Here is a 57,671-nt window from a genome sequence, read left to right as displayed (position 1 = left end):
TCGCGACGGGCCTGACAGTCCCAGCGGGTGAGAGCGCGATTTCCTGGCCCGAACTCAAGGGGCTGCGCTTTGTTGGTGGATTGACCATCTCACCAGAGCTGCTGGTGATGATCATCGCGATCACGCTCTATGGCTCGGCCTATATCGCCGAGGTGGTTCGCGGCGGGCTGGCCGAAGTCCCCAAGGGTCTGATCGAGGCGGGCGAGGCGCTGGGTCTGACGCAACGCGCGATCTGGGCGCGGATCAAGATGCCGATGGCGCTACGCACGATCATCCCGCCGCTGGGCAATCAGTGGATTTTCATCATGAAAGCCACAACCATCGGGGTCGCCATCGGCTTTTCCGACCTGTTCTACATCGTCTCTACGTCAATCACGCAATCCGGGCAGACTCTGGAATTGATTGCCATCCTCATGGGCGCGTTTCTGTTGGTGAATTTCTCGATTGCGCAGTTCATCAATTGGCTGAACGAAAGCCTCAAACTCAAGGCGCATTGATATGGCTGACGCGATGGTTTCCAAGAAATTCGACTGGCAGCGGTTTCGCCGCCGTTCTTTTGCCTCGCCGACAGACTCGGTTATCACCGTGATCGTCTTCGCAGGTCTTGCGTGGTTGGTCTGGCAGGCGCTGAACTGGGGCATCCTCAACGCGGTGTGGAGCGCTGATGATGTCGAGCAATGCGGCCATGGTGGCGCTTGCTGGTCGGTCATCGACGCCCGGCACCGGCTGATCCTGTTCGGCCTTTATCCGTACGACGAACATTGGCGTTCTACCCTGGCGTGCCTGTCGATCATCGGCACTGTGGTGATTTCCTGTTTCCCGTGGACGTGGACAGCCAAGCGCCTGTCGACGATCTGGATTGCGGGATTTGCGATCTATTACCTGCTGATGGAGGGCAGCCTGCTGGGCCTGCCGCAGGTGACGACCGACCAATGGGGTGGACTTGCCCTGACCCTGTTCCTGTTCTCGAGCGTTGTACTGATCGGGATGCCGATGGGGCTTGGGCTGGCGCTGATGCGGCGGTCAGAAATGCCCGTGGTGCGTGGGTTCGCCTCGTTGGTGATTGACCTGATCCGATCTTTGCCGTTGCTGACAACACTGTTCACAGCCGCGGTCGTAATCCCGATCCTGCTGCCCAGCTGGCTGGAGGGGGACAAAATCTGGCGCGTGATCATCGCTTTTGGCCTGTTCTTTGCCTGCTACCAGGCCGAAGTGTTACGAGGCGGATTTCAGGCCATTCCAAAAGGTCAGTTCGAAGCGGGCAAAGCGCTGGGTCTGACGTACTGGCAAATCCTTGGGCGCATCGTGTTGCCGCAGGTATTCCGCCACGCGCTGCCCGCAACGGTCAACAACGTGGTCGTGACCTTCAAGGAAACCGCGATCGTGATCATCATTGGGTTCTTCGATATTCTTGCTTCGGCCAATGCCGCGTTCGGTACGGGCGAGTGGGCACCTTATTACATCGAAGTGCTTGCCTTTGTGGCTGCTATCTACTGGGTCTTCCTGTTTGGCCTTGGCCAATACGGCGAATACCTGAAGCGGCGCATGAAAGTTGCAGAGCGGTAATCTCTCCTCGACCTCCCTTCTCCGCGCCTGCACAAGCAACCGCCCATCTGAAGCCGGATGGGCGGTTTTTCGTGACGGTCAGAGTTTATTGATTGGGGTCTTTAGCATCATGTTGCCGTCCGGGTCCTCGGGCACTTCGCCTGCGCGCATGTTGACCTGAAGCGATGGCAAAATGAGCTTTGGAACTGCCAGTTGCGCGTCCCGTTCCGTGCGGAACTTGATGAACTCGTCCCGTGTCTTTCCCTCGCCGACATGGATGTTTTTGGCCTTTTGTTCGCCAATCGTGGTTTCCCACGCAATGGCGCGCCCACCGGGGCCGTAGTCATGGCAGATAAACAGCCTCATCTCGTCCGGCATCGAAAGGACCCGCTGGATTGAATCGTACAACTGGCCCGCATCCCCGCCCGGAAAGTCAGCGCGCGCAGACCCGCCATCCGGCATGAAAAGGGTATCACCTACGAAAACCGCATCGCCGATGACGTGCACCATGCAAGCGGGTGTATGTCCCGGCGTGTGCAGTGCAAAGCACGAGAGGCTTCCCAGTTGGTAGGTCGCGCCATCCGAGAACAAAACATCGAACTGGGACCCGTCTCGTTGAAACTCGGTTCCTTCGTTGAAGATTTTGCCAAACGTATCCTGAACGGTCTGAACATGCTCGCCAATACCGATTTTGCCGCCCAGTTTCTGCTGCAAGTAAGGCGCGGCCGAGAGGTGGTCGGCATGCACATGCGTTTCGATTATCCATTCAAGCGTCAGTTTGTTTTCGCCGATGTAGGCGATGATCTGATCGGCGCTTTCAAAGGTCAGACGCCCGGCAGCCAGGTCAAACTCCATGACTGGATCAATGATAGCGCAGGCTGTCGAGGTCGGGTCGCGCACAACATAGGTGATCGTGTTCGATCCCGGATCGAAAAAACCCGTTACGTCAGGCCTTTGCGTTAGATCAACCTTTGGGATCGTCATGAAACACCTCTTCGTTAGTCGATTGTCACTGACCCCTTCGGGCTGTCCAGTACAAAAGAAAGCGCAGTTGGCCCCTCAGCGATCTCGGCCAAGTGCGAAATCTGCAATGTCTCGAACATCTCTTTCAGGCGCTCAGGGTCCGGCGTCTGGATTTGCACTTTGGACAAAGTCACACCTAGGTTCTGCTGTCCGGTTGACGGATGCGGGCCGGGCGACCATTCGATGAATGCGGGCAGCAAGCCATTTTCAGGCAAATGACCATCTTTGGGGACGGTCAGACGCCAAGTGCGGTCGCCCCGCCGGAAATTCACAACTTCACCCAGATCAATAGGGCTGGACGCGATCACAGCATCCAGATCGTCGGTGTTGACCACCCAGCATAGCGCACGCGGGCGTTCCTTCAAACGCGCCTGAGTGGCCTGATCGTCGAGCGAGAACCAGCGCGTGCGCCCCGGTTCAGGGGCGTCGGGGTCGATTGCGATAAGCTCGAAAAAGCTTTCGTTTCCGGCCTGCATCACGCAGTTATGCGTGCTCATCGCATCGTGCTTGGACCCTTGAGGAATGTCGACACCCAGCGCGTCTTTCATCGCAGACACGCCCTGTGCCAAAGTATCGGCACCGATGGCAAAATGATCGATCTTGTTGCGCATTCTGAATCCTTATTGGTCAAGCAGGGGGAGGGCATTTGCGAGGTCTGATTTCAGACTCTCAACATCCTCCAACCCGATATTGAAGCGGACAAGCTGGCCGGTCTCCGACCATTCTGTTGCCGTACGAACGGGCGTGACGGGCAGGACAAGGCTTTCGTACCCGCCCCAGCTCACGCCGATCCCGAAATGATGCAGCGCATCAACAAATGCGCGTACAGAGCGTTGGCTGCTTGCATGAAACACCACGCCAAACAGGCCCGCCGCCCCGGTAAAGTCACGCGCCCAGTTCTCGTGCCCGGGGCACGAGGGCAGGGCGGGATGCAAAACGGTTTTCACTTGCGGCTGATCCGCAAACCAAAGCGCCATCTCACGACCCGCGGCGTCGATATGCTCCATCCGCAGTTTCAGCGTTCTGAGGCCGCGCAGTGCCAGCAGTATTTCCTGACCCCCGGTTTTATCGCCGATCTGCATCACCGCCTTGCGAATGACCTTTGCATAGGTCGCGCTACTTGCGGTGATCCCCAGCATGCAATCGGAATGGCCCGAGATGTACTTGCTGCCGGAATAGACGACGATATCGACGCCGAGGGCAATGGGCTGGCTAAACACGGGCGTGCCCCAGGTGTTGTCCAGAATCGTCGGCACGTTTGCCGATTTTCCTGCTGCGGCGATGGCTCGAATATCGGGCATCTCAAAAGTTCCCGATCCGGGACTTTCGAACATTATGGCAGCGGTGTCTTCGCGTATCAGATCACGGATGGCGCTGCCGATCATAGGATCGAAATATTCGACCTGAACCCCTTGCTGAGTCAAAAGGCCGTCACAAAACGCGCGCGTGTTGCCATACACATTGTCCGCAACCAACAGATGACTTCCGGGACGGGTCAGGGCCATCAAGGTGGTGGTAATCGCGGCCACGCCTGAAGAGGTCAGCGTGATCGCATCAGCACCTTCGAGCTTTGCGAGCATCTGCTCCAGCTTATGCGTCGCGGCGTTGCCGTAGCGCCCGTAATAAAGCGTGCCGCTTTCGTATCGCGCATCGCGCGCGGCCTCGAACTCGGACAAGGTGTCGAATACCATCGTCGAGCCGAGTTCGATGGGCATATTGACATGCCGCCCCTCGACGCGATCGGGTCTGCCATCGTGCACCAGGCAGTCTGATAAATTGAGTGGAGTGTTCTGCACTTTTGTGCCCTTTAATGTCGGAAGGCATGATGACAGCCTGCCGATGTTGTGTCAATATTTGGAAAACAGATTTTACATAACGGAACAAAAACGTGACCGCAGACTCATCCCGGACCCTGACAGGAAATCATTGGGGCGCTGGTATTTCCGAAACCAGAAATGGCAAACTGGTGGCGGTCCACCCGCATCCGAACGATCCCAATCCGTCCGAGATCAACCGAAATATCGCGTCCAGTCTGAACGGGCGCGCGCGCGTTCTGCGTCCCGCCATACGACGCGGGTGGCTGGAGGGTAGCGGCACGCGCGGGCGTGACAGCTTTGTCGAAGTCAGTTGGGATGATGCACTGGATCTCGTTGCCGCGGAATTGACGCGCGTGCGCGGATCCTATGGCAACACTGCGATTTATGCAGGGTCATACGGTTGGTCCAGCGCCGGCCGTTTTCATCATGCGCAAAGCCAGCTCAAACGCTTTTTGAACGGGCAGGGTGGGTTTGTGCGCTCAGAGGGTAATTACAGCTATAATGCCGCACTGGTGCTGATGCCGCACATCGTCGGTCCGTTCAGAACCCATGTGGCGCAGGCGACCCGCTGGCCCGTTGTTGCCAAGCACAGCGATCTGGTGGTCATGTTTGGGGGCATGGCAACGCGAAACACACAGGTCAGCGATGGTGGTGTGGCGCGTCACAGGATGATGGACAACCTGAAAGCCTGCGCTGAGGCTGGTGTGAAATTCGTGAATTTCAGCCCCCTGAGAACCGATGCCGCTGACGAGATCGGGGCGGAATGGGTGCCACCAAAGCCCGGCACGGATACCGCGGTCATGATGGGATTGGCGCATACTCTGCTGGCGGAAGGACTGCAGGATACCCAATTTCTCGATCGCTATACCGTCGGGTTCTACAAACTCGCGGCCTATTTGAAAGGAGAAACCGACGGGGTCGTAAAGTCCGCCGATTGGGCCGCATCGCTCTCCGGCGTTCCCGCCGAGCGCGTGACCTCGTTGGCGCGGGAAATGGCTGCGGGTCGGACGATGATCACCTGTGCTGCCGCGCTTCAGCGGGCCGACTATGGTGAACAGCCGCTGTGGATGACCGTCACGCTGGCGGCGATGCTGGGGCAGATCGGACTGCCGGGCGGCGGGTATACGGTCGGCTATGGTGTAAATGCCAATATCGGCAACATTGAACGCCCGTTCCGCTGGGGGACATTACCGCAGGGCAAGAACCCGGTTTCTGATTTCATCCCGGTGGCGATGATCTCTGACATGCTTTTGAACCCGGGATCCGAGTATCAATACAACGGCGAAGCCCGCGTTTTCCCTGATATCCGGATGATCTGGTGGGCAGGTGGCAACCCCTTTCACCACCATCAGGACCTGCGGCGCCTCCACCAGGCGTTTCAACGTCCCGAAACGGTGATCGTGAACGAGTTGAACTGGACGGCAACGGCGCGCCACGCGGATATCGTTCTGCCAGTGGCTGCACCGCAAGAGCGCACAGATTTTGGTGGCGGCAAGTCAGACAACGCATTGGTGCCCATGCCCGCAAATGCAGCGCCACCTGGCGAAGCGCGGATCGAGTTTGATATTTATGCCGATCTCGCCCGACGCATGGGACATGCGGACCAGTTCACCGATGGGCTGGACCGTGACGGTTGGTTGCGTCGCATTTGGGCACAAACGCAAGAGGCCGCGCTGGCAAGCGGTGAGCAGTTGCCGGATTGGGAGGCCTTTATCAATGGAGATGTTGTAGAGCTGCGCGACCCATCCCCGCAGCAAGTCTTCATGGCCGATTTTCGGAATGACCCGGATGCGAACCCGCTGCCGACACCAAGCGGTCGGATCGAAATATTCTCTGAACAGATTGCTAGCCTGGGTTTGGATGACTGTTACGGACACCCGACGTGGTTCGCTCCGCGCGACTACTCCGCTGGCACGCATCCTCTTTTTCTGCTGTCGGGTCAGCCCGGCACGCGGCTGCATTCGCAACTGGATAATGGTGACTACAGCCTCAGCCGGAAGGTGCAGGGACGTGAACCGGTTCTGATCCACCCCGAAGATGCCTCTGCAAGAGGGATTGTGGATGGTGATGTTGTCGAGCTTTTCAACGATCGCGGGCGGTGTCTGGCCGGGGCCCGAGTGACGCCCCATATTCTGAAAGGCTGTATTTTTCTCTGGACCGGAGCCTGGTACGACCCCGACTATGACGCCCCGCAAGAGCGTGACCGACACGGCAACCCAAATGCGCTGACCCATGATCTGCGCACATCAAGCCTGACGCAAAGCCCCGCGTCACATTCGACAACGGTGGATTTGCGCCGTTTTGAAGGTGAGGTGCCCGAGCTGACCGTTCATGACCAACCAAAATTTGAAGAGGTTTCGCGTTCTGTTATACAGAACAAGTTGCGAGGAAAGGACGATCAGTGAGTGAAGCACCCAAAGCCCCAAAGGTGGACTCGACCTTGTCCAAAGGGCTGGCCATTCTCGAAAACCTCGCGGCGCATCAAGGCAGCAAAGGTGTCACGGAATTGTCCCGCGAACTTGAGCTGACCAAATCCAACACGTTTCGCTTGTTGCAGACCTTGATCACGCTTGGTTATGTCAAACACCTTGATGACAAGACCTATGCCGCCACCCTGAAGACGTGGCAGGTCGGGCGAAGCTCGGTCGAAAATCTGAACCTGCGCGCGGTCGCTGCGCCCGAGATGGCGTTTTTGAGCCAGGAGACTGGTGAAGCGATCTACCTCGCGGTGCCCGAGGGGTTGAACGTCATCTATATCGACAAGGTTGAAAGCCTAAAGCCGATCCGGTCCTGGAACCCAGTTGGTGGAAGTGCCCCAATACATTGCGTAGGTACCGGCAAAGCCATCCTGTCGAGCAACTTTGAACAACTGCGGGACAAGCTGGATGGTCAACTGGCACGATACACCGACAAAACTCTGACAACGCTGGACGAAGTGAGCGCTGATGTCGCAGAGACCCGCAAACAGGGTTATGCCTTTGATCGTGGGGAGTTTCGTGATCGCATCCTGAGCTTCGGCGCATCCATTCTGTTACCCGATGGCGAGGCAATCGCTGCGCTTGGAATCTCGTTGCCGGATATCAACATGGCTGAAGGTGGCGAAGACAGGTTGGGAATGCTGGTGCATCACGCCGCTGAGGGCGTGACGCAAAAGCTGCGCCAGCTTTGAGGCGCGGCCGGGTTTTTCGCCTAGTCCTTCTTCTCGACTGGCCCACCCGATTTTTCCCACGATCCGAAGCCATCCTTCAGATGTGCCGCTTCAAAGCCCATATCCTGCAACGTCGCGACCGTCAGCGCTGAACGCCATCCAGACGCGCAGTGAAACACGAACTTCTTTCCATCCTGCGCAAAGATGTCTTTATGGTAGGGGCTGTCCGGATCGACCCAGAATTCAATCATGCCGCGCGGTGCATGGAAACTGCCCGGAATGAAACCGGTCCTCTGACGCTCGCGCACGTCCCGGATATCGACGATGACCACATTGGGGTCATCAACCATCCCAATCAGATCAGGTGTTTCGATTTCTTCGATACGGTCACGCGCCTCTTGAACCATCTGGGCCGCCGTTTTCTTGAGCTGAGTCATTTCGTATGTTCCGCTATATAAAACACTCTTTTCATATATTGACACAAAAGTCAGATCGTTGCAACGTAAGCCATATGACTCGCTGGTTGCCGAGCGTGACCTTTACCAACCAAGAGGGTGCCCGCGTATGAACCCAGACAGCCCGATCTCTCTTTGGGACTTATCCGCCGAAGAGCCGGATCTTCGCAACCCCATGACGGGTGATGCGGAAACGGATGTCGCAATTGTTGGCGGTGGCTTCACGGGTTTGTCGACGGCGCTTCATTGTGCTGAGCAAGGGTTGGACGCGCATGTGCTTGAGGCCAAGCATATCGGCTTTGGTGGGTCGGGCCGGAATGTAGGTCTGGTCAATGCAGGTGTCTGGCACCCGCCAGCGGCTGTTCGCAAAAAGCTGGGCGACACATATGGTCCGCGCTTTATCAAGCGATTTGGGGATGGCCCCGCTCAGGTCTTTGATCTGATCGAAAAGCACCAAATCCGGTGCGAAGTGACCAAGACCGGAACCATTCATGCCGCCCATGCGCCGTCGGGTTTCAAGGACTTGCAGGCACGTCACGCCGAATGGGCGCGGCTGGGTGAGCCGGTTGATCTGCTTTCGGCAGAGGAAATGGTCGAAAAGACCGGGACAAACGTGTTTCACGGCGGTCTGCTGGATCATCGGGCGGGGACGATCAACCCAATGGGCTATTGCCGGGGGTTGGCGCGTGCAGCCAAAAGCGCGGGCGCGACGATCACCACGGGTGTTCGGGCGACCAACCTGCGCCGCGATGGTCAGGATTGGATCGTTGAAACAGACAAGGGCACGGTGCGCGCCAAATATGTTGTTCTGGGCACAAATGCCTACAGCGATACCCTGTGGCCGAACCTGAGCCGCGTCTTTACCATGATCCGCTATTTCCAGCTGGCAACGAAACCACTGAAAGCAGATATGGCCCATATCCTTCCGGGCCGTCAGGGGGTTTGGGACACGGGTCAGATCATGTTCAGTATCCGCCGCGACGCACATGATCGACTGGTGATAGGGTCTATGGGGACTGTTGTCGGATCGGTCGGTCGCGGGTTGTCGCACCGTTGGGCCAAGAAACAACTGGCGCGCCTTTTCCCAGAGCTGGGACCGGTGGAGTTTGAAGAAGCGTGGCACGGCAAAATAGCCATGACCCCGGACCACTTGCCGCGCATCTATCAACTGGCCCCCAATCTGCTGACGCCGATCGGGTATAACGGGCGCGGCATCACCACCGGAACCATTTTTGGTGAGTGCATGGCCAAGCTGATTGCCGGTATGGATCCTGCAGAGCTTCCCCTGCCGATGACCGAATTATCGACCGTCCCAACAGCCCCGATCATGTCCCGCCTTTACCAGACGGCTTTCACGGCCAACCAAGTCCTCAAGAGCCTTTAAGAGACCCATGAGCAATTCAGAAATACGCGTCGGCGTCGATATCGGCGGAACCTTCACAGATGTGGCACTTGTGCATCCGGGTGGTCTGTCTACCTGCAAGGTTCTGACCAATTACAGTCAGCCGGAACAAGCTATTCTGGACGGGATTGTCAAAGCGGCGGATCAGGCGGGCGTTGCATTGGGTGAGATTGCTCAAGTCATACATGGCACGACGCTGGTCACCAACGCGCTGATCGAGCGGCGCGGGGCAAAGACCGCCTTCATCACCACCGAAGGGTTTCGGGACGTGATCGAGATGCGCTCGGAAAACCGGTTCGAGCAGTATGATCTGAACCTGAACCTGCCCAAGCCGCTGGTCCCGCGCCAGCATCGTTTCACTCTGAACGAACGGATGGGCGCTGACGGCGAAGTACTGCTGGCGCTCGATCCGGCCGAAGTCGACAAGATGGTGGAAACCATCCGGGCGGGCGGGTTCGAGGCCGTCGCCGTCGGTTTGATGCACGCTTATGCCAACGACTCGCATGAGGTCGCGATGGGTGAGGCGCTGCGCACAGCGATGCCGGACCTGTCGATCTCTCTGTCCTCGGTGATATCCCCGCAGATGCGAGAGTTGCCGCGTTTCAACACCGTGATTGCAAATGCCTATGTGCAACCGCAAGTCGCCGACTATCTCGGGCGGTTGGTGTCGCGGTTGCGCGAAACCGGCGTGATGGCGCCGGTCTTCATGCTGCATTCCGGTGGGGGACTGATTTCGGTCGAAACCGCTGCAGAGCAGCCGGTGCGTCTACTGGAATCTGGCCCGGCGGGTGGTGCGATTTTTGCCGCCGATTTCGCGCGAGCGCATGGGCTGGACAAAGTACTCAGCTTCGACATGGGCGGGACAACCGCCAAGATTTGTCTGATCGAAGAGGGCGCGCCCAAAACGGCAAATACCTTTGAAGTTGCCCGAACCTATCGCTTTAAGAAAGGGTCCGGCATGACCGTTTCGACACCTGTGGTCGAAATGGTTGAAATCGGCGCCGGGGGCGGTTCGATCGCGTCTGTCGACAGCATGGGTCGGCTTCAGGTCGGGCCTCGTTCTGCCGCATCTGAACCCGGACCTGCCTGTTATGGGCGCGGCGGGACGGAACCCACGGTGACCGATGCCAACCTGCTGTTGGGCCGACTGGACCCAGACAACTTTGCCGGGGGTGCAATTCCGCTGCACACAGCAGAATCCGAGAAAGCCGCCGCAAAGCTGAACCTCTCCGCAGGCGATGCTGCCTTTGGTATCACCGAACTAGTCGACGAGAACATGGCCAATGCAGCGCGGGTTCATACGGTCGAGAACGGGCGCGATATTGAGCATTTCACGATGATCGCTTTCGGAGGCGGCGCTCCGCTACACGCTTGCCGCCAATGTGAAAAGCTTGGGATCAAGGCGCTGATCATTCCGCCGGGTGCGGGCGTCGGCTCGGCCATCGGGTTTCTGAAAGCGCCATTCAGTTTTGAGGCGACACGCGGCCTGTTCCAGCGCATGGATGAGTTTGACGCCGGTGCCGTGAATACGGCCTTGATTGAGATGGAGGCCGAGGCGCGCGCGTTTGTGGACGAAGGAGCTAAAGGCGCAGACACGGAAATCCGCCTGACAGCGCAGATGCGCTATTCCGGTCAGGGCTGGGAGATTCCGGTTGTGCTGCCGCATAAACAGTTTGAAGACAGTGATGTATCTCTGATCCTTGCGGCTTTCGAAAATGCCTATCGCACGCTGTTTGGCCGGGTGATTGATGGGTTGGCGGTTGAGATTACGAATTGGCTGCTGACCGTATCAACGGTCTTGCCTGCCGCGGAACCGGTTGTTGGTCATCAGAGTGGGTCTGCTGCAGAAGTCGCCCGCACACGCGAATTCTTTGACGCCGCATTGCGCAAGTCGGTCGAAGCGCGTGAGGTTGAACGGGTGCACATGACGCCAGGCATGGCCGTCGAAGGCCCTGCAATCATCGTGGAATCCGAGACCTCGACGATTGTCACGTCCGGCTATCGCGCGGTGGGGCAAGGCGATGGAAGTCTGCTGTTGCTGGCGAAGGAGGCTTAAGCGATGGGCGCGTCAGATATCGATCATCAGATCATGTGGAACCGCCTGATCGCGGTTGTTGAGGAACAGGCCACCACGCTGATCCGCACGGCGTTTTCGACCTCGGTCCGTGAGGCGGGCGATCTGTCGGCGGGTCTGTTTGACCGCGAGGGTCGCATGATCGCACAGGCGGTGACCGGGACGCCAGGCCACGTCAATGCCATGGCCGAAAGTGTCACGCATTTTGCCGCCCGAATCGGCCCGCAGAACACGTTTGAAGGGGATGTTTTCATCACCAACGACCCGTGGTTGGGGACCGGACACCTGCACGACATCACCGTTGTCACGCCGGTTTTCCGCAAGGGCGCGCATATCGGTTACTTCGCCTGTACCGCGCATGTGGTCGATATCGGCGGGCGCGGTTTTGGACCAGACGGTAACGAGGTGTTTGAAGAGGGTCTGCTGATCCCGATCACCAAGTTTGCCGAGCGTGGCCAGGTTCAGCGCCTGTTGATCGAGATGATCCGCGCCAATGTGCGCACGCCCGATCAGACTGTGGGCGATATGTACTCGCTGGCAGCCTGTAACGAGGCGGGGGATCGCCGGTTGCAGGCAATGATGGACGAGTTCGGGATTGATGACCTGCAATCCTTGTCGGATTTCGTCATCGAAACCAGCCGCAAGGCAACGCTGGAGGCCATCGCGAAAGTGCCCTCGGGTGTCTATCATGAGACGATGCAAGTCGATGGCTATGACGCGCCCGTGCATATGGAAGTGACGCTGGACATTGATGGCGATCAGCTAGTCGCAGATTTTGAAGGAACCTCGGGCATGAGCCGCTTTGGCGTAAACTGCCCCGAGGTCTATACCCGCGCCTATGCCTGCTATGCACTTAAATGCGCAATCGCGCCGGAAGTTCCGAACAATACCGGCTCGCTGGAGCCATTCCGGATCACCGCACCCGAGGGCTGCATCCTCGCGGCCAGACGACCCGCGCCCGTGTCCGTGCGTCATGTGATGGGCCATCTGGTGCCCGATGTGGTTCTGGGCGCATTGCACAAGGCGATGCCCGACACAGTTCCGGCGGAAGGCGCAAGCGCGCTTTGGAATATTCAGATATCTGCCCGCGCCTCGGACCCTGAAAGCGGATTACCGAACCGAGAAGTGCTGATGTTCAACTCGGGCGGCACCGGTGCACGCCCGGAATTCGACGGATTGAGCGCAACGGCCTTCCCGTCGGGCGTATCCACGATGAGCGTTGAGGCGACCGAGCATGTCGGCCCAATAACAGTTTGGCGAAAAGATCTGCGCGAAGGATCCGGCGGCGCTGGGGCGCTGCGCGGCGGATTGGGTCAGACGATCGAGATTGAACCGCGTGCGGGGTATGATTTTTACTTCAACGCCATGTTCGACCGGGTGAAAAACCCGGCGCGTGGGCGCAATGGCGGACTCGCGGGCGGCGCCGGTGCGGTGGAACTGGCCGATGGGTCGGCGCTGCGGTCCAAGGGGCGTCAACTGATCAAGAACGGCCAGCGCCTGAAGCTCAGCCTGCCGGGCGGCGGCGGTTATGGCGCGCCGGAACAAAGGGATCGTGATGCGGTGGCCCAAGATTTGGACGCCGGGTTCATCACCGCCGAACAGGCAAAGAATGACTATGGATTCGAAGGATAAATGCAGATGGCTGACGCTCCAATTGCAGTTGTAACAGGTGCTGCGCAAGGCATCGGACTGGCCTGCGCCGAGGCGCTGAACGAAGATGGCTACAAGGTCATTCTGGTCGATATTCAGGACAGCGTTCACAAGGCTGCCGCCGATCTGGGTGGTGTTGGAATGATTTGCGATATGGGGGACGTGGACGCCATCGGCGCTTTGTTCGACACGATCGAAGCAGAGCATGGCCCGGTCTCGGCCCTGGTGAACAACGCGGGTATCGCCATGCCGGGGAATTTTCTGGACTACGATCTGGATACCTTTGACCGCGTGATGAATATCAATCTGCGCGGTGTATTTGTGGCGATGCAGCGGGCCGCAGCGACGATGGTTGAAAAGGGGATCGAAGGCGCGATTGTAAACATGTCGTCGATCAATGCGCAGGTCGCGATCCCGGCCATCCCGGCTTATTGCGCCTCAAAAGGCGGTGTCATGCAGCTGACAAAAGTCGCTGCCTTGGCATTGGCCAAGAACAACATCCGCGTGAATGCCGTGGGTCCCGGCTCGATCGATACCGAGATGATGGCGGGCGTGAACGCCAACCCCGAAGCGTTCAAAATGGCAATGTCGCGTACACCGCTGGGTCGCTCTGGCACGGCCCGCGAGGTTGGGGATGTGGTGGCGTTCCTGTGCTCGAAAAAGGCCAGCTACGTCACCGGCGAAACGATCTATGTCGATGGCGGCCGCCTTGGCCTGAACTACGTGATGTCATGAGCTACGCGGACGCATATGCAAGCTGGCAGGCAGACCCCGAGGCGTTCTGGGGCAAAGCGGCTGAACAAATCGACTGGTTCAAACCAGCCGAGAAGGTGTTCGATCCCGAGATGGGCGTTTATGGCCGCTGGTTTGCGGGCGCGACGTGCAACACATGCTGGAACTGTGTTGATCGCCATGTCGAGGCGGGGAATGGCGAGCGTACCGCGCTGATCTATGACAGCCCGGTCACCGATACAGTTCAGGCCTTCAGTTTTTCCGAGTTACAGGCAGAGGTTGGCGCACTGGCCTCTGTCATGCGTGCGTATGGCGTTGGCAAGGGCGACCGCGTTGTCATCTACATGCCGATGGTGCCGCAGGCGGTGTTTGCGATGCTGGCCTGTGCCCGTTTGGGGGCGATCCACTCGGTTGTGTTCGGCGGTTTTGCACCGCATGAATTGGCGACGCGGATCAATGATGCCGCACCCAAGATGATCATCTCAGCCTCCTGCGGGATCGAGCCGGGACGGATCGTGCATTACAAACCCCTGCTGGATGCTGCCATCGCGGAAGCGGCGACCAAACCCGATCACTGCCTGATCCTGCAACGCGATATGGAGCGGGCCGACCTGATCCCGGGTCGTGATCTGGACTATGCCGAACTGGTCAGTCAGGCGAAAGCCGCCGGGGAGACCACCGAATGCGTGCCGGTCGCTGCAACCGATCCGCTTTACATCCTCTACACATCCGGCACCACCGGCCAGCCCAAGGGCGTGGTGCGGGACAATGGCGGCCATATGGTCGCCCTGAAATGGACGATGGAACACCATTACGGCATGAACCCGGGCGAAGTATTCTGGGCTGCGTCAGATGTCGGCTGGGTCGTCGGACATTCGTATATCTGCTATGGCCCGCTGCTTCACGGATGCGCCACGGTTGTCTATGAGGGCAAACCGGTGGGCACCCCGGACGCGGGCGCTTTCTGGCGTGTCATTCAGGATCATCAGGTCGCGGCGCTCTTCACGGCACCAACGGCCTTTCGCGCGATCAAGAAGGAAGACCCAAGGGGCCTTCTGATCGAACAATACAACCTGTCCAAATTCCGCACGCAGTTTCTGGCGGGCGAACGCTCGGACCCGGCAACGATCCAATGGGCAGAAGAAAAGCTGAAGCGCCCGGTGATTGACCATTGGTGGCAGACCGAGACCGGCTGGGCCATGTCCGGCAACCCGGTGGGGTTGGGGCAGCTTCCGGTCAAGTACGGCTCACCCGGTAAACCGATGCCCGGTTATGACATCCGTGTTCTGGATGACGAAGGGCACGAGGTTGAACCGGGCACGCTTGGCAACATCGTCTGCAAGTTGCCCCTGCCGCCTTCGGGCTTTCCGACGCTCTGGAACGCGCCTGAACGGTTTCTGACCTCATACATGAATGAGTTCCCCGGATTCTACGCCACTTCGGACGCCGGGATCATCGACGAGGACGGCTATGTCTTCATAATGGCCCGCACGGATGACATCATCAACGTGGCCGGGCACCGGTTGTCGACCGGGGCGATGGAAGAGGTGATCGGTGCGCACCCCGACATCGCCGAATGTGCCGTCGTCGGCGCAGCGGATGCGATGAAGGGTCAGATGCCGCTGGGGTTCTATGTCACCAACGATGGCGCAAACCGCGATGCGGCAGAGCTGGAGAAAGAGCTGGTCGCGCTCATGCGGGAACAGATCGGCGCGGTCGCTGCTTTCAAAACCGCCATCCCGGTTAAGCGCCTGCCCAAGACCCGCTCGGGCAAAGTTCTGCGCGGCACGATGCAGAAGATCGCAGACAGCGCCGCGTTCAAAATGCCCGCTGCCATCGATGATCCGGCCATATTGGACGAGATATCAGATGCGCTGAAGGGCAGGGGACTACTGTCATGATCGAACGCCTGCATACCGGCGCAAGAATGTCGAAGATCGTCAAACACAACGGCGTGGTTTACCTGTGCGGACAGGTCGGAGCCGGAGAGAGCGTTACCGAGCAGACCCAAGACTGTCTGTCGCGTATAGATGCCCTGCTGATCGAAGCGGGCTCTGACCGTGCGCATATTCTGCAAGCCATAGTCTGGCTGCGCGACATGGCGGAATTCGCAGAAATGAACGCTGTCTGGGATGCCTGGGTGCCAGAGGGTCACGCCCCCGCGCGTGCCTGCGGCGAGGCTCGGCTGGCAAGAGATGTCCTGAAAGTAGAGATCATCGTCACAGCAGCGATAAAACCCTGAAGGGAGGCGCACCATGTCCGATACGCCAGCGGTCAAATTGACCAATGTCGAAAAATACTATGGTAATTTCCACGCCCTGAAAGACATCAACCTCACCGTGACACGGGGTGAGAAAATCGTCGTCTGCGGGCCATCAGGGTCAGGCAAATCGACCATGATCCGCACGATCAACCAGCTTGAAGAACATCAGTCTGGCCTGATCGAAATCAATGGCCACGAGATAAGCGCCGAAGACCCCAATATCGACAAGTTGCGGCAGGATGTTGGGATGGTGTTTCAGCACTTCAACTTGTTCCCGCACATGACAATCCTTGAAAACTGCACGCTGGCCCCGATGCTGGCGCGTAAAATCCCGCAGGCCGAAGCGGAAGAGACCGCGATGATGTATCTGGAAAAAGTACAGATCGCCAATCAAGCGCCCAAATACCCCGGCCAGCTTTCCGGTGGTCAACAGCAGCGCGTCGCGATTGCTCGCGCATTGTGCATGACGCCTGATATCTTGCTGTTCGACGAGCCGACCTCGGCCCTTGATCCTGAGATGATCGGCGAGGTTCTGGACGTCATGGTGACGCTGGCCCAGGAAGGCATGACCATGATTTGCGTCACCCATGAAATGGGTTTTGCGCGTAAAGTGGCGGACCGCGTGATCTTCATGGACGCGGGTGAGATCATCGAAGAAGATGACCCGGAAAGCTTTTTCGAAAGTCCGAAAAGCGAAAGAACAAGGAATTTTCTGGAACAGGTTCTGACGCACTAGGTCGGAACCCTCGGATGGGTTCGACAAAGTTTGGCCGCCGAATGCCTAAGCATCCGACGGCCAATTTTTTTATGAGCTTTGGTTGGCGAAACCCTAAAGTTTGATGCGGAACGCGGCGAACCCCTCGGCGCCTTCGCCGGCATCTTCGATTGAAACGCCTTTTACGTCACTGATGTAGTCACGGGCTTTGGGGCCGGTTTCAAACAAAACAGTCGTATCTTCGAGCGGTGCAAACGACCAGTTGGCATCGGCTTTGGGATCAATCGTGCCTTGTTCGACGATGTAGCGCACGATGACGTCACGGTTGGTATCAGGAGCTTCGAAAACAATCGTATCGCCCAATGCGCCGGGGAAAGACCCACCGCCAGACGCGCGATAGTTGTTGGTTGCAATGATGAACTCCATATCGTCGGTGACGGGTGCGCCGTTGAATTCAAGGTTTACGATCCGTGCCGCTTCGGGGTTTTCTTCCTCACCCTTTGGTCCGAAACGCGAAGGCTGTGACAGATCGATTTGATATGTCACACCATCCATGACATCGAAGTTGTAGGACGGGAAATCCGGGTTTAGCAGGATTGCATCTTTCGAGCCCGCCTCGACCTGATTGAACATCCCGGCCGAGCGTTCCAACCAGCCGCGAACTTGGGCTCCGTTCACCCGAACGGCGCGCACCGTGTTGGGGTAAAGGTACAGATCGGCAACGTTTTTGATGGCGACATCGCCCACCGGAACATCCGTGTAGTAGTCCGGTCCGCCACGGCCACCCGCCTTGAAAGGGGCCGCCGCCGACAGGATCGGCAGGCCCTCGTGCTCTGTGCCTTTCAACATTTCCGCGACATACCATTGCTGCGCGATTGAAACGATCTGCACGGATGGATCATCCGCAACCAGCGCAAAATAGCTGTGCAGCGGTGCCGAGGTTTTGCCGACGGCCCGGCGCACATAGGCCAGCGTTTCGTCATGATCCGCCGCAACCGAGTCCAGAACCGTCTGATCATCTTCGACCAGTGCGGTGATCGAACGATCCTCGTTGCGTTTGGAGATCGGACGTGCCTCGGACGTCGTGGTCACAACGCGCCATTCGTTCCCGTCGCGTTCAAGCAGCAGATCAAGCAAGCCCAGATGTGAACCCCAAAAACCACCCATCACTGCAGGTTTGCCCATAAGCGTCCCATTTTCCACGTCGATACCGGGACGGTCCTCAAAAGTTGGTGACGGGAACACGAGGTGATTGTGACCGGTGACGAGCGTATCAATTCCATCGACCCCTGCCAAAACGACCGAAGCATTCTCCATGCCGTCCGCATGGTCGGCTTCTCCAATCCCCGAATGCGACAGCGCGATGATCAGGTCGCAGCCCTGTTCCTTCATTTCGGGCACATAAGCTTGCGCGGTTTCGATGATATCGCGCGCTTGGACATTGCCTTCCAGGTGCTTTCGGTCCCAATTCATGACCTGAGGCGGGGTGAAGCCGATAACGCCAATTTTGATCGGGTGCTTGGTGCCGTCGCCCATCTCGATCTCGCGGTCAAGAATGGCGTAGGGCTGAACCAGGGTTGTGTCTTCGCGGGCGTTTGCGCCCTTTTCCTTGGCGATGTTGGCAAGAACAACTGGGAACTCTGCGCCTGCAAGCGCCTTGTCCAGAAACTCAAGACCGTAGTTGAATTCGTGGTTGCCCAGCGTGGCAGCATCATAGCCGACCGTGTTGAATGCAGTGATGATTGGATGGCTGTCGCCTTCCTTCATTCCGCGTTCGTAGGCGATGTAGTCGCCCATCGGGTTGCCTTGCAAGAAGTCACCATTGTCGACCAAGAGCGAGTTGGTCGCTTCGGAGCGGATCTCATTGATGATCGAGGCGGTGCGCGAAAGACCAACCGTGTCGCGCGGCTTATCCGCATAGTAGTCGTACGGAAAAACGTGAACGTGGATATCGGTCGTCTCCATGATCCGCAAATGCGCCTGATTGTTGGCCGCCGAAGCGGAAAACGGGTGCAGTGTGATTGCGGCCGCGCTGGCAGTCGTGGTGGCCAGAAACTGGCGGCGCGACATCTTCAGTCGATTGGAAAAGGACATAGGGGCACCTTTCAATGGTATGGGTCGACGCGCTTTCTGGATAGTTTTCGCAACAAGGATGTGACAACGCTCTCACACCCATCCCACGCGTCGGGCTTTGGGCAAAATTATGCGAAGTGGGTCTGTAGATTCCTATTGTGTAACAGTAGGCCAAAAACCAGCGTTTCGAAACCCGTACAATATCGGGAAACAACCTCGTTCGTGGCTGTGGGTGAGCGAGATATAGCCAATCAGAGCTAGAGATTACTCTGAATAGCGCTGTTCCATTTCGTCGAAGTACGCTTTTTGCACAGCGTTTTGCCTGACTTCAAAACTTGCAACCGGCCCGCTTTCATCCATGCGACCGTCGGACTTCAAAATCGACAATGCGTCATGCATGCCTTTCAGTGCGCCCTGCAATGCGACATTGGCGTATAGCACCAAACCAAACCCCATTTCATCCAATTCCGGGAAATCAATAATGGGTGTTTTTCCTCCGACCACCAGATTTATCAATTGGGGCGTGCCCTTAAGCCGTTTCGGGATATTCCGAATATCTTCGACGCTGCGTGGCGCTTCGATGAACGTGACGTCTGCGCCATCCTCGACAAAGGCTTCGGCCCGTTCGATCGCGGCATCGAACCCCTGCGTCGCGCAGGCATCCGTGCGGGCAACCACAAGGAAATTCGGATCCTGACGCGCATCGACAGCGGCCTTGATACGGCTACGAGCCTCCGTCAGATCAACAACATCCTTGCCCGAGAAATGACCGCAGCGTTTGGGATTGACCTGATCTTCCAACTGTATTGCGCTGGCTCCGGCACGCTCCAGAGTGCGAACCGTATGATGAACGTTGAGCGCGTTGCCAAACCCGGTGTCCGCATCGACCACAATAGGAAGCTGCGTGCAGTTTCGTATGGCCGATGTGTGCTGCGCGATCTCTGGCAAGGAAACAAAGCCCAGATCGGGCATTCCGAGATTTGTGTTGGTAAGACCCGCGCCAGAGATGTAGACGGCTTCGAAACCCAATTGGTCAATCACGCGGGCCGCCAGTGCATTGGCCGCACCTGGGATAAGAACGGCTTTGCCGGTGTTCAGACGTTGGCGGAATGCCCTGTTGATTTCGTGATTCATCATTGGCACGCCCTCCGATTCAATGGGTCTGAGTGCTTGCCTATCGAAGGTCACCTGTTGTGGCAAGTTTTGCCGATCAACGTTCTATCAGATGAAACGATGTGGTCAATTTGTTGTCAGACTTCGCGCGAGGCTCTCAAGTAAAGGTACGGTATTTGCACGCGCCTCGGCATCGAATCTGTTGGCCAAGCCTGACACCGTCAAAGCGCCGATGAGGTCGCCGCCTGCGTCGAAAACGGGCGTCGCGACGGATGATATGTTCGGGTTTGTCTGGCCGACAGAACTGACAGTGCCGTTTTTGTTGAACTTTCCAAGATCGCCAACATCTTCGCCGGAAAAGTGCCGCAAAACCAAGCCCGACGCACCAGTGGATAACTGGAGGCGCATACCTTCCTCGACATGGAACCGCAAAAGATTTGGCGAGTTTTCTCTATATAAACAAATGCGTTCGTTGCCGGATCGCACATAAAACGAGGCGGTCTCTCCCGTCGCTTCGGCCAGAATTTTCAAGGATGGGGCAACGTGCTCGCGTTTTGTGAAATCGCGCCGGAAAATCAACCCCAGCCGCCAGACACTGGGTCCCACGCTGAAGAGGCCGTCATTGTCGCGCTGGACAAATCCATAGATCATCATGGAGTTGGTCAAACGCAGTATCGTGCTTTTGTGCAGGCCGGTTTCTTCTGCCAACTCGGCCAAAGACAAGATCGGGCGTTGTGTCGAAAACGCGCTCAGGATCGACATAGCGCGTTCGACGGATTCTGTTCGGTTGGCGGGCATTGCGTTCTGTCTGATGAAACGGGACCAGATCAATCTTGCTGAAATCCATTGGTATTGTCTAGCTTGTCGGCAATTCAGGAGGCAGCCGTGACAACCGCAACCAACAAGTCAGTTCCAAACACGTCTTATCTGGCCGTGGACTACAGCGCCCTTTTGGGCCGTGATGTCGAGACACTCCCTTTTTCCTTGCGTGTTCTGGCGGAGAATGCCGCCCGCCACTCCGAAGGCGGTGCGGCAGCTCTGGATGTGTTGAAACGGGCAGGTGATGCGGTGCCGTTCCGCCCGGCACGCCTGTTGCTGCATGACATGTTGGGGATACCGGCCCTCATCGACATCATGGCGATGCGCAACCGACTGGAGGAGTTGGGAGGAAACCCGGCAGACGTAGACATGAGCCTTCCTGTCGATCTGGTGATCGACCATTCCATGTCCATCAACCATTGGGCGGACAGGTTTGCACTGGCAAAAAACATGGACCGGGAATTTGAGGTGAACCGTGAGCGGTTTGCCTTTCTGAAAGCGTGCGAAGCCCGGTTCCCGCGCTTGCGCGTGATTCCACCGGGCGGCGGCATTTGCCATCAGGTCAATCTGGAGTATCTCGGTCAGACAGTGGTGCCGTCCGGCGAACAGCCGGATGTTCTTATCCCCGATTCCAGCCTGGGCACAGACAGTCATACGCCAATGATCAACGCGTTGGGGATTATGGGTTGGGGCATTGGCGGGCTCGAGGCCGAGGCGCTTTTGTTCGGTGAGGCCACGCCGGTTAACGTACCTCGGGTCATTGGACTTGAAGTCACAGGCCGCCCATCTGACGATGTCACGGCCACTGACATTGCATTGGTCATCGCTGAGAAGCTGCGCGCGGTTGGTGTGGTCGACACCTTTGTCGAACTGTTTGGACGTGGCTATGGCGCGCTAAGCGTGGCAGATCGCGCAACGATCGCAAACATGGCGCCCGAATACGGCTCGACGATGGTGTTCTGCCCGGTCGATGAACGCACCATAGGCTACCTGAACCAAACTGGGCGGAGCGAAAGCGCCACCCTCGCAGAACGCTATTGCAAGGTGCAGAACCTTTGGGTCGACGGCACGGATGCCGCAATCGAATATGACCATGTGCTGGAACTGAACCTTGATCAAGTGGGCCGGTCCGTTTCTGGTCCATCGCGGCCCGAGCAGCGAATTGACCTGTCCGCAGCGACGGATCGCCTGACCTTCGAAGGCGAAACGGATCGCCGGGTGCCCGTGCCCAATGCCGAACATGATATCGGCGACGGTGATGTGATTATTGCGGCCATTACCAGCTGCACCAACACTGCCAACCCGCGGAATATGGTTCTGGCCGGTTTGGTTGCGCGCAACGCGGTAGCGCGCGGTCTGGCTGTCAGGCCGCATGTCAAAACATCGCTGGCCCCCGGCTCGCGCGTTGTCGCCAAGTATTTGGCCGACAGCGGTTTGCAACAGTCGCTCGATGCGCTTGGGTTCGAGGTCGCGGCGTTTTCCTGTTCGACCTGCAATGGCATGTCGGGACCATTGCACCCTAATCACGAAGAGGCGATCCGGGCGAATGACGTAAAAGGAATTGCGGTCCTGTCAGGGAACCGCAACTTTGCGGGGCGGATTCATCCGCTGGCGTCACGCAACATGATCGCCTCGCCGCCGCTGGTCGTGGCTTACGCGCTGATGGGAACGATCCTTAAGGACATCACGACCGAGCCGCTGGGCACCGACCGGGACGGCAATTCTGTGATGCTGAACGATCTGTGGCCCTCAGCTGAAGAGGTGACGCGGATTGTCGAGACCTTTGTGACCCCCGAAGAGTTCCGCAACAACTACGCCGCTATCAGTGACGTGAACCCGCAGTGGAATGAAATGGAGGTCGGCACCGGAACCTATGAATGGGTGCCTTCGACCTACGTGTCTTTCCCGCCGTTTGTAAAAGGCATCCGGCCAGAAAAGACCGATGTTGCGTCGCTGCGGGGCCTGCGGCCACTGGCGATCCTGGGCGACAGCATCACAACGGACCATATTTCTCCTTCGGGTATCATCACACCGGAGTCCGAAGCGGGGCAGTTTTTGCAGGCAAAAGGCGTCACTCAACGCGACTTCAATTCGTTCGGAACGCGGCGTGGGTGCTCGGATGTGGTCATTCGTTCGACCTTTGCCAACTATCGACTTCGTAACGAGATGACCCCTGGCAGGGAAGGATCCTGGACGAGGATCGAGCCCGAAGGCGAAGTCGTCTCAGTCTACAAGGCTATCGAGACCTATTTGGAACGTGACCAAAAGCTCGTTGTGATCGGTGGCAAGGAATACGGTTGCGGTTCTTCCCGGGACACCGCGGCAAAAGCGCCCTGGCTTGCCGGCATACGTGCCGTCATCGCCGAGAGTTTCGAGCGCATTCACCGCTCGAACCTCGTGAATATGGGAATTGCGCCGCTGTGTTTCCCGGAAGGGGTCAACCGCAAAACTCTTCAACTTGATGGGTCCGAGGTTTTTGACATCTCTTTCAGCGACGATTTGACCAAAGCCACACTGACGATCCGCCGAAAAAACGGGCGAACGGAAACGACGCCTCTGGACCTTAGGCTTTACAACGATGGCGAACGCGCGACCTTTGCCGAGGGCGGACTGTTGCCGCGCGCGTTTCGCGGATTTCTGGCGGGAGCCGCGTGATGGCGAACCGATTGCGCGCGGCTTTCTATAGGGGCGGAACGTCGAAGGCGGTGGTTTTCAACGGCGCGGACTTGCCTAAGGATCAGGCAGTGCGCGACCGCATCTTCCTGCATGTTTTGGGCAGTCCTGACCCATACGGGCGGCAGCTTAATGGGCTTGGCGGTGGCCTGTCGTCGTTGTCCAAGGTCGTGATTGTGGAGCCATCGGATCGGGATGATGCCGACGTGAACTATACGTTCGTACAGATCGCCGTAGATGAGCCATTGGCAGATTACGGATCGGCGTGCGGGAACATGGCGTCCTGCGTTGGCCCCTTTGCCGTCGAAGAAGGCATGGTTCCGGTTGCGGTAGATCAGACCGAGGCGTTGATCCGCATTTTCAGCACGAACACCCAGAGTGTTTATCACGCCCGCTTTCCCGTGCGGGATGGAATGCCAGTCGAGGAGGGTGAGTTTGCAATCCCCGGCGTATCCGGGACAGGCGCAAAAGTGACGATAGATTTTCTCGCGCCGGGCGGCGCTTCAACCGGCCATCTTTTGCCGACCGGCAATGCGTTGGATGTGCTTGAAATTGATGGGTTTGGGCCGCTCGAGGTTTCGTTGATCGACGCGGCGAACCCGGTCGTTTTCTTCCGCGCCGCCGACCTGAACAAGACCGCGACAGAGCGTCCGCAGGATTTGGATAACGAAGCCGAATTCATGACGCTGGTCGAAAAGATCCGCGTTGCAGGTTCCGTCGCGATGGGTATGGTTGCCTCACCCCAGGACGTCAGGCGCTCCAATCCGAAAGTGGCGATGCTTGGTCCGGCGGCGGCGTTCACCGCACTGGATGGCAGCAGATACAGGCAGGACAGTCACGATGTGAACGTTCGGCTTGTGTCGATGGGCAACTTTCATCGCGCGATCACGTTGACGGGGGCAATGTGCACGGCGGTTGCCGCGCAGATACCGGGTACTCTGATTCAGATGATCGCGCAGCCGGAAGGCCAGGAATTACGCATCGGAAACCCATCGGGGAATTTGCCGACCATTGCGGATGTCAGGCAAGGCCCGTCCGGGCCTGAGGCGATTTCAGCAGGTACTTTTCGAACGCAAAGGCGCATAATGGAGGGGGCGGTGCCCTACCCGCCTGAACTGACGGAGGACGCGAAGTGAGCCAATCGGTCACAAGCCATCCCACCACCGATCTGAGCGACGCGCATCCGGACAAAGTGCGGCCTGTGCTGCAACTATTTGTGGATTACGGTGCGAAACGCTGCTTTGCTGGTCGAATTCGAACCGCAGTGACGATGGAAGACACGAAGCTTGTGCAAGATAAACTCTTTACTTCGCAGGGAAATGGCGGTGTCATCGTCCTGGATGGTGGCGGATCGCTCCGCACGGCCATGTTGGGGGACATGATGGCGGAAAGGTTGATTGCCAATGGATGGACCGGGATCGTCATCAATGGGGCGGTTCGCGACAGTCAGCGTTTGGCACAGCTTGACCTGGGTATAAAGGCGCTGGGGCTCACACCAGTCCGGTCTGCCAAGGCCGGAATTGGTGCAATAGATGTTCCTGTCGCCTTTGGCGGCGTTCTCTTTGAACCGGGGGACTACGTCTATTGCGATGAAGACGGTGTTCTGGTTGCAAAGGAGCCGCTGAACTAAATCCAAAAAATTGCCAACCAATGGGAGGAAACTATGGCAAAATTCAATCTAACTCGACGGACGTTTGCAGCTGCAGCCGTGGCGGCGGTTTCGCTAGGCGCGCCTTCGATGACGCTTGCAGACGAAGTCGTTGACAGCATTCACTTTCTGATCCCCGGCGGTGCCGGAGGTGGCTGGGATGGCACGGCACGCGGCACGGGCGAGGCGCTGACAAAATCAGGTCTGGTGGGTTCAGCAAGCTACGAGAACATGTCAGGTGGCGGCGGCGGTAAGGCCATTGGCTACTTGATTGAAAACGCCGAGAGCAACCACGGCACCCTGATGGTCAATTCGACCCCCATCGTGATCCGCTCGCTGACCGGTGTGTTCCCGCAGAACTTCCGCGACCTGACTTTGGTGGCCGGTACGATCGGTGACTACGCGGCGCTGGTGGTTGCCGCGGACGGGCCGGTTCAGGACCTCAACGGACTGATCGAAGCCTTCAATGCCGATCCGAACGCGGTCGCTGTTGGTGGTGGTTCGGTGCCGGGCGGCATGGATCACCTGGTTGCGGCAATGGTCTTCCAAGCCGCGGGCGCAGATCCGGTTGCGATGAAATATGTCCCATATGATGGCGGTGGCGCCACGATGGCTGGTCTGCTGTCTGGTGAAGTGCAGGCTGTTTCGACCGGTTTCTCGGAAGCGGTGGAACTGGCCAAGGCCGGTGAGGTTCGCATCATCGGCGTGACCTCGGACGATCGTGTGGACGCCTATCCCGATGCGCCAACCATGAAAGAGCAGGGCAACGACACCGCCTTTGTCAACTGGCGTGGCTTCTTTGCCGCTCCGGGTTTGCCTGAGGACAAGTTGGCAATGTATCAGGACGCCCTGACCCAAATGTATGGAACGCCCGAATGGGTGGAAGTGCGCGACCGCAACGGTTGGGTCGACATCCACAACAACGGCGATGATTTCCGGACCTTCCTGGAACAGCAGGAACAGGAAATCGGCGACTTGATGAAGAAGCTGGGCTTCCTCTGACGCCATTGGCGCTTGTCTAAAACAGGGTGTCCGGCCGCGAGTCGGACACCTCAATAATCAAGAACGGGGAGGGGACGAGATGGCATTGGATCGTTGGATCGCTTTGGTCATTCTTCTGATCTGTCTGGCCTATGGCTATGCTGCTTACTTCACCATGGATGACCTGTTGCCGCCGATCATGCGGCGCAGCCCGATCTGGCCGTCGAGTTTTCCCAAGGTTTTGGTTGTCGGAGCAATTCTGATGGCGCTTTCGATTATTTTCGGGTTGGAAAAAGCGCCGCAAAAAGACAAGGCGACAGATATCAACCTCGCGAAACTGCACGAATACAAGGTGGGCCAAGCGCTCTTGCTGCTGGCGTTGATGGTCGCCTATGCCTTGCTGCTGCGCCCGTTGGGTTTTTTGGCGTCGACGTTCCTGTTCCTGACCGTTGGCAGTTTCATTTTAGGTGAGCGCCGATACGTGCTGATGGCTATCGTGGGGGCCATTGCCGCAGGGGTGGTCTGGTATCTGGTCGATATCGTTCTGGGTATATTCCTAAGTCCGTTTCCCGGATTTCTGAACGCAGTGGCGAACGGAGGCTGACATGCTTGAAGGACTCATGACGGGCCTTGCAACGGCTTTCACATTCACAAACATTCTCATGGTGATCGGCGGTTGTCTGATCGGCACCTTCATCGGGATGCTGCCCGGTCTGGGGCCGATGTCGATCATTGCGATCATGATCCCGGTTGCGATCACCATCGGGGACCCTTCGGCGGCACTGATCCTGCTGGCCGGGGTCTATTACGGTGCGGTGTTCGGGGGGTCGACATCCTCGATCCTGATCAACGCGCCCGGGGTGGCGTCAACAGTGGCCACAAGTTTCGACGGTTACCCATTGGCCCGGTCCGGACAGGCGGGCAAGGCGTTGACCGTGGCTGCGATTTCTTCCTTCGCGGGCGGCACGATTGGCGCCGTTCTGCTGATGGTTTTCGCGCCTGCCTTGGCGTCGGTCGCGCTGTTGTTCCACTCGTCAGAGTACTTCGCCCTGATGGTGGTTGGTCTCTCGGCCATTGCGGCCTTTGCCGGAACGGGGCAGGTCAGCAAGGCACTGCTGATGACGTTCCTGGGGCTGATCATGGCGACAGTGGGCGAAGGTGTTCTGTTCAATTCGCCGCGCTTCACCATGGGTATCATGGACCTGCAGTCAGGTTTCGGTTTCATCACGCTGGCCATGGCGATGTTTGCCCTGCCCGAAGCGATATATCTGGTGTTGGACCCGAACCGATCTAAGACCGGCGACGGCGACAGTGGCAAGATCAGTAATCTGAGGATTGACCGCAGCGAGGCCAAGAAAATAGCGCCGGTCATCGGACGCCAGTCCATTCAGGGTTTCTTTATCGGTGTTCTGCCGGGGGCGGGTGCGACGATTGCGTCCTTCCTTGGATACGCGGTGGAACGAAACATCGCTCCGAAAGAAGAACAGGACCGGTTCGGCAAGGGTGAGATCAAAGGCATCGCGGCGCCGGAAAGCGCAAACAACGCTGCATGCACCGGGTCATTTGTGCCACTGCTGACGCTGGGCATTCCCGGCTCGGGCACAACGGCGATTTTGCTGGGCGCACTAATCGCGCTGAATGTCAGCCCCGGCCCGCGCCTGATGATCGACGAGCCGCAGATTTTCTGGGCGGTCATCATCTCGATGTATTTGGGCAATCTGGTGTTGCTGATCCTGAATCTGCCGTTGATCCCCTACATTGCGAAGGTTTTGGCCGTACCACGCAATTTCCTGATCCCGTTCATCCTGTTCTTTACCCTGATGGGCGCTTATATCGGCCAGAACAACGCCACTGAACTGTTGATCCTTGTTGGTTTCGGTGTCTGCGCCACGATCCTGCGCTTTGCCGACTATCCGCTGGCTCCGCTGCTGATCGGCTTTATCCTGGGACCGCTGCTGGAAAACAATTTCTCGCGTGCCATGCAGTTGTATGACGGTATGAGCTTTATCTGGCAGCGCCCGATGACGCTGGGACTTCTGTTGATTGCTGTGCTGCTGGTCGTGCTGCCGAGCTACCGCCAGCGCCGCGCACGTGCACGGGCAGAGGGCGTCGCGGACGGTGATTGATACGTCACGTCGCTGGCGTTCCGTCAAACGGCATCGGAGCGCTCGCTTGTTGACGCTGGCTGAGTGAGATGAAGCGGCGTTGTCTAAAGCCGCCGGACCCCGTGGACTGTCAGGGTGCTGACCAGATCAGCGTAGTCTTCGCGCGCCTTGGTGCCGGCGCCAGTGTTCCACATGTAATACCAGTTCAGCATCCCAAAGACCGACATTGTGGCGGCGCGTAATTTGTCTTTTGCGCCAGAGAACGAGTCTGGGGCAAGTTCCTTGAGGATGTCGCGGACGAAATTCACCAGATCACGCTGGTACCCGCGCAACTGTTGTTGCTGCTCTTCCGTCAGCGCATTCATTCCGCTGATCTGCACCCGGTGTTCGTCATCAGCGCCCTGGTAGGCATACAGGATTTCCCGCACAGCTTTCTGCAACTTCTGCTCGGGCGTGAGACCGCTCAGATCAACGTTGCAAATCCGGTCTCTTAATTCATGCAGGTAGGTTTCAAGGATGTCGTACAAAATCGCATCCTTGCTGTCATAGTAATGATAGATGTTGGCTTTGGAAATTCCGCACTCTTTGGCAAGTACGGTCATCGAAGCACGGTCAAACCCTTGATCGGCAAACACTTTGGCTGCCGTTTTTAGGATCTGTTCCCGCTTTTGGTCATGATCTTTTGCGATTGTGCGGGCCAAGGCTTATTCCTTATCGCGATTGTCGATGACACGCTTCGCCTTGCCTTGAGAGCGTTCGACGTCGCCGGGGTCACCTACTACAATTTCGGTTGAAACGCCAACGGCGTCCTTTATGCGTTTGGTCAGCATTCGAGCGGCAGCGGTTCTGGACATTTCGTCGGTGGCGTCCGCTGACGCTTCGACAAAAACCCGCATCGCATCCATCCGGCCGGATTTGAAAAGCTCGATCTGGTAATGCGGTGCCAGCCCGCCTGTCGCCATGACCTGCTCTTCGATCTGGCTGGGAAAGACGTTGACGCCGCGCAGGATCATCATGTCGTCGCTGCGGCCGGTGATTTTCGCCATGCGGCGCATCGAACGTGCGGTTCCGGGCAGAAGGCACGTCAGATCGCGTGTGCGATACCGGATCATCGGCAGGCCTTCTTTCGTCAGCGTCGTAAACACCAATTCACCGGTTTCGCCGTCCGGTAAAACCTCGCCGGTGTCCGGGTCGATGATTTCCGGCAGAAAATGATCCTCCCAGATCACGGGGCCATCCTTGGTTTCGACGCATTCGCTGGCGACGCCCGGTCCCATGATCTCGGACAGGCCATAGATATCTACCGCATGCATGTCGAACGCGGCCTCGACTTCGGCGCGCATCGCGTCTGTCCAGGGTTCAGCGCCGAATATACCGACCTTCAGCGCGCTTTCACGCGGATCAAGTCCTGCCTTGTGGAATTGCTCGAGGATATTGAGCATGTAGGACGGCGTTACCATGATCGCATCCGGTCGAAAGTCCGTGATCAGGCTTACCTGTTTCTCGGTTTGACCGCCGCCCATTGGCACGACAGTCGCGCCCAGACGCTCGATGCCGTAATGAGCGCCCAGACCACCAGTAAACAGACCATAACCGTATGCATTGTGGACCAGATCGCCCTTGCGCAGGCCAGCGGCCCTAAGGGAACGTGCACCCAAATCCGCCCAATTGTCGATGTCTCCACTGGTGTATCCCACAACCGTCGGCTTCCCGGTTGTCCCGGAGGAGGCATGCAAACGCACCAAATCGCTTCGCGGGACGGCGAACAATCCAAATGGATAATTGTCACGCAGATCGTTTTTGTAGGTGAATGGGAACTTGGACAGGTCGGACAGCTGCTGCAGGTCGTCCGGGTGAACGCCCGTTTCATCAAAGCGCTGTTTGTACATCGGAACGTTTGCGTAGGCATGGTTCAGCGACCATTTCAGGCGTTGCAGTTGAAGCGCACGGATCTCGTCGACCGAAGCGATTTCGATCGGGTCCAGGTCGGCTTTCTTCGGTGCCATGTCTTCCATCGCGCTGTTCCTCCGGTCGCGAAGCTATTCCTCAAAATTCGGACGGCCAATTGCCCGCGACATGCCGCGAAACTCGGCAACGACAGCATTGTCCTGGTTGATCACCTGCACGTCGTAGACGCCACTGCGACCTGAAATTGCGGTTTCGCTTGCGGTCGCAGTCAGGCGGTCGCCTTGTCGACAGGGGGCAAGGTAGGTCATCACCGTATGTTGTCCGACGGTTGCCTCATTGCGGCTGTTGCACGCAAAGGCAAACGCGCTATCGGCCAGCGCATGCGTGACACCGCCATGGCACATGCCATGGCCGTTGCAATGATGTGCGGCGACGGTCAGCGCCAAAACAGCGCGGCCTTCATCGACCTCGACGATCTCCATGCCGAACCACTTGCTGGCTTCATCGTTTGCCCACATCGCGGCTGCAGATCTGGTTGCACGTTCTTTCGGTGTCATCATCATTTGCCCACGAAAACCGGCGGGCGTTTCTCAAGAAAGCTTGAGACGCCTTCTGCGTAATCCTCGCTTTCACCGCAGGTTTTCATCGCGTCCGCCTCGATTTCCAGATGATCCGACAGGGTGGTCGTCGCAGCCATTTGAATGCACTGTTTGGTCAACCCCAGGCCCAACGTCGGGCCGTTTGCAAGTTGATCTGCCAAGGTGCGTGCCTCGGACATCAAATGATCGTCGGGAAATACTTTCCAAATGAGACCCCAATCCTCGGCCTGTCTGGCAGGCAGCGGTTGCGCCGTTAATGCTAGGCCCTTGGCGCGCGCTTCTCCCAACAGGTGCGGCAAATGCCAGCTTCCGCCAGTGTCGGGGATAAGCCCCACCTTGGAAAAGCTCTGTATGAACTTGGCGCTTTCCGCTGCCAGAACCATGTCGCAGGCAAGGGCCAGATTTGCGCCAGCCCCGGCGGCAACCCCGTTCACGGCGCAGATCACCGGGAAGTCCAGTGATCGTATCAAGCGAACCAGCGGCGCATAGAATGTGCGAACGGTTGCGCCCAGATCAGGCGGGGTGTCAAGTTTGGAAGGGTCGCGATCCCCCAGATCCTGCCCTGCGCAAAACCCACGGCCAGCGCCGGTAAGAAGAACTGCGCGCGCGCCACTGTCACGCGCGGTCGTAAACGCGTCCAGCAATGCATGGTGCATTTCGTCATTGAATGAATTGAGCTTTTCAGGACGATTTAGGGTTATTTCGACCCAGTTCCCGTGGTCCAAGACAAGAATCGTATCGCTCATAACCGTCCTGTTTGTTCGCATTTGAACTTAAGCATTGCATTAACCGAACGGTTGGTCAATATATTTAGTGCCTACCGAATCTGAGCCGAACAAAGGGACTCGATATGCTGCACCCATCACCGCTGAGCGTCGATCTGAAGGGTGGTATTGCGCGAGGAAATGGGGGCAAGTCAGACGTTTTTGAAGGCTTTAGTAGCGTCGGTTGCGGCTCGACAGGGCGAGGTGTCGCGACAGGTTGCGCCGATGACCTAAGCTATTGGCGACGGAACCTCCTGGTCGCGGGGCGTCGTCGGCTATCGCAAATCTCTGCGTCTATTGATGGTTACAAAACGGACCATTAACGCAAAGTTTGTACATGTTTCACAGGGAGGAGACAGACCAATGAAACTCAACAAATTGAGTGCCCTTTTGGCCTCAGCCGCACTGGCCGTTTCAGGCACAGTGGCGTTGGCGGCTGATCACACGCTGACGATTTCCAGCTGGGCCCCGCCGACCCACGGTATCAATGCCAAGATGTGGCCGAAATTCGTCGAGATGGTCGAAGAGGCCACGGATGGTCAGGTCACTGCCGAATTGAAACTTGGCATCGCGCCGCCGCCCGCACAAATGGACCTGATCATGGACGGTGCGGCCGACGCGTCCATCATCTTTCACGGCTATCAACCGGGGCGTTTCGTCACCACTAAGATGATTGAACTGCCCGGTTACGAAGGCTCGGCCGAAGCCGCTTCAGTCGCGTATTGGCGTGCGTATGACCAATACCTGAAAGAGGCCGACGAGCATCGCGGCGTCAAAGTGATTGCGTTGCACACACACGGCCCGGCGCAGCTTCATTCCAGCAATCCTGTGACGTCTTTGGATGAGGTGTCAGGGCTCAAGGTCCGTATTCCCGGTGGGGTCGGCGGTGATGTGGGCACCGCACTGGGTGCGACTGGGATTCAGGTTCCGGCCCCCAAGGTCTATGAAACGCTCGCTTCCAAGGCCGCCGACGGCGTGGTGATGCCGTTTGAGTCCCGCAAGGGGTTCAAGTTGACCGAAGTGGCCCAGAATGTGTTCGAAGTTCCGGGCGGCCTTTACCGGGGTTCGTTTGCGTTCATCATGAACGAAGATACCTTTGCGGATCTGCCGCCTGAACTGCAGCAAGCCCTGGAGGAGCAGGTCTTCGGTGAACCCTTGAGCCGTGAGATCGGCAAGATTTGGGACGAGATTGATGCGATCGGTCGGGAAGCCACTGAAGGCACCGACGGGAACGCGATCAATGCAGCGTCTGCTGAGGACCTTGAAAAGTTCAACGTGATAGCCGCGGATGTGCGCACTAAGGTTTTTGACGAAGTCAACGGCGCCGGGATCGACGCTCAGGCCGCCTACGACATGATTGTAAACGAAATGGCCGCCCAATAGGGCAGCCCGGCTGGCGGGGTTGAACCGCCAGCCTTCTCAATTGCCGGGGACACTTCATGCAATCTTTCGTGAGCCTTGCGCGCCGCGTCAGCGTCGCTCCGACGCTGTTGGCATGCGTTGCGCTGTTCATTCTGATGGTTATGACCTTTTTTGATGTCATTCTGCGGTCTGTGTTCAATGCCCCGATCGAGGCTGCGACGGAACTGACCCGCATTCTTATGGCGATCCTTGTGTTTTCGGTCCTTCCGATGATTTCGGCCGGTAAGGGGCAGATCGCCGTGGACCTGACAGATGGGCTCTTTGCGCGCCTGCGCTTGAGCCGAGCACGTGATGCGATTGTCTATCTGGCTTCGGGCATCATGCTGATCTGGCCCATTCAGCGGGTTTGGATTTTGGCCGAGCGTGCGCGCGATTACGGCGATGTCACGGAATACCTGTCGATCCCAGTGTTCTATATCGGCTGGTTCATCGCCGCATCGACCGCGATTACGGCACTTTCAATGATTGTCACCGGACTTTTGCACATCTTTTCGCCTCAGTCCTTGCCGGAGCATTCCCAATGACCGCGGCGCTGATCGGGTTTGCCCTGGTTCTGGTTCTCGTATTGCTGCGCCTGCCCATCGTATTCGCGATGGGATTGGTGGGTACGCTTGGATTTGCGTATGAACGCGGTGGCAGCATTCTGTCCGAGCGTGGGCTGAAGGCTGCGATGTCCATGGTGGGCCGTCAGATCACCGACACGGCGCAGGATTACGGGCTTTCTGTTGTACCGCTGTTTATTCTGATGGGCTTGTTCGTGAACAAGGGTGGTCTGGCGCGCGAGCTGTACGCCGTTTCCAATGCTTTTCTGGGTCACTTTCGGGGCGGCATCGCCATGGCGACGGTTGCCGCCTGTGGTGGATTTTCCGCGATCTGCGGGTCGTCACTTGCAACCGCAGCAACGATGTCCAAAGTGGCGATGCCGGAAATGCGGCGCTATCGGTATTCGGATGAGTTATCGACGGCGTCTATAGCTGCAGGCGGGACGCTTGGAATTTTGATCCCGCCCTCAGTGATTTTGGTCATCTACGGGCTGTTGACCGAAACCTCGATCGGAAAACTGTTCGTTGCGGGTATTGTTCCCGGCGTGCTTGGCATTGTTTTCTATCTTTTTGCGGTGCGTTGGACCGTCTGGCGGAAGCCCGACGCAGGTCCGGCAGGTGAACGTCACGACTGGGGTGCGCGTTTGAAGGCCATGCGTTCAGTCTGGGCTGTTTTGCTGCTGTTTTTCCTAGTGATCGGAGGGTTGTACGGCGCATTCGATTTCCACCCGCTGAACCTGACCTTCAGCCCGACCGAGGCGGCGGGCATGGGGGCCATGGGCGCATTCCTGATCGCATTGAGCCGTGGCGGACTGACGTTGCGTTCGACTTATGAGGTTCTGAAGGAAACGACGCATACGGCGGCGGCATTGTTTTCGGTTTTGATCGGAGCGCAGATCTTTTCGAACTTCATCAACCTTGCGGGTCTGCCCGAAGCTTTGATCGGTTTGGTCACGGCCTATGACGTGGAACCGTTCTTCGTGATCCTGATGATCCTGGGTATCTACATCATTCTGGGTTGTGTGTTTGAATCCCTTTCGATGCTCTTGCTGACGGTCCCGATTTTCTTCCCGCTCGTCACATCGTTGGGCTACGATCCGATCTGGTTCGGCATCGTTGTCGTCGTCGTGACGGAGATCAGCTTGATCACCCCGCCCGTGGGTCTGAACGTGTTCATCCTGAAAGGTGTCGTTGGGGATGTTTCTACGGGAACGATTTTCAAGGGCGTCACGCCATTTTGGGTCGCAGATATCTTCCGGCTTGCGCTTATCGTCCTTGTGCCGTGGCTGGTGTTGGTTCTTCCGGAACAGATGGGGGCAATGGGCCACTGATGCTTTCGCTCACGGCACTTCCAGATGGGTTCAATGAAAATCCATACCCCACTTACGCAGCGTTGCGCGAGGATATGCCAGTTTGCCAGCAACCGGACGGGTCGGTGATTCTGTCGCGATACGAGGATCTGGATATCGTCTATCGGGACACATCGCGTTTTATCTCGGACAAGAAAGCGGTGTTCGGGCCAAAATATGGGGTGAACAGTCCCCTTTATGAACATCACACGACCAGCCTTGTTTTCAATGACCCGCCGCTGCACACCCGCGTCCGCAAAGTAATGGTCGGGGCTATGACCCCGCGAGCCTTGGCACAGATGGAACCGGGATTGATCGCGCTTGTCGATCAGCTGTTGGACCAAATGGAAGCCAAAGGCCGGGTCGAACTGATCAAAGACTTTGCCGGGGCGATACCGATCGAGATCATCGGCAATCTGTTGGGAATTCCCCGCTCGGAACGCGAACCATTGCGAGATTGGTCACTGGCTATTCTTGGCGCATTGGAGCCACAACTGACGCATGAACAGGAGGCGTGGGGGAACCGCGCGGTGATCGAGTTCAAAGACTTCTTGAAGGGCATCATTGACGACCGTCGTGCCAAGCCCGGCGACGCGGACACCGATGTACTGACGCGCCTGATGCAGGATGAAACCGATGGAGGATTGACCGAAGTCGAACTCTATCAGAACTGCATCTTCATCCTGAATGCCGGTCACGAGACGACGACGAACCTGATCGGAAACGGGCTGAACCTTTTGGACCGGCATCGCGACGCACGTACCGAACTTCTCGCCCGACCGGATCTGATTTCCTTGGCTGTGGATGAGTTCTTGCGAGTTGAAAGCCCGAACCAGTTTGGCAACCGCCTGACTGCGCAAGATGTGACCTTTCATGGCCAAACCATTCCGGCCGGAACAGACATCCATTTGTGCATCGGCGCGGCCAATCGCGATCCGCGTCAATTTGATCGTCCCGACGATTTGGTTTTGGACCGCCGCCCCAACAAGCATCATGCGTTTGCAGGTGGTCCGCACACTTGCGTGGGGCTTTCGCTGGCGCGGATGGAGGGCCGTGTGGCACTTGGCCGGTTTTTAGCGCGGTTTCCCGATTATCAAATTCTGGAAGGTGCCGAACGCGGGCGACGCATCCGGTTTCGCGGCTTCGCGACGCTTCCGGCGCTGGTCTGATCTGTGGGGAATACGCGGGCCGAAACACGAAAACAGTGACTGACCGCACGGTCAGTACACACCGCCAGAAACATCACCTTCAGATGTTTGATGAAGTTCAAAGCCAGGAGGGGCTCATGACAATCCACCAGATACCCAGTTTCGCTGCCGGTGAATGGGTCGCTACGGGCGAAGGAGCCCGCGACATTGCTAGCGCGATAACCGGCGAGGTGATTGCCTCTGCTGGAAACGACGCGTTGGATGTGCAGCGGATGTTGGACTTTGCACGCGATGTCGGTGGACCGGCGCTGCGAAAGCTGACGTTCCATGATCGGGCCAGGATGCTCAAGGCGTTGTCCGCTCATCTGGGTCAGCACAAGCAGGCGCTTTATGACCTTTCCTTCAACACGGGTGCGACCCAAGCGGATCATCTGATCGATATTGATGGCGGTATTGGCACGATGTTCGTTTACGCCTCGAAGGGGCGGCGCGAGATGCCGGATGCGCATGTCTATCTGGACGGAGATGTCGAGCACCTCTCGCGCGACGGCACGTTTTTGGGTCAGCATATCTGTACGCCATTGCACGGCGTGGCGATCCATATCAACGCGTTCAACTTCCCGGTTTGGGGCATGCTGGAAAAACTGGCGCCAACCCTCTTGGCCGGGGTTCCGGCCATTGTGAAGCCAGCAACGAACTCCTGCTACGTAACGCAGCTTTGTGTCCAGCTGATGCTGGACTCGGGTATATTGCCGGATGGCGCCCTGCAACTGGTGTCGGGCGGTTTGGGCGATATGCTGGACCGATTGACGATGCAGGATGTCGTAGGCTTTACCGGCTCTGCCGATACCGCGCAAAAACTGCGGTCCAACCCGGTGATCCTGCAAAACTCGGTTCGGTTCGTGGCAGAACAGGACAGTTTGAATTGTTCGGTTCTAGGTCCCGACGCAGAGCCAGGGACGCCTGAATTCGACCTCTTTGTAAAAGAGGTTCAGCGCGAAATGACCACGAAAGCCGGGCAAAAATGCACCGCGATCCGGCGCGTTATTGCGCCCGCGTCGCATGTACAGGCTGTGATCGACGCAGTTTCTGAACGGTTGGCAAATATCGTAGTCGGTGACCCAAGGCTCAAGGAAACGCGCATGGGAGCGTTGGTCTCAAACGGACAAAAGCGCGACGTCCTGAGCAAGGCAGCAATCATCGGACAAGAGGCCGAGCGTGTGTTTGGAGACCCCGAAAACTTTGCCATCGTCGGTGCCGATCCTGAACAGGGGGCATTTCTGCCGCCGATGTTGTTTCATTGTGCCAATCCGGACACCGCGCATCGCGTGCATGATACCGAAGCCTTCGGCCCGGTAAGTACCATCATGGGCTATCGCGACATCGACCATGCCATTGAATTGGCGAACAAGGGGCAGGGGTCTTTGGTGGCGTCCGTTGTAACCCATGACGCCGACGTGGCGCGCGAATTCGCAATGGGGGCAGGGGCTTATCATGGTCGGCTTTATTTCAACAACCGTGACTCGATGAAGGCGTCGACAGGTCATGGATCGCCTTTGCCGCACATGGTCCACGGAGGCCCCGGACGCGCGGGCGGTGGAGAAGAGTTGGGAGGCGTGCGTGGGGTGAAGCACTATATGCAGCGGACAGCTGTTCAGGGGTCGCCGGACTTTCTTACGGCACTTGGGAAAAAATGGGTGCCGGGATCGGCTGAGATTGCCGGCCCCGCCCATCCTTTCACCCGCCGGTTTAACGAGTTGGCAATTGGGGAAACGCTCCACACGCCGTCTCGGACCGTGACACTGGAAGACATCGAGCATTTCGCCGAGTTCACGGGCGACACATTCTATGCCCACATGGATCAGGCTGCTGCTGAAAGGAACCCATTCTTTCCCGGTCGGGTGGCGCACGGATACCTGCTTTTGTCATTTGCCGCGGGTTTGTTTGTCGAGCCGAACGAAGGACCCGTTTTGGCGAATACCGGGCTCGACGGGTTGCGCTTCATGAATCCGGTCGTGCCAGGCGATGCAATCAAGGTGCGGTTGACGGTCAAAAGCAAAACAAAGCGCAACGACGAATATGGCGAGGTTCGTTGGAACGTGACCATGACCCAACAGGACGATGACGTTGTTGCAGAGTACGAGCTTCTGACGATGGTGGCGTATTAAACTCGATTGGGCTGGATGGATTTTTAGCCCTGCCGTACAATGAGCGCCTGATGAAGAAGTCCACACCCGATTGGTTCGAAACCTGTGTCACCCGTTTGACCTCTGAAGGGTCGCTACGCGTGTGGTCCGTGCTGGTTACGATATTCGGCGATCTGGCGCAGGATGAATCGGATCAAGTAAGCGGTGCACTGATCACTGGGTTGACCGGTCTGGCCGGGATCAAGGCCGAAGCCACCCGCGTCGCATTGCACCGATTGCGCAAAGAAGGCTGGATTGAAAGCACGCGCGTCGGGCGCAACAGCATGCACCGTTTGACACAGTTTGGCCGCCAACAAAGCGCCGAGGCGGCCCCGCGAATCTATGCGCGTGAAACCAAGTCCCAGGACGTTTGGCATGTTCTGATCGCCGGGAGTTCGGAAGCATCGCGCAGTGAATTGGCGGCTCTGACGCTGACCGGGGACTATATATCTGTGAACTCGACCGTTGCGATGTCGCCCGGTGCGGTGCCGGGCGGCCTTGAAGGCCTCTTGGGTGTTGAAAGCAGCACCCTTTATGTTCCTTCCTGGCTCCGGGAACTGTGCGGACCCGAGACATTGCAAACCGCCTACGATCAGTTCTGGGATTCGGTTCAGGTCACTACCCGGCATTTGCCGCCCCAAGGAACCGGCGATCCGATGAAAACGGCCATTCTGCGCGTTCTTGTCGTGCATAACTGGCGGCGCATTGTCCTGCGCCATCCGGAGTTGCCGATGGAATTTTTGCCCGAAGGGTGGAATGGTCACGCGTGCCGGGAAGCTGTTTTCCGCCTGTTGGAGAGATTGCCGAGGCCTGACCTTGAGATATTGGAAGCGGGTTCAGCCGCCTGAAGTCCGCGGCTTCACGTTGCTAGAGTATTATTTATCAAAGACTTAAGTCGATTTTAACTTGCTGACTTTGACATGAAGACATTTCCTGATCGTATTCCGTTTAAATGCGTTACCAAAAAGTAAAAAAGTACAAAATTTGGTAACATAAATCTTGCCTTGGGTCGGCGCGCATAGTATAAGCCGACCAACCGGTCGAGATTGCAATGCCCGGCGCTTGGGAGGATAAATGGAAAGACGCATTCACTTGTCATGCATGAGAGCGCCTCGCGCACCTGCTTTGCGGGTGGATGATCGGTGCGGCTTTATCCCCGGAGGCTTGCAGGGGAGGTTAGACCTTGCCTGACGAGATCCGGATCATTGACCAGAGCGAGACAGTGGAACGCTTGTTCGAGCCATTTCAGGATGCGCTGGGGGACGACTTCAAGGCTTACCGTGGACATGTGTACCGGGTCATCACATATGCCATGCACTTTCTTGGTGGCAATGATGCGCATCGGAAAATGGTCGAAACCGCTTTCGTCTACCACGACATCGGCCTCTGGACGAAGCCTGATCTGGCCTACCTGGAGCCGTCGGAAGAATTGGCGCTGCGGGACAACGCCCAGAATGCTTGGGGGTTGGACCCAGAGGTGCTTCGCAATATCATTCACTGGCATCACAAGATCACTCCGTATCACGGGCCGCATGCGGACGTCGTGAATGCCTGCCGCAAAGGGGATTGGATCGATGCGACAGGCGGAAGGATACGCAAGGGATTGACGCGGGACCAGGTCGCAGCGGTCGAAGCCGCCATTCCCAGCTATGGTTTTGCCGGCGTCTTGCAGCGGCTGGCTGCTGATCTTGGTGGAAGTGCTTTCAAGGGGAACATGCGGGTGCTTGGGCACGTCTTCAAGCTCTGATCTCGCAGACAGGAGGAGTTACGATGTACGCTCAGATGGTTCAGTCCGAGGCGACAGAGGAGGACCCCGCAAAGCTGGGCGAGTTCCAGGCGAAAATTGACGCCGACATCAAGATCGAGCCGAAAGACTGGATGCCGCAAGGGTACCGCAAAACACTGATCCGTCAGATCGGACAGCACGCGCATTCCGAAATTGTGGGGCAATTGCCCGAAGCAAACTGGATCACGCGCGCGCCGACTTTGGAACGCAAGGCGATCCTGCTTGCCAAGGTTCAGGATGAGGCTGGGCACGGGTTGTACCTGTATTGCGCCGCCGAGACGCTGGGCGTCAGCCGCGACGAGATCACAGAGATGCTGCTGGACGGTCGTATGAAGTATTCGTCGATATTCAACTATCCAACTCTGACCTGGGCGGATGTCGGTGCTGTCGGGTGGCTGGTCGATGGGGCCGCGATCATGAATCAGGTTCCGCTGCAACGCACGTCCTATGGGCCTTATTCGCGGGCCATGATCCGCATTTGCAAGGAAGAGAGCTTTCATCAGCGCCAAGGTTATGACGCGATCCGTAAGATGGCCGAGGGCACCGCGGAACAGCGGAGAATGGCGCAGGATGCGCTCAACCGATTTTGGTACCCGTCACTGATGATGTTTGGACCCTCTGACAAGGACTCGGTCCATTCGGCTCAATCCATGGCGTGGAAAATCAAGATGAACACGAATGATGAGCTGCGCCAGAAATTTGTCGACCAGACCGTACCGCAGGCCGAGTATCTTGGCCTGACCATCCCCGACCCGCAGCTCAAGTGGAACGAGGATCGTGGCCACTACGACTTTTCCGAGCCGGATTGGGCCGAATTTTTCGACGTCATCAAGGGAAACGGTCCCTGCAATGTGGATCGGCTGGCCGCGCGAAACAAAGCATGGGACGACGGACAATGGGTGCGCGACGGATTGTTGGCCCACGCAAAGAAGAAACGCGCTGGCAAGGTGGCGGCGGAATAGAATTACCCAGGGAGGAAACCAAATGAAAAACGAGTGGCCCCTTTGGGAAGTTTTCATCCGAGGCCAGCATGGAATGAGCCATCGTCACGTGGGCTCGCTGCATGCTCCCGACGCAGAGATGGCAATCAAGAATGCACGCGACGTTTACACGCGCCGCAACGAGGGCGTTTCGATCTGGGTGGTCGAGGCAAACAACATTTCCGCGTCTTCACCCAGCGACAAAGGCCCGCTGTATGAGCCGAGCGAAAGCAAGGTCTATCGTCACCCGACCTTTTTCGACATTCCAGATGACGTGGGGGCCATGTGATGACAAGCGACGAGGCGTTTAAGCAGTTCCTGCTCAGAATGGGCGACAACACCCTGATCCTTGGGCACCGCGTCAGCGAATGGTGTGGGCATGCGCCGGTTCTGGAAGAAGATATTGCGCTGGCCAATACAGCGTTGGACCTGATCGGCCAAACCCAGATGTGGCTTGCCCTCGCTGGTGAGGTCGATGGCGGCAAGTCCGCCGATGATCTGGCCTACCTCCGTGACGCCTGGGATTTCCGCAACGTGTTGCTGGTCGAGGTTCCAAACGGAGACTTTGGCCGCACGATTATGCGACAGTTTCTGTTTGATGCGTGGCATTCGATCATGTTGGGGCGGTTGATCAAATCGTCGGATGATCGCGTCGCCGCAATTGCCGCGAAAGCGAGCAAGGAAGTGGCTTATCACCTCGAACGGTCAAGCGATACAGTTGTCGGATTGGGCGACGGGACCGACGAAAGCCATGCCCGGATGCAGGCGGCATTGGATTACCTTTGGCCGTACGTCGGAGAGATGTTTGCTTGTGACGCGGTGGACGAACAGATGGCGGCGGCTGCTATCGCGCCCGACCCGGCAGATTTGCGCGACGAATATGACGCCTTGGTTGGCAAGGTTCTGACCGAGGCGACGCTGACGATCCCGGACAACCGTTTTGCCCATAAAGGCGGACGCGACGGACGGATGCACACCGAGCATTTGGGGCATCTGCTGACTCAGATGCAATGGCTGCAACGCGCGTACCCGGGGGCCAGTTGGTAGGTGACATGGTGCGCGCTTCTACCGATCAGATCTGGAGTTGGCTGGACGCGGTGCCCGATCCGGAAATTCCGGTGATTTCAGTGGTTGATCTGGGCATTGTACGCGACGTGCGCTGGGATGCCGAGACGCTGAAAGTGACGGTGACGCCAACCTATTCCGGCTGCCCTGCAACCTCTGTCATCAGTATGGATATTGAAACCGCGCTGCGGGATCGCGGGATTGATGATGTTCGGATCGAAACCAGTATCGCGCCAGCGTGGACGACCGACTGGCTCAGCGAAAAAGGACGCGCCCGGCTTGAAGAATTCGGGATCGCACCTCCCCAACCGGCGGGCGGCCCCGACCGGTGCCCGCATTGCGGAAGCGGAGCAGTCGAAAAGGTGAGCCAGTTCGGTTCCACCCCGTGCAAGGCCCATTGGCGCTGCACCGACTGTCTGGAACCTTTCGACTATTTCAAATGCATCTGAAGAGGAGCACCGGATGGCACGTTTTCACGACCTGAAGGTTACAGACATTCACAAAACCATCCGTGACGCGGTGGTTGTGACGCTGGAGCCGGTCAACGGCGCAGCAGATGCGTTCGATTTTATCGCCGGTCAATACCTGACCTTTCGCAAGGAATTCGATGGGGAAGAGTTGCGCCGATCCTACTCGATCTGCGCAGGAAAGGATGATGGTGTGCTGCAGGTCGGGATCAAACGCGTCGAAGGCGGTGCCTTTTCCGGGTGGGCGAACACTGAACTTGCGGTCGGGGACGTTGTGCAGGCGATGCCCCCGATGGGCAGTTTCCATGCGCCGATTGAGGGCGCAGCCGAAAAGCGGTATCTGGGTTTTGCAGGAGGGTCGGGAATTACGCCGGTTTTGTCGATCCTCAAGACGACGCTGGCGCGTGAACCGCAATGCCGCTTTACGCTTATTTACGCCAACAAGGCCGTAAACACGATTATGTTTCGTGAGGAATTGGAAGACCTCAAGAACCTTTATATGGATCGCTTGAACGTGATCCATATCCTCGAAACGGATAGTCAGGATATCGACCTTTTCACCGGATTGGTCACGCAGGAAAAATGCGCGGAGTTGTTCGAGCGATGGGTCGATATCAACAGTGTCGACACCGCGTTCATATGCGGGCCCGAGCCGATGATGCTGGGCATTGCCGCCGCCCTGCGTGATCACGGGCTGGAAGAGCGCCAGATAAAGTTCGAACTCTTTGCCAGCGCCCAGCCCGGTCGCGCGCGGCGGAAAGCAAATTCAGCAAAGCCGGGCACGCAAAAGAACCAGACCAACGCGTCGATTACTCTGGATGGGGCGACACAATCGCTGACGATCCCCAAAGACGTCTCAATTCTTGATGCCGCATTGGAAAACGCCATGGACGCCCCTTTTGCCTGTAAAGCAGGTGTGTGTTCGACATGCCGCTGCCGGGTGCTGGAGGGCGAGGTCGAGATGCTCGCCAACCATGCGCTCGAGGATTACGAGGTCGAAAAGGGCTATGTCCTGAGTTGTCAGGCGTATCCCCTTTCAGACCGCGTGATCGTGGATTACGATCAGTAGAGGGTGATGGAATGAGCGAAACTATGACTCTCGACAGCTATCTGGCCGCAGGCGGTGTGCTGACCAACCCCTATAACGTTCCGCCGCGCTATCGTGCGGAGTTGATGAAGCTGATGGCCACCTTCGTGGACAGTGAATTGGCCGGGGCTGCGGGATTTGCTGACATCATAAACCTTGGGCCGGGGATCAAGGAACGGATTGCGGCCGCCAAAATCGTTTTGGAAAAAACAGACGATGCCTATCGTGTTCTGAGCATCATGGGAGAGTTCGGTGCAGATACCGAACGGTACGCCAACCACCATCCTTGGACCGCGCGGTTAGCGCGGGATGCGGATATCGGCGCGTCCCGATCCGAGCATGATATGCGCCTTGCGGTATTCAACTATCCCTTTGTCGGCTGGACAGATGCTGTGATCATGAACCTTTTGATGAGCCAAGCGGTTGTCGAACAACTGGCTGAATATTCGACGATATCCTATCAACCCTTGGCCGAAGCCTTTCGGACCATCGCGCCTGTCGAGGCGCATCACGGTGAGTTGGCATTGGAAGGCGCGGTGAAGCTGATTGAAAATGGCGATGCGGACCAAGTTCAGCGTTCGATCAATTATTGGTGGCCGCGGGTGGCCGTGTCTTTTGGCGGCGACGATCCGAGAAGGTTCGAGCTCCTGAAATCTCTCGGTCTTCGCCGTACCGAAAACCGGGTCCTGAGAGATCGGTGGCGCAAGACGGCAATGACGACGCTGGAAAGACTTGGGTTCAAACACCCCGACGAGGGCGTGTGCGTGAACCTCTGACGACGTTGGTCCCAGCGGCCCATGCGCGGGCTGTCTCTGCGGTTGTCGGTTGCGATTAGTTTCCTGGGAAAATTGACCGGGAACGCGATTGACGGATGCTTATTAATTCCATAATCCATGAAATATGGAAAATACGGTATCGAATCAACTCGCCACACTTGGTCACCCGCAACGTCTTTCGGTCTTTAGAATGCTCATGCGTCGCATTCCTGACCGTGTGGCGGCTGGCGACCTGGCTGACGCGCTCGACATCAAGCCCAGCACTTTGTCCAACTATCTCAACGCGTTGCAGCGGTCCGGCCTTGTTGTTCAAGAGCGGTCGGGCACATCGCTGCTTTATTCTGTCGAGTTGAAAAACGTGCAGCAAATGCTGGGATTTTTGCTGAACGATTGTTGCCGTGGTCGTCCTGATATCTGCATGCCCCAGGAGCAAGGAAAAGACAAAATGACAGATCGGAAGTTCAATGTACTGTTCATCTGTGTCGGTAATTCAGCGCGTTCCATTTTTGCCGAGTCCTTGCTGCGGGACATCGCCGGCGATCGGTTCAACGTCTATTCGGCAGGTACGCAGCCCTATTCGGAACTGAACCCATTCGCCCTGCAGGTTTTGAAAGACAAGGGGCATGACACCGATCTGCTGCGGTCCAAAAACGTTGCCGAGTTTTCCGGTCCCGAAGCGCCGGAATTGGATTTCGTGTTTACCGTCTGCAACAAGGCCGCGAACGAAGAATGCCCCGCTTGGGACGGTCAACCGATCAGCGGCCACTGGGGGATGGAAGACCCGGTCAAAGCAGAAGGAACGGATGCCGAAAAGAGTCTGGCTTTCCAAAATGCCTATGGCGCGCTCAAGCGTCGGATTCAGGCCTTCACGTCATTGCCAGTGGAAAGCCTGGACCGGATCGCTTTGCAATCCGCCGTTGATGACATCGGTCGGGAAAACTTTGAGGATGCGAAATGACCACCTACGCTGTTAACGGCCTGGGCCGCATGGGAAAACTGGCCCTGAAGCCGTTGCTGGAAAAAGGCGTGGACATCGCCTGGATCAATGATGGGGTAGGTGACCCCGAGATGCATGCCCACTTGCTGGAATTTGACACTGTGCATGGGCGTTGGGACGCTGATTTCCAGCATGGCCCGGACAGCGTTACGGTGGACGGGACGCGCCTGCCGTTCATCGGCACTAAGGACCTGAACGCCCTTCCACTGGAGGGTGTGGATGTCGTGATCGACTGTACAGGTGTGTTCAAGACCGAGGCTAAGCTGGCCCCTTACTTTGAGGCCGGTGTCAAAAAAGTTGTCGTTTCGGCCCCGGTCAAGGACGGTCCGACCGCGAACATCGTGATCGGCGTCAATGAACACGCCTACGATCCCGCGACGCACAACATCGTGACGGCGGCATCGTGCACGACGAACTGTCTGGCACCTGTTGTCAAAGTCCTCCACGAAAACCTGGGTATTCGCCACGGTTCAATGACGACGATCCATGACGTCACCAACACGCAGACGATCGTCGATCGACCGGCCAAAGACTTGCGCCGCGCCCGTTCGGCGTTGAACTCGCTGATCCCGACAACCACTGGTTCTGCAACGGCAATAACGCTGATCTATCCGGAATTGACAGGGCGTTTGAACGGCCATGCGGTTCGCGTTCCCCTGTTGAATGCTTCACTGACCGATTGCGTTTTTGAGGTCGAGCGTGAAACGACGGTCGATGAGGTTAACGCGCTATTCAAAACTGCTGCGGACGGCGACCTAAAAGGGATACTGGGCTACGAAACCCGCCCGTTGGTATCGACCGATTACACCAATGATCCACGGTCTTCGATCGTTGATGCGCCATCGACAATGGTGGTGAACGGAACACAGATCAAAATCTACGCTTGGTACGACAATGAAATGGGATACGCGCATCGTCTTGTCGACGTCGCGCTGATGGTCGGGGCCTCGTTGTGAGCGGAAAGCCCGACGGTCTGTCCGCCTATATCGCCGTAACGGCGGCTTATTGGGCCTTTATGCTGACGGACGGGGCGCTCAGGATGTTGGTGTTGCTGCACTTTCATACTCTGGGCTTTTCGCCGGTGCAGTTGGCCTATCTGTTTGTTCTTTACGAAATTGCCGGGATGGCAACCAATCTGACCGCAGGTTGGATCGCCGCGCGGTTCGGATTGACGTCGACACTATATGCCGGGCTCGGGCTGCAGGTTGTTGCGCTGCTGGCACTGACACAACTCGACCCGAATTGGGCGATCGGCGTATCCGTCGCCTTCGTGATGATCGTGCAAGGGGCCAGCGGCGTCGCCAAAGACTTGGCCAAAATGTCCTCGAAATCGGCCGTTAAACTGTTGGCCCCGACCGAAGGTGGCGGGCTGTTTCGCTGGGTTGCCGTTCTGACCGGGTCCAAGAACGCAGTCAAAGGCCTTGGCTTTCTTCTGGGTGCTGGCCTATTGGCGACGCTGGGATTTGTCTGGGCCGTTCTGCTGATGGCGATCGTCCTGGCCGCGATCCTTGCAGCCGTCATTGTGTTTATGCCGCCGGGTTTGCCAAAAGGGCGCAAGGGCGCGAAGTTTTCCGAGGTGTTTTCCAAGTCCGCCAATGTCAACTGGCTGTCGGCGGCGCGGGTCTTCCTGTTCGGCGCTCGGGACGTTTGGTTTGTCGTCGGCATACCAATCTATTTTTACGCGGTTCTGTCGGACGGCACCGAGGAGAGCAACCGCGCGGCTTTCTTTTTGATCGGCAGCTTCATGGCCGTCTGGATCATACTTTACGGGGCTATTCAGGCCAGCGCGCCCAAAGTCCTGCGCGCCGCGGAGCGCAGCGAAAGTGACCTGATCCGCGCAGCCCGCAGTTGGGCAGTGGCATTGCTCTGTGTGCCGGCTGCGCTGACGTTCGCGGCGCTGTTGTCCAATGGTCCCCAGACGTGGCTGACAGTCACTTTGGTTCTGGGTTTATTGGTGTTTGGTGCGATCTTCGCGATCAATTCATCGCTGCATTCCTACCTGATCCTTGCCTTTACCAAATCCGAGCGCGTGACAATGGATGTCGGCTTTTACTACATGGCCAACGCGGCGGGACGTCTTCTGGGCACCGTATTGTCTGGCCTGACCTATCAAGTCGGTGGTCTTCCAATGGTTCTTGGCACTGCCGCCATCATGGTCGCGCTTGCTGCGCTGACGTCGGGCAAGCTGTCCGACCAAACACATGAGGCATATTCGTGAGCATCTTCGAACGCTACCTGACCGTCTGGATTGCGCTGGCCATGATCGGCGGCATATTGATCGGGCTTGCCGCGCCGGGGCTGGTCGGACTTGTTGCATCGGCCGAGATCGCAAGTGTCAATCTGGTGGTCGCTGTTCTGATCTGGGCGATGGTCTACCCCATGATGGTGAGTGTGGATTTCGGCGCGGTGGCCGGCGTGGCGCGTCAACCCAAGGGTTTGATTGTTACGCTCGTCGTGAATTGGTTGATCAAACCGTTCACAATGGCGCTACTGGCGGTGTTGTTCTTCGATTATGTTTTTGCGCCTTGGATTCAGCCCGAAGACGCTGCGCAATACACCGCAGGTCTGATCCTTTTGGGTGCAGCCCCTTGTACCGCCATGGTCTTCGTCTGGTCGCAACTGACCAATGGCGACGCGACCTACACTCTGGTGCAGGTGTCCGTGAACGACCTGATCATGGTTGTGGCCTTTGCCCCTATCGTGGCTTTCCTGCTGGGCGTCACAGAAATCTCGGTGCCGTGGCAGACATTGGTTTTGGCAACAGTACTGTACGTGGTGTTGCCACTGATTGCAGGATTGATCACGCGCCGGTGGTTGGGGTCGCAAGGCGCGATTGATGCATTCTCGGCGCGGGTTAAACCGTGGTCTGTCATGGGTTTGATCGCGACCGTCGTAATCCTGTTTGGACTTCAAGGCGAAACGATCATTGCAAAACCACTGGTCATTGTGCTGATTGCGGTGCCAATAATAATCCAGAGTTACAGCATCTTTGCGCTGGCCTATGGGGCGGCATGGGCCATGAATGTGCCCCACCGTATCGCAGCGCCCTGCGCAATGATCGGCACATCCAATTTCTTTGAGTTGGCGGTAGCCGTGGCGATCAGCCTGTTCGGGTTGCACTCGGGGGCTGCTTTGGCAACGGTCGTTGGCGTTCTGGTCGAAGTTCCCGTGATGTTGTCTTTGGTGGCATTTGCAAACCGAACGCGCACACGCTTTCAATCCGCATAGCCCGAGGGCACAAGGAATATAGCTGTAGGATCAACGCAGACGTCGGCCCGAGCGCGCAGCTTATCGTTGTCTGCCCGCAGGTTCATCATCATGCCATGCCTTCTTACACGTCGCCCGGCATTTCCGCCGTCGTGGGTAGCCCGCCTGCCATATGGATGCGAGTTTTCGCGCTTGGGATCGAGAACGTCCAATCAAGCTCGACCGCGTTTGCAGAAGCCATGAGGCCAGACGATCCCGCTGCCAGGTAACGTAGCACGCCAACGGACCGTATCGTGTTCGCCATAGATGTCGCTCCGGCGCAAATCTCATTGAGTGCGCCCATCGGGGCAGTGGACGCAGCTGCCCGAGCCTGCGCCAAAAGCTCGGCGATCTCGACCAGCGGTTTGGTGTCGAGCCCGTACGCGTCTTGATGCAGTTGTTCCGTAATTGGTGTGGACACGTGATTCTCCCCCAAAGCTACTAAATACATACCTTTTAGATACCATTAGCCTTCAATTTATTTTTTTCGTCAATTTGTGCCATTTGTAGGTATTGCGCTCATATTTGGGACTTTAAACTGTTTAAAAGGTATTATAATGGTATCTATATGGCTCGATCAACGGAACCACTTGTCTTGGCTGTCGACGGAGGCGGAACACGCTGCCGGCTCGCTGTGCGCGGCAAAGATGTGGGACATAAAGTCGAGGTCGGCGCGGCGAATGTGTCCACCGATTTCGAGGCCGCTCTTGAACAATTGTTGCGCGGTCTTGAGGTCTTGGCTTCTGACACCGGCCTCTCGGTGACAGAACTGACCCGTGCTCCGGCGTATTTGGGGCTTGCAGGCATAACCGGCAGGACGATTGCAGAAAGGCTTGCAGCGGCCTTGCCGTTCGAAAGCGTACGTATCGAAGATGATCGGGCGGCTGCCTTGCGCGGCGCTTTGGGTCCGCAGGATGGGATGGTTGCGCATTGCGGTACCGGTTCATTTGTCGCAAGCCAGAAGTCCGGTGCGAACCGCTTCGCCGGAGGATGGGGGTCTGTTCTGGGCGATCAAGCGTCCGCGCAATGGGTTGGACGGTGTGTTCTGTCCAAAGTGCTGGACAGTGTTGACGGCGTAGCTGCGCCTTCGCAATTGTCCGAATACCTTTTGTCCAGGTGGGGTGGGGCGGCTGAAATCGTTCGAGCCGCCGCAGAAATGACGCCGGCCCAGTTTGGCGAACTGGCGCCATTGGTAACGGAGCACGCTGAGCGCGACGATGCCATGGCCGTCGCGATCATGCGCGAAGGCGCAGACTATCTCGCGGATCGGATGACCAAACTGGGATGGGTTGCGGGATTGCCGATTTGCCTGACGGGCGGGATCGGTCCGCTTTATGCCAAATACCTGCCAAGTGTACTGCAAGGCGACTTGATGCAGCCAGTCGGTGATCCGCTGTCCGGTGCGCTTGCGCTTGCGCGCGCGTTTCAAAAGGAGATCGAGCATGAACATAACTGATTTCCTGAAACCTGAAGGTTGGCTGGGGCAAACGTCTGGCCCCCGCTACGTTCAGCTGCGCCAACGGCTCGAGAAAGGGATTGAGGAAGGAATTCTTCTGCCCAACAGCTCGCTGCCGCCGGAACGGGAAATCGCGGAATTGACCGACCTGTCGCGGGTCACGGTGCGCAAAGCAATTCAGGAACTGGTTCGGGAAGGGACGATCGAGCAACGGCAAGGGTCTGGTTCCTTTGTCCGTGAACCGGTCACAAGGGTCGAACAATCGCTATCCCACCTGACGTCCTTTACAGAAGACATGGAGCGGCGCGGCCTCAAAACCACTTCCACGTGGTTGGAGCGTGGCATATTTCTTCCCTCGCCGGAAGAAATGATGGCGCTGGGTTTGTCGGCGAACGAGCAGGTTGCTCGCGTCCATCGCCTACGCGCGGCTGGCGGTCGTCCTATGGCATTGGAGCGCGCAGCTTTACCCTTGGACATCTTGCCCAACCCAACCGAAGTCTCGGGCTCACTCTACGCCGTCCTTCAACGATCGGGTTGTCGGCCGGTCCGGGCAATTCAACAGATATCTGCGATCAACCTTGAGGCGCCCGAGGCTGAACTTCTGGATGTCGCGGAAGGCACCGCTGGTCTTCGTATTCAGCGGACCTCTTACCTTGAAAGTGGTCGCGTCGCCGAGCTGACCCGCTCAATTTACCACGGTGAAGCCTATGACTTTGTGGCTGAACTGCGCCTGTTGAACTGAAAGCCTGGGGACATGTCCGAGAAAATTACGCAAATGCGAAGGGAAATCAACGCGATACCCGACGCTGTAGAGCGCCTTTTGACTAAAGGGGCGGATCTTGTTGAACCGACCAACTCTCTCACATCCGGGGGTGTTTATTCCTTTGCTGCCACGAACAACCCCGCCTTGGTGTTGGCTGAGACGGCGAAGGTAACACGCCCGATCCACGCCGAAAGCTATGCGGCCGCCGAAGTTGCGGACGCGCTTTCGGCGAAGGGGGCTCAAGTCTTTGCAACCTTCAGCCACGTCAAAAGGGCTTCGGTGTTGCCGCATGTCCGGACCGCGCATTGGATGACAGACCCGATCCCGACAATTGCTGCCTTTGACGGAATGGTCGAAAAAGTCGCTACGCAACGCGGGATCAATCCTGACATGCCCCGTCACCTGAAAAAAGTGACCGGGACGGTATGAGCGGATCATCGATAACCTTTGCAGGCGGCCCGATCTTCGACGGAACCGAGTTGCATTTGGCACACGCCGCGCGCTTCAGAAATGACCAACTGGATGCCATTGTTCCGGACACCGAGATACCGGCAGGCGATCGGGTCGAAGACTTATCAGGCGATATTCTAAGCCCCGGTTACGTTGACCTGCAGGTGAATGGTGGCGGGGGCGTGATGTTCAATGACGATCCGTCCGTTGAAGCGCTGACACAGATCGCTTCTGCTCATCGAACCCTCGGCGCAACCCGCATTTTGCCGACCCTTATCACAGACACTCCAAAAAAAACGCGAGCCGCGATTGAGGCAGCGGTTGAGGCCGTCCGTCTCGGATTGCGCGGGATCGCAGGTCTGCATTTGGAAGGGCCGCATCTGTCGGAACGCAGAAAGGGTGCGCACGACGCATCCTTGATCCGACCGATGTTGCAAGAAGATCTGGACGCGATGGTTGAGGCCGCCACGCGTTTGCCCGCTTTGATGGTCACACTTGCGCCGGAAAGTACAACGCTGGCGCAAGTTGAGGCGTTGACGCAGGCTGGGGTGATCGTCTCGTTAGGCCACACCGACGCATCATTTGAAACCTGCCTGCAGTTTGCAAATGCTGGCGCACGTTGCGCCACACATCTGTTCAATGCCATGAGCCAGCTTGGCAGTCGCGAACCGGGACTTGTCGGTGCGGCACTGGCTTGCGGAACGATGTCCGCCGGGTTGATAGCGGATGCTGTTCATGTGCATCCAGCAACGCTGCGTGCTGCATGGGACGCCAAGAAAGGCCCCGGGCAGATTTTCCTTGTTAGCGACGCAATGGCGGTGGCGGGAACGGCCATGACCGAGTTTGAACTGGAAGGTCGTGCCACACACCGAAAAAACAATCGGCTGACGCTGGAGGACGGGACCTTGGCCAGTGCAGACCTGGATTTGACCATGGCCGTAAAGGTCATGACCGAGCAGGCGGGTATCCCGCTGCCAAAGGCGCTGGCGGCGGCAACCAGCGTTCCCGCTTCGCTGATTTCCGACGAACACGAGACCCAACCGCAGATGCTTTGGCAAACAATACGAATCTCACCGGACCTTTCCAAAGCCAGGCCGTTGCAGTTGATCTAGGACTGCTGCAATCCGACAAGGCGCTGTGTCCGCAAAAACTGCTGGCCACGTTTGCAAAAACATGGCCAGCGCGTCTTTGGAAATGGACCTAGTTGGTGATTTCCTGGACTTTCATGACCAGTTCGTTCCAGTTGCGCTGGTTCTCCAGATCATGCTCCAGCCCTTGTTCGTCCGCGATTGTAAATCGCTTGATCGCCGGTGTTTTGCTGGTCGCCTGATACAGCCAATAGGCTTCGGCCTTGAGCGCGTCGCCTATTGGTTTGTCGATTGATTCATAAACCATTTGTTTACAAGCATTTATGGAGTCTGCGGGGAATTGCGCGATCCGAGCTGCCAATGCGTCGACGTATGGGCCGATTTCGTCCTGATCCAATGCCTTGTTGATTGTCCCCATGCGTTCAGCATCATCGGCATCATAGTCTTGCGCGCTCAGGATGATCTCCAAGGCCCGCCCAAGACCGGTTTGGCGTGCCATGCGAGATGCGCCACCGCCACAGGGCAGGATGCCCATTCCGACCTCCATCTGCATGAACTTGAACTTGCCTCGTGCGGCAAAGCGCATGTCCAGAGCCAGGGCCAACTCGTGCCCGCCACCGCGCGCAAATCCTTCCAATTTGGCGATGGTTGCCTGCGGAACTTTGCTGATACGTTCACAAACGGATTGCAGGTCCAGCAGTTGAGCGTCTTCGCGGCTGACTGCTTCAGTTGACATGTCTTTGAGCAATTCGGTGTCGTAGTGGCAGACCCAGATTTCCGGGTTTGCGGATTGAAAAATCACCACCTTTGTTTCTCGATCCCGTTCCAGCCGCATTGCAAGGCTGTTCAGGTCCGCCAGCATTTCCTGACCCTGGACGTTCACTGACCCGAAATCAAAAGTAACAGTTGCGATGGCGCCGTCGACTTCCACGTCAAACGTCTGAAAGTTTTCATATTTCATTGGACATTCCTTTATTGGCCCTCGACACGACCAGTGCGAGGGTGGTTGGTAATTTGCGTTTGGTTTGCGCGGGGATACGCCGTGCGGTTAGCGGATTTGGCTGGTGATTTCCTTAACGGAGGCCATGACTTCGGCCGAATGCCCCGGGTCTGAGGCCGCGGAATGCGGGTCTGCGAACGCGCCGCTGTCATTGTCAAAGTATGCGCCCGAAGCATTCGAGAAGCTGTCGCCCAGCGCTGCGTTGACCAGAATATCGGCCCCGATGTTCAGGTCGTTTCCTGCAACGCCAAAGCCGTCCTGCACCATTTTGGATGCCAGCAAAGAGCCGGGGTTCACCGCGATCATTGCAGGTCCATCTGGTAGCGCCTTTGCCCATTCCCGGGTCCAGATGGTGATTGCCAACTTGCTTTGGGCATAGGCTTCCATGTCGGACAGGCGCGTTTTGCCGTGCATCGCATTCAGGTTCACCGGCGCTTGAGCGGCAGATGACAGGTTAACAACTCGGCCATTGGCCGGAATGATCGGCAGCAACAGGTGCGTCAGCAGGTATGGCGCGAAGGTATTGACGACAAATCGAATGTCGAACCCGCTTTCAAGCGTCGGCTGCGGAGCTTTGAGTACCCCCGCATTATTGATCAACACATCTAACCTGTCGTGTTTGGCGCGGATGTCGTCAGCAAGCGATTTGACAGCAGCCAAGTCGGACAGGTCAGCTGCATAAACCTCGACCGTACCGCCGATCTCCTGTGCGGTCGCATCCAGTTTGGCCGGATTGCGTCCATGCAGCAGCACATGATGCCCTGCCGCTGCAAGCTTTTTTGCCGCAAGCAGCCCGATGCCGTCAGTGGACCCGGTGACAAGAATGGTTTTGGTCATTTGTTGGCTCCTTCAGGAAAACTCAGGCAGCACATCGTCTGCCAGTCGGTTGAGCGCGGTGTCGATGGGGGACTGGTTAAAACGCAGATTGAGCGCGACGTGGTTGACACCCAGCGTCTCGATCTCGCGCAGGTAGCGGCACAGAAACCGAGTGCCGGATTGAAAACCCAAATGAATTGGCCGAGCAGGCGCATCTGGCTCATCAAGAAGATCGACATAAAGCGATTGCATAACCGGCTTGTCCGGCTGACCAAGTCGTTGAAGCCGGTTGCGATAGTCGGCGATAACGCGACCTTGCGAGGCGGCGTCCCGCGGATAGGTCATCCAGCCATCCCCATTCTGGGCCACCCAATCCGGCGATTGTTGACTTCCACCCGTAACAAGCATCGGTAGGCGTGAGCCGGTGGGTTTTGGAAGCATGTCGATGTCGCCGGAAAGACGGCCCTGATCGCTGTCATGTTTGGGATATGGGGCTTCGACGGCGCGGATATAGCCAAAGCTGTCGCGGAACCGTGCGCCGCGGTCGGGATAGTCCTGATGCATCGCAGGATACTCTTCGGGTCGGTCGCCGGACGCGACGCCCAAAAGAAGCCGTCCTTCGGAAAGCACATCCGCCGTTGCCGCCGCCTTGGCGACATGTGCCGGGTGGCGCAAAGGCAGGATGATACTTGCAGTTCCCAATGCAATGCGATCCGTTTTGCTTGCAAGCGCGCCGAGGTAAACGAAAGGGTCAAAAATCTGGCCGGCATCGCCAAAGCTCGGGACGTTGAAGGGAACATCCCGCAGCCAGAGTGCGGAAAACCCCAAACGTTCGGCCCGTTGCGCTGCTTCCAGGTGACCTTTCATGTTGGGTTCGGACCCGACTGAATAAGCCTCCAAAGGCAACACCAGCCCAAGGCTCAACCGACCGGGGCGGAAGACTGAATTGTAAGCCAGATTGATCGGCGCGAATGCCGGGCGCTGGTTTTCATCCAACATGGCAACTCCTCGTTCAGTAGCGCACCAACGTGCGGCTCTCGATGCTTTTTCGTTTCGTTGTAACAGAAGGATCCTCGACCATGTCGAGCGCGCTGTGCGCGATCGAAGGCAGGCCTCGGTTGTCGTAGATGTTGAACACAGCAATTTCATCAGGGGTCATTTTGGACAGGAAAAGCCACTCGTGGTTCTTATTGCCCACAAGTCCCATTATCTGGCCCTTGCGATCTGGATAGATCAGGTCGAGCAAAATCCAGTCGTCGGGATCAACGCTCGACGGACGCACAAAACCAAGGGGCGCGCTGTTGATTGGGTTTTCGACGGGCCGCCAGACATTGATGAATGCGTAGTGCCCATTTTCCCAATCTGCGGCTTCTTCACGCCCCAGAAGATCGATCAGGCGTTGTTTGGCGCCATCCTCACTGTAATCACTGTGGACGTTGCGCGCAGGTTTCCGTGTTGCGTCGGGATCATCGACCCGAACCGTATGATCAAAAATCACAACGTCGCGGGCCTGAAGGTGTGCTTTTAGGTACTCGGTCAGTTCTCTGTTGTATTCCTCTTTCCAGTCGGTTTCGGAGAAATGCGCGACGGAACTTGGGAGGCGGGAAAATTCGACGGAATCCTCGTTGAATCGGATCGGTCCGGTGGACGTGCGCATATCGGTCAGCTGCACCTGTGTAGCGGCGAGTTCAGGCGATACAAGATTGCCTGCAATTCCGCCCGCATCCAGTTCGAATGCCTGTCGCCACTCTTTATGGACGTGGTAATTCACTGTTGCTGTGCGTTGCATTGACGCCCCCTGTGTGATCGCCGCTTTCCTTTGATAGGAGATATGGCTTAAGCTGTTTCGCGAATAAACCGGCCAACTTTGTATTCAGAATTCGGAAAACGCACATAATGAGCATTGATACCGGGGGATTACGGCTTTTTGTTCTGGCGGCTGAAATGTTGAATATCAGCGCGGCCGGACGCCGATTGGGAATGGCACCTGCCGTTGCGAGCGCGAAACTCGCGAAACTCGAACACAAACTGGGCGCTGAACTTTTGCACCGCACCACGCGCAAGGTCTCTCTGTCCGTGGAAGGACAGGAGTTTCTGCCTTTTGCGCGCGAGATGATTGCACAGGAAGAAGCGGCCCTGGCTGCTTTGGGGAAAGGATCGGCAAGGATCAGTGGAACGCTGCGCTTTGCGGCGCCCAGCACGTTTGCGCAACTTTACATCGTGCCGCTACTGCCGAAGTTTCTGGATCAATACCCCGATCTCACGTTGGATCTGCGGTTGTCGGATGTGCAGTTTGACCTGATCGAGGGCAGCTATGATCTTGCACTGAGAAACGCACCCTTGCTGGATACCAGCCTCAAGGGGCGCAAGCTGGCGGATGACAGGCGGATTCTCTGCGCATCTCCGGACTACCTTGAGGCGCATGGCCATCCGGAAACGCCAGCCGATTTGAACCACCATCGCCTGATTGCATTTAGGAGCGTTCGGGCGCGGCCATTGAAGAACGCGCAAGGCGATGTCTCGACTTTCGATCCTGGCTCGGGCAGATGCCCGCTGATCATCGATGACGGAACAAGCCAGAAATTGGCGACTCTGGCTGGAGCGGGTATTTCGCTCAATGCGCTGTGGAGTGTTTCTGCTGAACTTAGCTCTGGAAAACTTGAACAGGTTCTGCCCGAATATGAAGGTGCAGAGGACAATGTGCTGTGGCTGATCTACCCAAAGTCCAATGTGCTTTCACCCAAGGTTCGCGTTTTCATGGATTTTCTGATTGCCGAGATTGGCATGGCCCCGCCGTGGCAAAGGGTTGTCGACGGAACGGTCGCTAAAAACCGCTAGGAGGCGAGCAAGCCCGACAATTTACGTGCGCCGTCCTGCAAAACCACGAGGAATTGTGTCAAGCTTGCCAAATCATGACGTTGTGTAGGCGCGTGGACGGACAATGTTGCCACCAGCCTGTTGTTTTCGTCGGAAACGGGAACCGCAACAGCGGCCATTCCCTGCATGAATTCTTCGTCGTCGGTCGAATAGCCGTTGAGCTCTATATGCTTGATTTCACTGCGCAAGGCGTCGGCATCTGTAATCGTCTTATTTGTATTCGCGTTCAGCTTGCGTGCGGAAAGAAACCCTTCCAGCGTGTGTTGCCGCAATGTGGACAGGTACATCTTTCCACTCGCCGTGCAATGAAACGGAACCTGAGTCCCGATTGGGAGTTGTATCCGCAGCGGCCATTTCGTCTCAACCCGATCCAGATAGATCATCCCCTCGCGGTCAGGAATCGCGAGGTTGCAGGTTTCTCCGATTTCGTCTGCAACGCTTCGCAGGATTGCAAGACGGGCCGTCCTCAGGTGCTCGGAAGATACGGTATCTACCGAGAGACGGCGCAGTCTGGGGCCCGGTCCAAATGATCGGCCATCAAGATCCCTCTGCAGGAACCCTTCGGTTTCTGCTGTTTGCAACAAGCGATGGATAGTCGGTTTGGCCAGACCCAGAGCATCGATCAAATCCGCAGGTTTTACCGCAACCCCGCGCTTGGCCACC

General features: G+C 57.4%; 56 protein-coding genes (2 of these 56 cut by a window edge). 39 read left to right on the top strand and 17 right to left on the bottom strand.

Going from position 1 to position 57,671, the window contains the following annotated elements; translation table 11 throughout:
* Together RA28_RS09340 and RA28_RS09335 are read left to right on the top strand one after the other, a co-directional pair.
* Positions 1–497, top strand: partial view of an ABC transporter permease subunit gene (locus RA28_RS09340; RefSeq protein ID WP_039527112.1) — the 3' portion only. Its footprint begins 637 nt before the window's first position; only the last 497 of its 1,134 coding nucleotides appear in the window; its start codon lies off the left edge, out of view; it ends in the stop codon at positions 495–497.
* A 1-nt stretch (position 498) separates the two neighbouring features.
* The gene (locus tag RA28_RS09335) at positions 499–1,566 is read left to right on the top strand and encodes an amino acid ABC transporter permease (protein ID WP_052261389.1); all 1,068 of its coding nucleotides are present in this window, start codon (positions 499–501) and stop codon (positions 1,564–1,566) included.
* Positions 1,567–1,644: 78 nt separating this feature from the next.
* On the opposite strand, the gene RA28_RS09330 is transcribed toward RA28_RS09335, so the two are convergent.
* The 3 genes from RA28_RS09330 to metC are packed head-to-tail and all read right to left on the bottom strand — an operon-like array spanning position 1,645 to position 4,328.
* A complete protein-coding gene (locus RA28_RS09330; RefSeq protein ID WP_039527110.1) occupies positions 1,645–2,529 on the bottom strand; it encodes an MBL fold metallo-hydrolase in 885 nt (294 codons plus the stop codon).
* A gap of 14 nt (positions 2,530–2,543) precedes the next feature.
* Positions 2,544–3,179 carry a VOC family protein gene (locus RA28_RS09325; RefSeq protein ID WP_052261388.1) on the bottom strand — a complete coding sequence of 212 codons (636 nt, stop codon included), beginning with the start codon at positions 3,177–3,179 and terminating at the stop codon, positions 2,544–2,546.
* A 9-nt stretch (positions 3,180–3,188) separates the two neighbouring features.
* Entirely contained in the window at positions 3,189–4,328 is a 1,140-nt protein-coding gene (gene metC / locus RA28_RS09320; RefSeq protein WP_052261387.1) for a cystathionine beta-lyase, read from the bottom strand.
* Positions 4,329–4,456: 128 nt separating this feature from the next.
* Here metC and RA28_RS09315 point away from each other — a divergent pair, with 128 nt between their 5' ends.
* Together RA28_RS09315 and RA28_RS09310 are read left to right on the top strand one after the other, a co-directional pair.
* Positions 4,457–6,790 (top strand): molybdopterin-dependent oxidoreductase, encoded by a 2,334-nt coding sequence (locus RA28_RS09315; RefSeq protein WP_052261386.1) that lies wholly within the window; start codon positions 4,457–4,459, stop codon positions 6,788–6,790.
* A complete protein-coding gene (locus RA28_RS09310) occupies positions 6,787–7,554 on the top strand; it encodes an IclR family transcriptional regulator (RefSeq protein ID WP_052261385.1) in 768 nt (255 codons plus the stop codon). The genes RA28_RS09315 and RA28_RS09310 overlap by 4 nt, the downstream gene beginning before the upstream one ends.
* 20 nt (positions 7,555–7,574) lie before the next feature.
* Here the strand turns inward: RA28_RS09310 and RA28_RS09305 are convergent, their stop codons facing one another.
* Complete coding sequence (locus RA28_RS09305) at positions 7,575–7,970, bottom strand: rhodanese-like domain-containing protein (protein WP_039527106.1); 396 nt, start codon at positions 7,968–7,970, stop codon at positions 7,575–7,577.
* Positions 7,971–8,028: 58 nt separating this feature from the next.
* Between RA28_RS09305 and RA28_RS09300 the strand changes: the two genes are divergently transcribed.
* From RA28_RS09300 to RA28_RS09270, 7 genes are read left to right on the top strand one after another with little or no spacing between them, the layout of a single operon-like run.
* Positions 8,029–9,372, top strand: coding sequence for an NAD(P)/FAD-dependent oxidoreductase (locus tag RA28_RS09300; RefSeq protein WP_241481095.1), 1,344 nt, complete (start codon positions 8,029–8,031; stop codon positions 9,370–9,372).
* Between the two features lie 7 nt (positions 9,373–9,379).
* Positions 9,380–11,446 carry a hydantoinase/oxoprolinase family protein gene (locus tag RA28_RS09295; RefSeq protein ID WP_039527103.1) on the top strand — a complete coding sequence of 689 codons (2,067 nt, stop codon included), beginning with the start codon at positions 9,380–9,382 and terminating at the stop codon, positions 11,444–11,446.
* A gap of 3 nt (positions 11,447–11,449) precedes the next feature.
* Entirely contained in the window at positions 11,450–13,096 is a 1,647-nt protein-coding gene (locus tag RA28_RS09290; RefSeq protein ID WP_039527101.1) for a hydantoinase B/oxoprolinase family protein, read from the top strand.
* A 6-nt stretch (positions 13,097–13,102) separates the two neighbouring features.
* Positions 13,103–13,849, top strand: a complete 747-nt coding sequence (locus RA28_RS09285) for an SDR family NAD(P)-dependent oxidoreductase (RefSeq protein ID WP_039527801.1) — start codon at positions 13,103–13,105, stop codon at positions 13,847–13,849.
* Entirely contained in the window at positions 13,846–15,747 is a 1,902-nt protein-coding gene (locus RA28_RS09280) for a propionyl-CoA synthetase (RefSeq protein ID WP_039527099.1), read from the top strand. The genes RA28_RS09285 and RA28_RS09280 overlap by 4 nt, the downstream gene beginning before the upstream one ends.
* Entirely contained in the window at positions 15,744–16,088 is a 345-nt protein-coding gene (locus RA28_RS09275; RefSeq protein WP_039527097.1) for a RidA family protein, read from the top strand. Before RA28_RS09280 ends, RA28_RS09275 begins: the two co-directional genes overlap by 4 nt.
* A 13-nt stretch (positions 16,089–16,101) precedes the next feature.
* A complete protein-coding gene (locus RA28_RS09270; RefSeq protein ID WP_039527095.1) occupies positions 16,102–16,845 on the top strand; it encodes an amino acid ABC transporter ATP-binding protein in 744 nt (247 codons plus the stop codon).
* Positions 16,846–16,938: 93 nt separating this feature from the next.
* Here the strand turns inward: RA28_RS09270 and RA28_RS09265 are convergent, their stop codons facing one another.
* The 3 genes from RA28_RS09265 to RA28_RS09255 form a co-directional block, all read right to left on the bottom strand.
* Positions 16,939–18,918 carry a bifunctional 2',3'-cyclic-nucleotide 2'-phosphodiesterase/3'-nucleotidase gene (locus RA28_RS09265; protein ID WP_039527093.1) on the bottom strand — a complete coding sequence of 660 codons (1,980 nt, stop codon included), beginning with the start codon at positions 18,916–18,918 and terminating at the stop codon, positions 16,939–16,941.
* Between the two features lie 243 nt (positions 18,919–19,161).
* Positions 19,162–20,034: an isocitrate lyase/PEP mutase family protein gene (locus tag RA28_RS09260; protein ID WP_039527091.1), complete on the bottom strand. Its 873-nt coding sequence runs from the start codon at positions 20,032–20,034 to the stop codon at positions 19,162–19,164.
* A 102-nt stretch (positions 20,035–20,136) separates the two neighbouring features.
* A complete protein-coding gene (locus RA28_RS09255; protein ID WP_039527088.1) occupies positions 20,137–20,808 on the bottom strand; it encodes an IclR family transcriptional regulator in 672 nt (223 codons plus the stop codon).
* 87 nt (positions 20,809–20,895) lie between these two features.
* On the opposite strand from RA28_RS09255, the gene acnA reads away from it, so the two are divergent.
* The 6 genes from acnA (at position 20,896) to RA28_RS09225 (ending at position 28,257) form a co-directional block, all read left to right on the top strand.
* A complete protein-coding gene (gene acnA / locus RA28_RS09250) occupies positions 20,896–23,484 on the top strand; it encodes an aconitate hydratase AcnA (RefSeq protein ID WP_193747377.1) in 2,589 nt (862 codons plus the stop codon).
* Complete coding sequence (locus RA28_RS09245) at positions 23,484–24,638, top strand: PrpF domain-containing protein (RefSeq protein WP_039527086.1); 1,155 nt, start codon at positions 23,484–23,486, stop codon at positions 24,636–24,638. The genes acnA and RA28_RS09245 overlap by 1 nt, the downstream gene beginning before the upstream one ends.
* Positions 24,635–25,132: a ribonuclease E activity regulator RraA gene (gene rraA / locus RA28_RS09240; protein WP_039527084.1), complete on the top strand. Its 498-nt coding sequence runs from the start codon at positions 24,635–24,637 to the stop codon at positions 25,130–25,132. The genes RA28_RS09245 and rraA overlap by 4 nt, the downstream gene beginning before the upstream one ends.
* A gap of 33 nt (positions 25,133–25,165) precedes the next feature.
* Positions 25,166–26,152, top strand: a complete 987-nt coding sequence (locus RA28_RS09235) for a tripartite tricarboxylate transporter substrate binding protein (protein ID WP_039527081.1) — start codon at positions 25,166–25,168, stop codon at positions 26,150–26,152.
* 79 nt (positions 26,153–26,231) lie between these two features.
* Positions 26,232–26,735: a tripartite tricarboxylate transporter TctB family protein gene (locus RA28_RS09230; RefSeq protein ID WP_039527079.1), complete on the top strand. Its 504-nt coding sequence runs from the start codon at positions 26,232–26,234 to the stop codon at positions 26,733–26,735.
* Position 26,736: 1 nt separating this feature from the next.
* Positions 26,737–28,257, top strand: coding sequence for a tripartite tricarboxylate transporter permease (locus RA28_RS09225; RefSeq protein ID WP_039527076.1), 1,521 nt, complete (start codon positions 26,737–26,739; stop codon positions 28,255–28,257).
* Between the two features lie 83 nt (positions 28,258–28,340).
* Here RA28_RS09225 and RA28_RS09220 read toward each other — a convergent pair whose 3' ends face one another.
* The 4 genes from RA28_RS09220 to paaG are packed head-to-tail and all read right to left on the bottom strand — an operon-like array spanning position 28,341 to position 31,489.
* Positions 28,341–28,937, bottom strand: a complete 597-nt coding sequence (locus tag RA28_RS09220; protein WP_039527075.1) for a TetR/AcrR family transcriptional regulator — start codon at positions 28,935–28,937, stop codon at positions 28,341–28,343.
* A 3-nt stretch (positions 28,938–28,940) separates the two neighbouring features.
* Complete coding sequence (paaK, locus tag RA28_RS09215) at positions 28,941–30,251, bottom strand: phenylacetate--CoA ligase PaaK (RefSeq protein ID WP_039527072.1); 1,311 nt, start codon at positions 30,249–30,251, stop codon at positions 28,941–28,943.
* 24 nt (positions 30,252–30,275) lie between these two features.
* Entirely contained in the window at positions 30,276–30,701 is a 426-nt protein-coding gene (gene paaI, locus RA28_RS09210; protein ID WP_039527795.1) for a hydroxyphenylacetyl-CoA thioesterase PaaI, read from the bottom strand.
* A 2-nt stretch (positions 30,702–30,703) separates the two neighbouring features.
* Positions 30,704–31,489 (bottom strand): 2-(1,2-epoxy-1,2-dihydrophenyl)acetyl-CoA isomerase PaaG, encoded by a 786-nt coding sequence (gene paaG, locus RA28_RS09205; RefSeq protein WP_039527793.1) that lies wholly within the window; start codon positions 31,487–31,489, stop codon positions 30,704–30,706.
* Between the two features lie 381 nt (positions 31,490–31,870).
* Here paaG and RA28_RS09200 point away from each other — a divergent pair, with 381 nt between their 5' ends.
* The 17 genes from RA28_RS09200 to arsB all read left to right on the top strand — a co-directional run bounded on the left by RA28_RS09200 (position 31,871) and on the right by arsB (position 48,540).
* Complete coding sequence (locus RA28_RS09200) at positions 31,871–32,890, top strand: TRAP transporter substrate-binding protein (protein WP_039527069.1); 1,020 nt, start codon at positions 31,871–31,873, stop codon at positions 32,888–32,890.
* A gap of 56 nt (positions 32,891–32,946) precedes the next feature.
* Entirely contained in the window at positions 32,947–33,453 is a 507-nt protein-coding gene (locus RA28_RS09195; protein ID WP_039527066.1) for a TRAP transporter small permease, read from the top strand.
* Positions 33,450–34,802, top strand: a complete 1,353-nt coding sequence (locus tag RA28_RS09190; protein WP_039527062.1) for a TRAP transporter large permease — start codon at positions 33,450–33,452, stop codon at positions 34,800–34,802. The genes RA28_RS09195 and RA28_RS09190 overlap by 4 nt, the downstream gene beginning before the upstream one ends.
* Entirely contained in the window at positions 34,802–35,989 is a 1,188-nt protein-coding gene (locus RA28_RS09185) for a cytochrome P450 (RefSeq protein ID WP_039527059.1), read from the top strand. Before RA28_RS09190 ends, RA28_RS09185 begins: the two co-directional genes overlap by 1 nt.
* 116 nt (positions 35,990–36,105) lie before the next feature.
* On the top strand, positions 36,106–38,136 hold the full coding sequence (gene paaZ, locus RA28_RS09180; RefSeq protein WP_039527790.1) for a phenylacetic acid degradation bifunctional protein PaaZ: 2,031 nt from the start codon (positions 36,106–36,108) through the stop codon (positions 38,134–38,136).
* 50 nt (positions 38,137–38,186) lie between these two features.
* Positions 38,187–39,002: a PaaX family transcriptional regulator C-terminal domain-containing protein gene (locus RA28_RS09175; RefSeq protein ID WP_039527055.1), complete on the top strand. Its 816-nt coding sequence runs from the start codon at positions 38,187–38,189 to the stop codon at positions 39,000–39,002.
* 335 nt (positions 39,003–39,337) lie between these two features.
* Positions 39,338–39,901: a phosphohydrolase gene (locus RA28_RS09170; protein WP_193747376.1), complete on the top strand. Its 564-nt coding sequence runs from the start codon at positions 39,338–39,340 to the stop codon at positions 39,899–39,901.
* Positions 39,902–39,924: 23 nt separating this feature from the next.
* Positions 39,925–40,902 carry a 1,2-phenylacetyl-CoA epoxidase subunit PaaA gene (gene paaA / locus RA28_RS09165; RefSeq protein ID WP_039527052.1) on the top strand — a complete coding sequence of 326 codons (978 nt, stop codon included), beginning with the start codon at positions 39,925–39,927 and terminating at the stop codon, positions 40,900–40,902.
* 22 nt (positions 40,903–40,924) lie between these two features.
* Positions 40,925–41,209 carry a 1,2-phenylacetyl-CoA epoxidase subunit PaaB gene (gene paaB / locus RA28_RS09160; protein WP_039527049.1) on the top strand — a complete coding sequence of 95 codons (285 nt, stop codon included), beginning with the start codon at positions 40,925–40,927 and terminating at the stop codon, positions 41,207–41,209.
* Positions 41,209–41,967 (top strand): 1,2-phenylacetyl-CoA epoxidase subunit PaaC, encoded by a 759-nt coding sequence (gene paaC, locus RA28_RS09155; protein ID WP_039527046.1) that lies wholly within the window; start codon positions 41,209–41,211, stop codon positions 41,965–41,967. The genes paaB and paaC overlap by 1 nt, the downstream gene beginning before the upstream one ends.
* 5 nt (positions 41,968–41,972) lie before the next feature.
* Complete coding sequence (gene paaD / locus RA28_RS09150) at positions 41,973–42,434, top strand: 1,2-phenylacetyl-CoA epoxidase subunit PaaD (protein ID WP_039527782.1); 462 nt, start codon at positions 41,973–41,975, stop codon at positions 42,432–42,434.
* 13 nt (positions 42,435–42,447) lie between these two features.
* Entirely contained in the window at positions 42,448–43,521 is a 1,074-nt protein-coding gene (locus RA28_RS09145) for a 2Fe-2S iron-sulfur cluster-binding protein (protein ID WP_039527043.1), read from the top strand.
* A gap of 11 nt (positions 43,522–43,532) precedes the next feature.
* The gene (locus RA28_RS09140) at positions 43,533–44,315 is read left to right on the top strand and encodes a Phenylacetic acid catabolic protein (protein ID WP_039527038.1); all 783 of its coding nucleotides are present in this window, start codon (positions 43,533–43,535) and stop codon (positions 44,313–44,315) included.
* A gap of 124 nt (positions 44,316–44,439) precedes the next feature.
* A complete protein-coding gene (locus RA28_RS09135) occupies positions 44,440–45,273 on the top strand; it encodes an arsenate reductase/protein-tyrosine-phosphatase family protein (RefSeq protein WP_039527036.1) in 834 nt (277 codons plus the stop codon).
* Positions 45,270–46,268, top strand: a complete 999-nt coding sequence (locus tag RA28_RS09130; RefSeq protein ID WP_039527032.1) for an ArsJ-associated glyceraldehyde-3-phosphate dehydrogenase — start codon at positions 45,270–45,272, stop codon at positions 46,266–46,268. The genes RA28_RS09135 and RA28_RS09130 overlap by 4 nt, the downstream gene beginning before the upstream one ends.
* Positions 46,265–47,530, top strand: coding sequence for an organoarsenical effux MFS transporter ArsJ (gene arsJ / locus RA28_RS09125; RefSeq protein WP_039527029.1), 1,266 nt, complete (start codon positions 46,265–46,267; stop codon positions 47,528–47,530). The genes RA28_RS09130 and arsJ overlap by 4 nt, the downstream gene beginning before the upstream one ends.
* On the top strand, positions 47,527–48,540 hold the full coding sequence (gene arsB, locus RA28_RS09120; protein ID WP_039527026.1) for an ACR3 family arsenite efflux transporter: 1,014 nt from the start codon (positions 47,527–47,529) through the stop codon (positions 48,538–48,540). Before arsJ ends, arsB begins: the two co-directional genes overlap by 4 nt.
* Positions 48,541–48,643: 103 nt before the next feature.
* On the opposite strand, the gene RA28_RS09115 is transcribed toward arsB, so the two are convergent.
* Positions 48,644–48,979 carry a hypothetical protein gene (locus RA28_RS09115; protein WP_152612048.1) on the bottom strand — a complete coding sequence of 112 codons (336 nt, stop codon included), beginning with the start codon at positions 48,977–48,979 and terminating at the stop codon, positions 48,644–48,646.
* Between the two features lie 147 nt (positions 48,980–49,126).
* Between RA28_RS09115 and RA28_RS09110 the strand changes: the two genes are divergently transcribed.
* The 4 genes from RA28_RS09110 to nagA are packed head-to-tail and all read left to right on the top strand — an operon-like array spanning position 49,127 to position 52,339.
* Complete coding sequence (locus RA28_RS09110; protein WP_039527023.1) at positions 49,127–50,014, top strand: BadF/BadG/BcrA/BcrD ATPase family protein; 888 nt, start codon at positions 49,127–49,129, stop codon at positions 50,012–50,014.
* Positions 50,001–50,756 carry a GntR family transcriptional regulator gene (locus RA28_RS09105; protein ID WP_039527019.1) on the top strand — a complete coding sequence of 252 codons (756 nt, stop codon included), beginning with the start codon at positions 50,001–50,003 and terminating at the stop codon, positions 50,754–50,756. Before RA28_RS09110 ends, RA28_RS09105 begins: the two co-directional genes overlap by 14 nt.
* A 12-nt stretch (positions 50,757–50,768) precedes the next feature.
* On the top strand, positions 50,769–51,206 hold the full coding sequence (locus RA28_RS22800; RefSeq protein WP_052261382.1) for a hypothetical protein: 438 nt from the start codon (positions 50,769–50,771) through the stop codon (positions 51,204–51,206).
* Positions 51,203–52,339: an N-acetylglucosamine-6-phosphate deacetylase gene (gene nagA, locus RA28_RS09095; RefSeq protein WP_039527015.1), complete on the top strand. Its 1,137-nt coding sequence runs from the start codon at positions 51,203–51,205 to the stop codon at positions 52,337–52,339. Before RA28_RS22800 ends, nagA begins: the two co-directional genes overlap by 4 nt.
* An 88-nt stretch (positions 52,340–52,427) precedes the next feature.
* Here nagA and RA28_RS09090 read toward each other — a convergent pair whose 3' ends face one another.
* The 4 genes from RA28_RS09090 to RA28_RS09075 form a co-directional block, all read right to left on the bottom strand.
* Positions 52,428–53,276 (bottom strand): enoyl-CoA hydratase/isomerase family protein, encoded by an 849-nt coding sequence (locus RA28_RS09090; RefSeq protein WP_039527012.1) that lies wholly within the window; start codon positions 53,274–53,276, stop codon positions 52,428–52,430.
* An 87-nt stretch (positions 53,277–53,363) separates the two neighbouring features.
* On the bottom strand, positions 53,364–54,152 hold the full coding sequence (locus RA28_RS09085; protein ID WP_039527009.1) for an SDR family NAD(P)-dependent oxidoreductase: 789 nt from the start codon (positions 54,150–54,152) through the stop codon (positions 53,364–53,366).
* A gap of 12 nt (positions 54,153–54,164) precedes the next feature.
* Positions 54,165–55,130 (bottom strand): LLM class oxidoreductase, encoded by a 966-nt coding sequence (locus RA28_RS09080; protein ID WP_039527006.1) that lies wholly within the window; start codon positions 55,128–55,130, stop codon positions 54,165–54,167.
* 13 nt (positions 55,131–55,143) lie between these two features.
* On the bottom strand, positions 55,144–55,920 hold the full coding sequence (locus tag RA28_RS09075; RefSeq protein WP_039527003.1) for a CmcJ/NvfI family oxidoreductase: 777 nt from the start codon (positions 55,918–55,920) through the stop codon (positions 55,144–55,146).
* A gap of 113 nt (positions 55,921–56,033) precedes the next feature.
* Here RA28_RS09075 and RA28_RS09070 point away from each other — a divergent pair, with 113 nt between their 5' ends.
* Positions 56,034–56,969: a LysR family transcriptional regulator gene (locus tag RA28_RS09070; RefSeq protein ID WP_039527771.1), complete on the top strand. Its 936-nt coding sequence runs from the start codon at positions 56,034–56,036 to the stop codon at positions 56,967–56,969.
* On the opposite strand, the gene RA28_RS09065 is transcribed toward RA28_RS09070, so the two are convergent.
* Positions 56,966–57,671, bottom strand: partial view of an IclR family transcriptional regulator gene (locus RA28_RS09065; RefSeq protein WP_039527001.1) — the 3' portion only. Its footprint extends 74 nt past the window's final position; the window shows 706 of its 780 coding nt (coding positions 75–780); its start codon lies beyond the right edge, outside the window; it ends in the stop codon at positions 56,966–56,968. The genes RA28_RS09070 and RA28_RS09065 overlap by 4 nt on opposite strands.

This window comes from Ruegeria sp. ANG-S4 (assembly GCF_000814005.1).
Taxonomy (GTDB): Bacteria; Pseudomonadota; Alphaproteobacteria; order Rhodobacterales; family Rhodobacteraceae; genus Ruegeria.
This window is presented reverse-complemented; position numbering and strand designations above follow the sequence as displayed.

Excerpts from the sequence above, each read along its gene's own strand:
- paaD (WP_039527782.1), top strand. The coding sequence starts at position 41,973 with ATGGTGCGCGCTTCTACCGATCAGATCTGGAGTTGGCTGGACGCGGTG.
- paaG (WP_039527793.1), bottom strand. The coding sequence starts at position 31,489 with ATGAGCGATACGATTCTTGTCTTGGACCACGGGAACTGGGTCGAAATA.
- paaK (WP_039527072.1), bottom strand. The coding sequence starts at position 30,251 with ATGGAAGACATGGCACCGAAGAAAGCCGACCTGGACCCGATCGAAATC.
- RA28_RS09110 (WP_039527023.1), top strand. The coding sequence starts at position 49,127 with ATGGCTCGATCAACGGAACCACTTGTCTTGGCTGTCGACGGAGGCGGA.
- RA28_RS09105 (WP_039527019.1), top strand. The coding sequence starts at position 50,001 with ATGAACATAACTGATTTCCTGAAACCTGAAGGTTGGCTGGGGCAAACG.
- paaC (WP_039527046.1), top strand. The coding sequence starts at position 41,209 with ATGACAAGCGACGAGGCGTTTAAGCAGTTCCTGCTCAGAATGGGCGAC.
- RA28_RS09335 (WP_052261389.1), top strand. The coding sequence starts at position 499 with ATGGCTGACGCGATGGTTTCCAAGAAATTCGACTGGCAGCGGTTTCGC.
- RA28_RS09245 (WP_039527086.1), top strand. The coding sequence starts at position 23,484 with ATGGCGAACCGATTGCGCGCGGCTTTCTATAGGGGCGGAACGTCGAAG.
- RA28_RS09285 (WP_039527801.1), top strand. The coding sequence starts at position 13,103 with ATGGCTGACGCTCCAATTGCAGTTGTAACAGGTGCTGCGCAAGGCATC.
- RA28_RS09145 (WP_039527043.1), top strand. The coding sequence starts at position 42,448 with ATGGCACGTTTTCACGACCTGAAGGTTACAGACATTCACAAAACCATC.
- RA28_RS09255 (WP_039527088.1), bottom strand. The coding sequence starts at position 20,808 with ATGCCCGCCAACCGAACAGAATCCGTCGAACGCGCTATGTCGATCCTG.
- paaZ (WP_039527790.1), top strand. The coding sequence starts at position 36,106 with ATGACAATCCACCAGATACCCAGTTTCGCTGCCGGTGAATGGGTCGCT.
- RA28_RS09330 (WP_039527110.1), bottom strand. The coding sequence starts at position 2,529 with ATGACGATCCCAAAGGTTGATCTAACGCAAAGGCCTGACGTAACGGGT.
- RA28_RS09135 (WP_039527036.1), top strand. The coding sequence starts at position 44,440 with ATGGAAAATACGGTATCGAATCAACTCGCCACACTTGGTCACCCGCAA.
- RA28_RS09195 (WP_039527066.1), top strand. The coding sequence starts at position 32,947 with ATGCAATCTTTCGTGAGCCTTGCGCGCCGCGTCAGCGTCGCTCCGACG.
- RA28_RS09200 (WP_039527069.1), top strand. The coding sequence starts at position 31,871 with ATGAAACTCAACAAATTGAGTGCCCTTTTGGCCTCAGCCGCACTGGCC.
- RA28_RS09140 (WP_039527038.1), top strand. The coding sequence starts at position 43,533 with ATGAGCGAAACTATGACTCTCGACAGCTATCTGGCCGCAGGCGGTGTG.
- RA28_RS09270 (WP_039527095.1), top strand. The coding sequence starts at position 16,102 with ATGTCCGATACGCCAGCGGTCAAATTGACCAATGTCGAAAAATACTAT.
- paaA (WP_039527052.1), top strand. The coding sequence starts at position 39,925 with ATGTACGCTCAGATGGTTCAGTCCGAGGCGACAGAGGAGGACCCCGCA.
- RA28_RS09190 (WP_039527062.1), top strand. The coding sequence starts at position 33,450 with ATGACCGCGGCGCTGATCGGGTTTGCCCTGGTTCTGGTTCTCGTATTG.
- RA28_RS09185 (WP_039527059.1), top strand. The coding sequence starts at position 34,802 with ATGCTTTCGCTCACGGCACTTCCAGATGGGTTCAATGAAAATCCATAC.
- RA28_RS09080 (WP_039527006.1), bottom strand. The coding sequence starts at position 55,130 with ATGTTGGATGAAAACCAGCGCCCGGCATTCGCGCCGATCAATCTGGCT.
- paaI (WP_039527795.1), bottom strand. The coding sequence starts at position 30,701 with ATGACACCGAAAGAACGTGCAACCAGATCTGCAGCCGCGATGTGGGCA.
- RA28_RS09325 (WP_052261388.1), bottom strand. The coding sequence starts at position 3,179 with ATGCGCAACAAGATCGATCATTTTGCCATCGGTGCCGATACTTTGGCA.
- RA28_RS09230 (WP_039527079.1), top strand. The coding sequence starts at position 26,232 with ATGGCATTGGATCGTTGGATCGCTTTGGTCATTCTTCTGATCTGTCTG.
- RA28_RS09275 (WP_039527097.1), top strand. The coding sequence starts at position 15,744 with ATGATCGAACGCCTGCATACCGGCGCAAGAATGTCGAAGATCGTCAAA.
- paaB (WP_039527049.1), top strand. The coding sequence starts at position 40,925 with ATGAAAAACGAGTGGCCCCTTTGGGAAGTTTTCATCCGAGGCCAGCAT.
- RA28_RS09175 (WP_039527055.1), top strand. The coding sequence starts at position 38,187 with ATGAAGAAGTCCACACCCGATTGGTTCGAAACCTGTGTCACCCGTTTG.
- nagA (WP_039527015.1), top strand. The coding sequence starts at position 51,203 with ATGAGCGGATCATCGATAACCTTTGCAGGCGGCCCGATCTTCGACGGA.
- RA28_RS09265 (WP_039527093.1), bottom strand. The coding sequence starts at position 18,918 with ATGTCCTTTTCCAATCGACTGAAGATGTCGCGCCGCCAGTTTCTGGCC.
- RA28_RS09130 (WP_039527032.1), top strand. The coding sequence starts at position 45,270 with ATGACCACCTACGCTGTTAACGGCCTGGGCCGCATGGGAAAACTGGCC.
- RA28_RS09075 (WP_039527003.1), bottom strand. The coding sequence starts at position 55,920 with ATGCAACGCACAGCAACAGTGAATTACCACGTCCATAAAGAGTGGCGA.
- RA28_RS09225 (WP_039527076.1), top strand. The coding sequence starts at position 26,737 with ATGCTTGAAGGACTCATGACGGGCCTTGCAACGGCTTTCACATTCACA.
- RA28_RS22800 (WP_052261382.1), top strand. The coding sequence starts at position 50,769 with ATGTCCGAGAAAATTACGCAAATGCGAAGGGAAATCAACGCGATACCC.
- RA28_RS09260 (WP_039527091.1), bottom strand. The coding sequence starts at position 20,034 with ATGATGAATCACGAAATCAACAGGGCATTCCGCCAACGTCTGAACACC.
- RA28_RS09235 (WP_039527081.1), top strand. The coding sequence starts at position 25,166 with ATGGCAAAATTCAATCTAACTCGACGGACGTTTGCAGCTGCAGCCGTG.
- RA28_RS09085 (WP_039527009.1), bottom strand. The coding sequence starts at position 54,152 with ATGACCAAAACCATTCTTGTCACCGGGTCCACTGACGGCATCGGGCTG.
- RA28_RS09090 (WP_039527012.1), bottom strand. The coding sequence starts at position 53,276 with ATGAAATATGAAAACTTTCAGACGTTTGACGTGGAAGTCGACGGCGCC.
- RA28_RS09295 (WP_039527103.1), top strand. The coding sequence starts at position 9,380 with ATGAGCAATTCAGAAATACGCGTCGGCGTCGATATCGGCGGAACCTTC.
- RA28_RS09290 (WP_039527101.1), top strand. The coding sequence starts at position 11,450 with ATGGGCGCGTCAGATATCGATCATCAGATCATGTGGAACCGCCTGATC.
- RA28_RS09305 (WP_039527106.1), bottom strand. The coding sequence starts at position 7,970 with ATGACTCAGCTCAAGAAAACGGCGGCCCAGATGGTTCAAGAGGCGCGT.
- RA28_RS09280 (WP_039527099.1), top strand. The coding sequence starts at position 13,846 with ATGAGCTACGCGGACGCATATGCAAGCTGGCAGGCAGACCCCGAGGCG.